Origin of the sequence: Promicromonospora sp. NPDC090134 (assembly GCF_044746965.1) — a bacterium.
Taxonomy (GTDB): Bacteria; Actinomycetota; Actinomycetes; order Actinomycetales; family Cellulomonadaceae; genus Promicromonospora.
The window spans coordinates 56,167-113,140 of record NZ_JBIVCZ010000005.1 but is presented as its reverse complement, the minus strand read 5'-3'; the positions used below and the strand labels follow the sequence as shown (position 1 = coordinate 113,140).

Sequence of the window (56,974 nt, the reverse complement as noted above, 5' to 3'; positions counted from 1 at the left end):
CGGGGTCACCCTCGACGCCCAGCCCGACCTCGTCTCCCTGGTCGCGGGCGGCAACGACATCCTGCGCGCCACGGCCGACATCGACGCGATCTCGGCCGCGCTGGAGGACGCCGTCGCCACACTCCGCGCCACCGGCGCCGACGTGCTGATGGGCACCGGCTTCAAGGCGGGCGCCGCGCTGAGCTGGACCAACGGCCGGGTCGGCATCTTCAACGCGAACGTCTGGTCCATCGCCCGCCGCCACGGCGCGCACGTCGTGGACCTGTGGGGCATGCGCTCCCTGGCCGACCTGCGGGTCTGGTCCTCTGACCGCATCCACCTCACCCCCGAGGGGCACCAGCGGGTGGCGAACGCGGCCCTGGTCGCGCTGGGCCTGGAGCCGGACGACGCCGCCTACGACGTGCCGCTCGACGCCGCCCCGCCCGCGGCCTTCCGCGAGACGGCGCGCGCCAACGCCGCCTGGATGCGCCAGCACGTGGGCCCCTGGGTCAAGCGGCGCCTGACAGGCACCTCCAGCGGCGACGGGCGCACCGCCAAGTGGCCGACGCCGGGGGCCTGGCCGCGCGCGTAGGACCCCCACCCGGCCCTACACTTCGAGGGTGAATCTCAGAGGCTCCCCGGTGCTCGCGCCGGGGAGCCTCTGACGTCTCCGCAACCCTGCCCTGGCCGCGTAACTTAACCTTCTAGATGGTACATTTACAACCATGACGATGAGCCCTCCGCGCACTGCGGGCACGTCCCAGCTGAGCACCGGACGACGCTGGACGCTCCTGGTCACCGTGGGCACCGGCCTGCTGCTGATCACGCTGGACAACTCGATCCTGTACACGGCGCTGCCGACCCTCACGCGCGAGCTCGACGCGAGCTGGAGCGAGAGCCTGTGGATCATCAACGCCTACCCGCTTGTGATGACCGGGCTCCTGCTCGGTTCGGGCACGCTGGGCGACCGGTTCGGGCACCGGCGGATGTTCGTGTCCGGCCTCGTGGTGTTCGGGCTCGCCTCCTTCCTGGCCGCGACCGCGCCCACGCCCGAGGTGCTGATCGCCGCGCGCGGGCTGCTCGCCGTCGGCGCCGCCGCGATGATGCCGGCCACGCTGGCCCTGATCCGGGTGGCCTTCGTCAACGAGCGCGAGCGCAACATCGCCATCAGCGTGTGGGGCAGCCTGTCCGTCGTAGGCGGCGCCCTGGGACCGATCGTCGGCGGTGTGCTGCTGGAGCACTTCGCCTGGGGCTCGATCTTCCTGATCAACGTGCCGGTGGTCCTGCTGGCCGTGATCGTCGGGCTCGCCGTCGCGCCGGAGGACGACCCGCACCCCGCGACCCGGTGGGACTTCGTCTCGTCGGTCCAGGCCCTGGTCACGCTGGTCGGGCTCGTGGTCCTGATCAAGGAGGTCGCCCGCGCCGACCGGTCCGGGACCGTCGTCCTCGGGGCAGCCGCCGTGACCGTCGTGGGCTGGTGGGTCTTCGTCCGCCGGCAGCGACGGCTGCCGTTCCCGCTGCTCGACCTGTCGATCTTCCGCAACGCCGCGTTCTCGTCCGGGGTGCTGGCGGCGGCGATCGCGATGTTCGCCATGGGCGGCCTGCAGCTCGCCACGACGCAGCGGTTCCAGCTCGTGGCCGGGTTCACCCCGCTGGAGTCCGGGCTCCTGGTTGCCGCGATCGCCCTCGGCTCGCTGCCGTCCTCGCTCCTGGCCGGGGCGTTCCTCCACGTGGTGGGCCTGCGGGTGCTGATCGGCGGCGGCCTGGCCGTGGGCGCCGTCGGCGTGGGCGGCACGCTGTACGGCGTGCAGCACGGGACCGAGTGGCTGCTGCTCGCGGGCCTGCTGGTGACGGGCCTCGGGCTGGGGGCGGCGATGTCGGTGGCCTCCACGGCGATCATCGGGAACGTGCCGGCCCGCCGGGCCGGCATGGGCTCCTCCGTGGAGGAGGTCTCCTACGAGTTCGGCAGCCTGGCCGCCGTGGCCCTGCTCGGCTCGCTGCTGACCACCATCTACACCGCGACGGTCCGCCTGCCCGAGGGCGCCCCCGTCGAGGCGGGCCGGTCGATGTCCGACGCCGTGACCGCCCCGGGCACCGGCCCCGAGGTGCTCGCCGCCGCGTCCCAGGCGTTCGGGAACAGCTACTTCGTGGTCATGGTGGTCTGCGCCGCGGTCCTGGCGCTCGGCGCTATCGTCACCACAGTGCTGCTCCGCGCCTACGGGCCGGGATCGGCATCCTCCGCCTACGGTTCGGGACACTGAACCGCACCCACCGCGACGCAGCCCCGCAGGAGACCCCGTGCGACCGAGCAACCGCGACCGCATCCTCGAATCCGCCGTGCGCCTGGTCCAGCGCGAGGGCGTCACGGCCGTGACGTTCGACTCCGTGGCGGCCGAGGCGGAGCTGACACGCGGCGGGATCATGTACCACTTCCCGTCCCGGGAGGGCCTGCTCGTCGCCATCCACGAGCACCTGGCCGCGCGGTGGGAGGCCACGCTGGAGGCCGACGCCGGCCGTCCGGCGGACCAGCTCACCCCCGACGAGCGGCTGGCCGCCTACATCCGCGTGAGCGCCCAGGCCGCGACCCGGGCGGAGCTGCAGCTCATGCTGGAGGCCGCGACGCGTCCGGAGTGGGCGGGCCCGTGGAGCGTGGTGCTGGAGCGGTGGGCGCCCGTGCCCGACGACGCCGAGGCCGACCCTGCCTCGATGTCGCTGCTGGTGGCGCGCCTCGCCGCCGACGGGCTGTGGATGTTCGAGTCGCTCACCTACCGGTCGATGCCCGATGCCCAGCGCCGCGCGGTCGCGGAGCACCTGGTGCGCGCCGTGGCGGGGGCTCCCGGGGCCTGAGCGGGGTCTGGAGCTCACCCCGAGAAGGCGGGGAACACAGGCGCCCGCGACGCCGCGGCGGCCGGCCAGCGCAGCGTCAGCGCCTCGCCGAGCGACCGGAGCCACCCGGTGAGCGCCGTCAGGCCTCCGGCACGCTCCGTCAGGCGCGCGCAGGTCTCGACCTGGTGCACGATCTGCCCCCGACGCCGCCGGGCGTCCGCCCGCGCCTGATCCGGCCGGGCGATCAGCGGCAGCCGGACGAGCCTGCCGAGCAGCGCGACGACGGCGCCGTCGGCGAGCACCTGGTCGTGGTCGGCGGCCAGCAGGTCCGCGCCGTTCGCGATCAGCGCCGCGCGGTACGCCGCGTCGGCGGCCTCGACGGTTTCCGGCGGCAACACGCCCCACGGACTGCTGTGGTGCGGGAACGGGTAGTGCAGGAAGCACGCGTCGATCCCGGTGTGTCCGATGCGGGATCCCTCGAAGTCGATCAGCCGGGCGCCGTCGCCGGTGACCAGCACGTTCGTCGGGTTCAGGTCCAGGTGCACGAGCGCCGTGCCTGGCCCGCGCGCGGCCACGCGGCCGAGCAGGCGCAGCACCGCCGTCCGCGCCGGTCGCCCCGCGGGCAGCCGGAGATCCGCGCACTGCCGCTCGACGCGCTCCCAGTGGTCCGCGCCGAAGTCGTAGAGCGCCCCGCTCGTCACGTCGGACGAGAACCCGTCGAGGGCCTCCCGGTGCGCGGCATCGCTACCGGTCGTGGTCGCATGCAGGCGCCCGACGGCGGTCGCCGTGTCGACGAGGGCGGCCGTCGCGGCGCGCGGGTCGTCGCCCAGGAGCTGGTCCTGGAGGGTCGGCCAGGTGCCGAGGTCCTCCTGGAGCAGGAACCCCGCGCCGTCGTCGGCGTGCAGCAGCCTCGGGGCGACACCGCTCCGCGCCGCCGTCCGCAACCCGGCCGCCTCGCGGCGGAGGTAGGGCGGACCGCCGTGCCCCTCCCCCGGCACCCGGAGGTGCTTGACGATCACGGATGCCCCGCCCCCCGGCAGGTCGCGGTCGAGCCGGAGGCGCGTGACCGGGGCCCAGTCGTGACCGACGTGCTGCTCGTCGACAACCGCGACGGCGCCGCCCGCGACCCGGGACAGGGCTGCGGTCACCGCCGCACGGCGGTCCTCGGTCAGGGGGTGTGCGAGCACCCGCTCAGGAGCTCTCGACGCGGGACAGGAGCTCGTCCAGGAAGCCGCAGGCCTCGGCGACGGCCCGGTCCGGATCCTGCTGCGCGACGGCGTCGACCAGCCCCTCGTGGCCGATCTCGGGCACGTGCTCCGCGCCGGGCGTGATGGTGGACGTCGCGGCGACGCTCGCCGTGACGACCTCCGTCAGCCCGAGGTAGAGCTCCGTCAGCAGCCCGTTGTGCCCGGCCCGGACGACCGCCCGATGGAACTCGGCGTCCGTCCGCGCGAAGTCCTCCCAACGCGCCTCGGCCAGCTCGGTCGCGCGGCGGGCGAGCAGGGCGCGCAGCTCGGCGACGTCGTCCTCCGTCCGCTCCGTGGCGGCGAGCCGGGCGCCCTCGACCTCGAGGGTGCGCCGCACCTGCAGCACCTCCCGGAGCTCCGAACCGGCAAGTCGGCGGATCGCACCGGAGACCTCGCTCGTGGCGCGCACGTACGTGCCGTCACCCTGACGGACCTCCAGCAGGCCCGTGTGCGCGAGCGCGCGCACGGCCTCACGGACGGTGTTGCGGCCGACGCCGAGCTGCTCGCTGAGCTCGGGTTCGGTGGGGATGCGCTCGCCGACGGGCCATTCGCCCTCTCGGACCGCGGTCCGCAGCTGCTCGATGACCTGGTCGACGAGGCCGGCCCGGTGAGTGGTGGCCAAAGGCACAGCGAATTCCTTTCATCCAATCATCCTACGTATGCCAGGGTAGCGGTCATGCACGTCGACCACCATGAATCCGGCCTGGAACCCGAGCTGAACGGCGCCGTGGAGACGCGGACGCCGGGTGTGGTGGCCGCCGGAGTGCTGCTCGCGGTCGCCGTGGTGCTCGTCGCCCTCAACCTGCGCCCGGCCATCACCGGCGTCGGCCCGATGCTCGAGGAGATGCGCGTCGACCTGGGCGTCTCCGCGGTCTGGGCAGGCGTGCTCACGACGTTGCCGACGCTGTGCTTCGCCGGCGCGGGCCTCGTCGCGCCCCTGCTCGCCCTCCGGGCCGGGATCGGCGCCGCCATCTCGATCGCGCTGACCACGCTCGCCGCCGGGCTCGTGCTGCGTGTGCTCGACGGCCCGGCCGTGGTGCTCGGAGGCACGCTGGTCGCCACCGCCGGGATCGCCCTGGTCAACGTGCTGATCCCCGTCGTCATCAAGGACTCCTTCCCGGCGCGTATCGGCGTCATGACCGGCGTCTACACCGCTGCCCTGCAGGGCGGCGGCGCCCTCGGGTCGGCGGTGACGCCGCAGCTCGGCGACGTGTTCGGCGGCTGGCGCCCGGCGCTGGGCGCGTGGACGGTCCTGGCCGTCGTCGCGCTGCTGGCGTGGCTCCTCGCCGCCCGTGGCACCGGCCGGACGCCGCGGCACGTCGAGGCAGTCGATGGCGGCCGCTCGCTGCTGCGCAACCGGCTGGCCTGGATCGTCACCGGCTTCTTCGGCCTCCAGGCCTTCTACGCCTACGCCGCCATGGGCTGGTTCCCGCAGGTGCTGATGGACGCCGGCGTGCCGCGCGACGAGGCCGGGCTGCTGATGGGCCTGGTCTCGCTGATGGCCGTGCCGATCAGCCTGTTCGTCGCCCCGCTGGCCGCGCGCGGGCGCGGGCAGGGCGGGTGGATCATCACGCTCAGCGTCCTGGGTATCGCCGGGACGGCCGGGCTGATGCTGGCCCCGGCCTGGTCGCCACTGCTGTGGAGCCTGCTGGCCGGCCTCGGGATGAGCGTGTTCTCCCTCGCCCTGACCGTGATCGCGCTGCGCGCGCGGACCGGTGCCGACACCGCGCGGCTGTCCGGGATGGCACAGGGCTTCGGGTACCTCTTCGCCGCGCTCGGGCCGTTCCTGTTCGGTCTGCTGCACGACGTCACGGGCGGCTGGCCCATTCCGCTGGCCATGCTCCTTGCGGTGCTGCTGGCCCAGATGGTCTTCGGCGCGCTCGCCGGCCGCCGCCGGTTCGTCTGACCCTGGACAAAGCAGGCCCGGGATCGTTGGGATCCCGGGCCGCTGGAGCCGCCTGTCGGGTTCGAACCGACGACCTTCCGCTTACAAGGCGGGAGCTCTACCAGCTGAGCTAAGGCGGCGGGCGGGGACCAGCCTAACGGTTCCTCCCGCCGGAGTCCGAGTCGAGTCCGCGCGCGTCGCCGAGACACCGCGCGAGACAGAGCGGCGGGGTCCCGGACCGCGGTCCGGGACCCCGCCGTCGACTCGCCGGGTACTACTCGGACGGCTCCGCGGAGGGCTCCTCGGAGCTGGCCGCCTCGCCCGTGATCGCCTGGGTCAACGCGCCCGGGGTCTGCCAGTCCTCGAACCGCTCGCCGTCGATCACGACGGTGGGCGTACCGAAGCCACCCTGGGCGTTGGCCAGGGCCTCGTCGTTGGTCGCGAGCTCCGTCGAGGCCTCGACCCACTCCCGGTAGGTGTCGGTCGCGTCGCCGTCGGTGATGCCCGCGGCGACGTCGGCCGGCACGCCCGCCTGCTCGGCGACCTGGGCGATCTGCTCGTCGGACAGACCCGCGGTGTTCTCCTCCGGCTGGCTCGCGAACATCGCGTCGTGGAACGCGGCGAACTGCTCCGGGGCGCGGTCGGCGACCCAGGCCGCCGCCGATGCCGCACGTGTCGAGTACTCGGTGCCCTGGGAGGTGCGGTCCAGGATCGAGACCGGGTGCACCACGAACGTGACGTCACCGGCCTCGCGCATCTCGGTGATGCTCGCGCTGTTGGTCTGCTCGAACTGGCCGCAGATGGGGCACATGTAGTCGACGTACACGTCGAGCGTCTTGGCGCCCTCGTTCGAGGTGCCCGCGGCGCCGTCGGCACCCACGGGAATCCCGGTCTCCTGCACCACGCCGGCCGGGATGTTCTCGACCTTCTCCATGGCCGTCTTCTGCGACTCCATGAAGATCAGGACGACCGCCACGACCAGGATGATAATTCCGAGCCCGAGGAGTCCGAGCACGATCAGGCGGCTGCGCTTCTCGCGTGCCTGCTGCTTCTTCTGGAGAGCAAGGGCCTCGGCACGGGCCGCGTCGCGGCGCTGTGCCTTGGTCTGATTCGTCGACATCGGGGTCCTTCGAGATGCGGGCCAATGGGGCGAGGCGCGACACGCGCCTTCACCCAGCCTACTAGCGTTCGCTGGGAGACCGCTGAACGTTTCTGTACGATCCGGACACCAGGACCGGGGTCACCAGGTCACGGCGGGCCGGTCGCCCAGCGGCCACCAGACGACGTCCACCGGGCTGCCGAACAGGGGCATCGCGGCGAGCAGCGCGAGCGCCAGCACGACCAGGGTGACCAGCGTCTTCGAGCCCTTGGTCGGGGCGATCCGGCGCAGCAGCGGCCCGGCCCCGACCCGGGTCCCGTACGACGCCGGACCCCACCACGTCACGACCACGGTGACCAGCATCCCGACGGCGAGCACCAGGCTGTCGACGATCGGCTGGTTCATGCCGCCCACGGACCGCGCCTCGACGGCCGGGACGGGGGCGATGATCACGTTGCCGGGCGCGAAGACCAGCAGTCCCAGCAGCACCACGATCACCCCGGCGCAGATGCCGACGGCCACGGCCGGCAGCACGCCGAACACGGCGCGTACGAGGTGCCAGGGGGACACGAGGGTCGCCACCAGCGCGTCGCTGCGGCTCGGTCCGCGCCGCGCGCGGCGGCTGCGGAACTCGTCGACGGCGATGCCGGCCAGCCGGGTCACGACGAGCAGGACCACCAGTGCGGCGACTGCGGCGCCCGGCCGGGTCGCGGCGAGCGTCATGAGAGCGAGGGTGAGCGTCAGGAACAGCGTGCGGTAGCCGGTGACACGTGCGGGGTTCGCCGGCTCCGGCAGGAGGGCGGTCCCGCCCGACGACGCGCCCGGACCCGGCGAGCCCACCGCCCGGCCCGTGACCGACCGGCCCTTGGCCCTGCCCACACCCTGCGCCAGGTCGCCCACGCCGCCCACGGGGTCGGGGTTGCGCGCGGCAGCGGCGGCTCCCGCCGCCGCCCCGACCCCGGCACCGCCCGCCGCCGCGGAGACGGGTCGCCTGCGGGGCAGCAGGCCCTTCGGCATGACGCGCGTCGAGCTGGCGTCGCCCGCCACCACGACGGTCCCGTCGCCGGTGGGGTCGAGGACCGCCGTCTCCGAACCGCCCTCCCCCGTGGTCGCGGCGACGAAGGCGTCCGACTCGGCCTTGAGCGCCCGCGCCACCTCGTTCGGCCCCCAGCGTTCGGCGGGTACGGCCCGGAGCGCCGCCGTGAGCGCCCGGCCGGCCCGCGGCTGCAGCCCGTCGAGGTCGGCCTGGCCCTGCCGCGAGCGGCGCAGCACGAGCTCGGTGGGCCGCACGCCGAACGGCGCGCGGCCGGTGCCGGCGAACGCGAGGACGGCGGCCCAGGACCACCAGTCGGTGTCGGGGCCGGGCTCCGCGCCGTCGAGCAGCTCGGGCGCGAGGTAGCCGGGGGTGCCCATGACGAACCCGGTCCGGGTCGCCCGCACGTCGCCCGGGCCCTGCGCGAGCCCGAAGTCGATCAGGACCGGCCCGGTGCGCGCGATGAGCACGTTGGACGGCGTCAGGTCCCGGTGCACCACGCCGGTGCCGTGGACGGCCTCGAGGGCGTCCGCGAGCTGGTCGGCGAGCTCGAAGAGGTCGCGGGAGTCCAGGGGCCCGCGCGCGTCGATCTCCTCCTCGAGCGTGGGGCCCTCGACGAGCTCGGTGACGATGAAGGCGTCAGGACCCTCGAGCTCGGCGTCCAGCACCCGGGCCACGGCGGGGTGCCTCAGGCCCCGCAGCGCGGTGGCCTCGCGGCGCAGCCGCTCGCGGGCCGCGGGGTCGTCGAGGTGGCGGTGGAGCATCTTCAGCGCGACGGCGTTCCCGCCGTCGTCCTGGGCGCGGTAGACGGCGCCCATCGCGCCCGACCCGATCTCGCGCACGACCGTGTACCCGCCGAGCTTCGCACCGGCAGCGGGGCCGGCACCGTGCGGGGGCGCGATCGAGGCCTCCACCTCCTCCATGAGGCACACCGTAGCCGTCACCGACAGCGGACGCCCGCCAGCATCCAGCCCCTGACCAGCACCGCGACGGGCCGACGTTCGAGTGGAGCCGGACTTCGTTACTCTGAGCAGGGAAGAGACCTCGTTACTCTTGACGCAGCAGAGCGAGAATCATCCACACATAAGGAGCAGTACATTGCCGGGTAAAGACGGGTACGATCTGGTCGTCGTCGCGAACCGGCTCCCGGTCGACTTCTCGGTCGGCCCCACCGGTGACCTCACCTGGCAGAGGTCACCAGGCGGCCTGGTCACGGCACTCGAACCGGTCATGCAGGGCGCGGACGGCGCCTGGGTCGGCTGGTCCGGCGCCCCCGACCTCGCGCACGAGCCCTTCGAGGCGGACGGCATGCTGCTGGTGCCGGTCACGCTCAGCGCCACCGAGATCGAGCGCTACTACGAGGGCTTCTCCAACGGGACCCTCTGGCCGCTCTACCACGACGTCATCGAGCGGCCGGACTACCACCGCCAGTGGTGGGACGCCTACCGCCGGGTCAACCAGCGCTTCGCCGACGCCGCCGCCGAGCAGGCCGCGGAGGGCGCCGTCGTCTGGGTGCACGACTACCAGCTCCAGCTCGTCCCCCGCATGCTGCGCGACCTGCGGCCGGACCTGCGCATCGGGTTCTTCGACCACATCCCGTTCCCGCCGGTCGAGCTGTTCGCGCAGCTCCCGTGGCGACGGCAGATCATCGACGGCCTGCTCGGCGCGGACCTCGTGGGCTTCCAGCGCAACGGCGACGCCGCGAACTTCGTGCGCTCGGCGCGGCGGCTGACCGGGTTCACCACGCGCGGCCCCGTCATCACCATCCCGGACGCCGACGGGCGCCCCGGCCGGCACGTGCGCGCGTCGTCGTTCCCGATCTCGATCGACTCCCACCGGTTCGACACGCTCGCGCGCACCCCCGAGGTCCAGGCCCGCGCCAAGGAGATCAAGGCCGACCTCGGCAACCCGGACACGCTCATGCTCGGCGTCGACCGGCTCGACTACACCAAGGGCATCCGGCACCGCATCAAGGCGTACGGCGAGCTGCTCGACGACGGCCGCCTCGACGTCGAGCACGCGACCCTCGTGCAGGTCGCGAGCCCCAGCCGCGAGAACGTCGGCGCCTACCAGGATCTCCGTGAGCACGTCGAGGTCCTGGTCGGCCGGATCAACGGCGAGTACGGCGAGCTCGGCCACTCCGCCATCCACTACCTGCACCACTCCTACCCGCCGGAGGAGATGGCGGCGCTCTACCTCGCCGCCGACGTGCTGCTGGTGACCTCGCTGCGCGACGGCATGAACCTGGTGGCCAAGGAGTACATCGCCGCCCGCTCCGACGACCGCGGCGCCCTGGTCCTGAGCGAGTTCACCGGAGCGGCCGACGAGCTCTCCCCCGGCCCGCTGCTCGTCAACCCGCACGACATCGACGGCATGAAGGACATCATCGTGGCCGCCGCGACCATGGACCCCCGGGAGCAGCGGCGCCGCATGCGGCGCCTGCGTCGCAAGGTCCTGTCCGACGACGTCGCGAAGTGGTCGGAGACCTTCCTCGGCGTGCTCACCGCCGTGCCGGCCCGGCCGCTCAGCGTGGACCCGCGCTCGGCGGAGCCCCGGCACCACAACCTCCGGGACGCCCTGACGGCGTTCACCACCGTGCCCGACGGCATCCCTGCCAAGGGCCGGCTCGCGCGCATGGGCAACGGGAACGGACGCCGCAAGAAGCCGACGACGGGCTGGCTGCTCGCCTCCGACTTCGACGGGACGCTGGCGCCGCTCGTGGACGACCCCAAGTCGTCGACCATGACGCGCGCGGCCCGGACCGCGGTCGAGCAGCTGCACGCGCTGGCGCAGGAGGCACCGGTGCGCCTCGCGTTCGTCTCCGGCCGCGACCTGTCCGACCTCGCCGAGCGCACCGTCGCCCCCGAGGGCACGTTCCTCGTGGGCAGCCACGGCGCCGAGGCCGGGCGGGCCACCCCGACCGGCGTCGACCAGGTGCCCTTCCAGCTGACCACCGTCCAGTCCGGCCAGCTCGACGCGCTCGTCGCGGGCTTCGAGTCCGCGGTGTCCGGCCGCGAGGGGGCATGGGTGCAGGTCAAGCCCGCGGCCGCCGTCGTGCACACGCGGCTGGCGAGCGTGGACGACGCCGCTGCCATCACCGTGGCCGCCGACGAGGTCGCGGCCAACCTGGGCCTGCCCGTGATGCACGGCAAGGACGTGGTCGAGGTGTCGGTGGTGACCACCAGCAAGGGCGAGGCGCTGCGCCGGCTGCGCGGCACCGTGGCGGCCGAGCTGGGCGTCGAGAAGGTGCGCGTCCTGTACGCGGGCGACGACACCACCGACGAGCAGGCCTTCGGCGCGCTCGAGGCCGGCGACCTGTCGATCAAGGTGGGCACGGGCGACACCCTCGCCTCCCACCGCGTGCCCGACCAGGACGCGCTCGCCGCCGTCCTGGCCGGCCTCGCCCGCACGCTGCGCGGGGAGGACTGACCCGTACGTGACCCGGTCGATACCGCGGCCTTGACCAACCGGGGTACGATCGCGCTGCAACAGTGTCACCGCCGACACGCGAGTGGAAGCAACGGCACCCGACCACAACGGATCGTCCGGCACGTACCTGCCGGTGGAGGGATGTTTTCTCATGGCTACGGTCACTTTCGACCACGCGACGCGCGTCTACCCGGGCACGGAGCGCCCGGCCGTCGACCAGCTGAACCTGGAGATCGAGGACGGCGAGTTCCTCGTCCTCGTCGGCCCGTCCGGCTGCGGCAAGTCCACCTCGCTGCGCATGCTCGCGGGGCTCGAGGACGTCAACGGCGGGCACATCTTCATCGGTGACCGCGACGTCACCGACGTGCAGCCCAAGGACCGCGACATCGCGATGGTCTTCCAGAACTACGCGCTCTACCCGCACATGTCGGTGGCGGACAACATGGGCTTCGCCCTGAAGATCGCGGGCACCCCGAAGGCGGAGATCCGCCAGCGGGTCGAGGAGGCCGCGAAGATCCTCGACCTCACCGAGTACCTCGACCGCAAGCCGAAGGCCCTCTCGGGTGGTCAGCGTCAGCGTGTCGCCATGGGCCGCGCCATCGTGCGCCAGCCGCAGGTGTTCCTCATGGACGAGCCGCTGTCGAACCTCGACGCCAAGCTCCGCGTCCAGACCCGTACGCAGATCGCGTCGCTGCAGCGCCGCCTGGGCGTCACCACGGTCTACGTGACCCACGACCAGACCGAGGCCCTCACGATGGGTGACCGCATCGCGGTCCTCAACGCCGGCATCCTGCAGCAGGTCGGCACCCCGCGCGAGATGTACGACCGCCCGAACAACGTCTTCGTCGCCGGCTTCATCGGCTCCCCCGCCATGAACATCGGCACGTTCGACGTCAAGGAGGGCCAGGTCAAGGTCGGTTCGGCCAGCGTGCCGCTGGACCGCTCCATCGCGAGCAACCTGGCCGAGGCCGACGGCGGCAAGGTCACCCTGGGCTTCCGGCCCGAGGCGCTCGACGTCGTCTCCACCGGCACCGCCGGCTCGTTCGAGGTCGAGGTCAACCTGGTCGAGGAGCTCGGCTCCGACGCCTTCGTCTACGGCTCGCTCAAGGGCGACGCCGCCGACGTCGACCTCAGCGCCGGCGACACCAACCAGGTCATCGTGCGCATCGACCCGCGCGGTGTGCCGGACAAGGGCGACGTCATCTCCGTCGCCATCCAGGCCGGCCACTCGCACGTGTTCTCCGCGACCACGGGTGAGCGCCTCGGCTGAGCCGAAGCTCCCTCGCCGAGGTAGAACCGTGGCGAAGTAGAACTGTGGCGAGACAGAACGTCGGCACCAGCCGGCGTCCTGTCTCGCCACAGTTCTATCTCGCCGTAGTTCTGCCTCGGCGCTTCCGTCATCCAGAATGGTGCCCATGCCCCAGCAGAACCTCCAGATCACCGCGGTCGCACCCGACCCCACTCTGCTGGACCTCCCCTGGCACATCCCCCTGGCCGAGTGGCCGGACGAGGTGCTCGCCGCCCTGCCCCAGGGCATCTCGCGGCACGTGGTCCGCTTCGTCAACCACGGCGGTCGCGTGCTGGCGATCAAGGAGATCGGCGAGACCGTCGCCTACCGCGAGTACGCGCTGCTGCGCCAGCTGCACCGCATCGAGGTGCCCTCGGTCGTACCCGTCGGCGTCATCACAGGCCGCAGCGCGCCCGACGGCGAGCGGCTCGAGGCCGTGCTGATCACCGAGCACCTGCCGTTCTCGCTGCCCTACCGCGCCCTGTTCAGCCAGGACCTGCGGCCCGACACCGCCACGCGGCTCATCGACGCCCTCGCGGTGCTCCTGGTGCGCCTGCACCTCGTCGGCTTCTACTGGGGCGACGTCTCGCTGTCCAACACGCTCTTCCGGCGTGACGCGGAGACCTTCGCCGCCTACCTGGTCGACGCCGAGACCGGCGACATGCACCGCCAGCTCACGGACGGCCAGCGCAACTACGACGTCGACCTGGCGCGCACCAACATCATCGGCGAGCTGATGGACCTCGCCGCGGGCGAGCTGCTCGACGAGGACGTCGACGAGGTGTCCATCGGCGACGCCCTGGTGGAGCGCTACCAGGAGCTGTGGGCCGCGCTGACCATCTCGGAGGCGTTCGACTCCGAGGAGCGCTGGCGCGTCGCCGCGCGCATCGAGCGGCTCAACGACCTCGGCTTCGACGTGGGCGAGCTGGAGATCACCACGGACATCGACGGCACCAAGGTGCGCATCCAGCCCAAGGTGGTCGACGCCGGGCACCACTCCCGCCGGCTGCTGCGCCTCACGGGGTTGGACGTCCAGGAGAACCAGGCGCGCCGCATGCTCAACGACCTGGACAGCTTCCGCGCCGCGACCGACCGGCAGAACGACCAGGAGCAGATCGTGGCGCACGCCTGGGTGCGCCAGGTCTTCCGCCCGACGATCGACGCCGTGCCCCGCGAGATGCGGCGCAAGCTGGAGCCCGCGCAGCTCTTCCACGAGATCCTCGACCACCGCTGGTTCATCTCCCAGCAGGCGCAGCGGGACATCCCGCTGCCCGAGGCAGCGACGTCGTACGTGGAGAACGTGCTGCGGCACCGCCCCGACGAGGACGCCCTGCTCGGCCTCGCACCGGGCGAGGCCGAGCAGCAGGCCTGACCAGGGCCTAGCTCGCCTCCGCGCGCTGCCTGGCCACCTCGTAGAGCGTGATGCCCGCCGCCACCGCGGCGTTCAGCGACTCCGTCGTGGCCGCGATCGGGATCGAGACCACCGCGTCGCACGCATCGCGCACCAGGCGGGACAGCCCCTTGCCCTCCGACCCGACCACCAGCACCAGCGGGTCGTTCGCGTACGCGAGCTCGCCCACGGGCATGTCGCCGCCCGCGTCGAGGCCCACCACGAAGCAGCCGGTCTTCTTCAGCTCGGCGAGCTCGCGCGCCAGGTTGGTCGCACGCGCCACGGGCACACGCGCGGCGGCGCCCGCGGACACCTTCCACGCCGACGCCGTCACGCCCGCCGCGCGCCGCTCCGGCACCAGCACGCCGTGCGCGCCGAACGCCCCGGCGGACCGCAGCACGGCCCCGAGGTTGCGGGGGTCGGTGACGCCGTCCAGCGCCACGATCAGCGGGGGCTCCCCCGCCTCGGCCGCGACGTCGAGCAGGTCGTCGGCGTCCTTGTAGTCGTAGGCCGGCACCTTCATCGCGACGCCCTGGTGCACGGCGCCGTCGGTGATCTTGTCCAGGTCGAGGCGCGACGCCTCGAACATCGGCAGGCTGCGCGCGTGCGCGATCTCCAGGATCTCCTGGGTGCGGTCGTCCGACTCCAGGCGCGAGGCCAGGTAGATCCCCTCGGTGGGCATCTCCGCGCGCAGTGCCTCCAGCACGGCGTTGCGGCCGGCGACGACCTCGGCCGCCCCGGCGCCCTTGCGGCCGGCGCCGCGCCCGCCCGGGCTGCCCGGACGGCGTCCGGCCGCGGTGGCCCGCTTCTCGGCCGCGACCTTGCGCTGGTGCGCGGGGTGGTACGTACGGTCCTCCGCCTTGGGGGTCGGGCCCTTGCCGCGCAGCGCCTTGCGGCTGTGACCGCCGGTGCCGACCTGCGCGCCCTTCTTGGAGCCGACCTTGCGCACCGCTCCGGCGCGCTTGGAATTGCCTGCCATCTTTGTTTCTCGTCTCTAGCCGGGGTGTCAGATCAGGAGAGGGACCAGCGGGCCCCGTCGGCGTTGTCCTGGACCTCGATGCCCGCGGCCGCGAGGCGGTCCCGGATCGCGTCGGAGGTGGCCCAGTCCTTCGCGGCGCGTGCCTCCGCGCGCGCCTTGAGCTCCGCGGCCACGAGGCCGTCCAGGGCCGTCGCATACCGGTCGTCGCCCGACGTCGACCACTGCGGGTCGGCCGGGTCCAGGCCCAGCACGTCCAGCATCGCACGGAGCGTCACCAGCGCGTCGCGGACGGCGGCGTCGCTCCCGGAGGCAAGGGCCGTGTTGCCGGCCCGCAGGTGCTCGTGCACGACGGCGAGCGCCTGCGGCACGTTCAGGTCGTCGTCCATCGCGGCCGCGAACGCCCCGGGGACGTCCGCCTTGGCGACCTCCTCGGCCGGGACGTCGCCCACCCGCTCCGAGGCGCGCGTGACGAAGCCGGACAGGCGCTCCCACGTGGTGCGCGCCTCGTCCAGGGTGTCGGGCGCCCACTCGAGCATGGACCGGTACTGCACGGCGACCAACGCGTAGCGCACCACGGGCGCGGGCGCCTGGGCCAGCAGCTCGCTGACGAGCAGCCCGTTGCCCAGCGACTTCGACATCTTGACGCCGGCCTGGGTGACCCACGCGACGTGCATCCAGCGCTGCGCGAACCCGTAGCCCGCGGCCCGCGACTGCGCCTGCTCGTTCTCGTGGTGCGGGAACCGCAGGTCGAGGCCGCCGCCGTGGATGTCGAACGTCTCGCCCAGGTAGCGGCGGGCCATGGCGGAGCACTCCAGGTGCCAGCCGGGGCGGCCGCGCCCGTACGGGGTGTCCCAGGACGCCGACTCCGGCTCGCCCGGCTTGGGCGCCTTCCACAGTGCGAAGTCGTGCGGGTTCTTCTTGTCCGCCGCGGCGGAGCCCGCGGCGACCTCCGCGCCCTCCTCGGGGCTGAGGTCCTCGACCCGCTGCCGGGTCAGCTCGCCGTAGGCGGGCCAGGAGTGGACGTCGAACCAGACGTTGCCCTCGCCGGTGCTGTAGGCGTGGCCCTTCTCGACGAGGCGCTCCATGAGCGCGACCATCTCGGGCACGCTGCCCGTGGCCCGCGGCTCGTAGGTGGGCGGGACGACGCCGAGCGCGTCGTACGCCTGGGTGAACACGCGCTCGTACAGCGCGGCGTGCGCCCACCACTCGCGGCCGGCGGCGGCCGACTTGGCCAGCACCTTGTCGTCGATGTCGGTGACGTTGCGGATCAGGGTGACCTTCAGGCCCCGCCGGGTGAGCCACCGGCGCAGCACGTCGAACGCGATGACCGGGCGCAGATGGCCGACGTGCGGGGGTGCCTGCACCGTGGCGCCACACAGGTAGATGCCGACCTCGCCCGGGGTGATGGGGGTGAAGTCGCGCACCTCGCGCGCAGCGGTGTCAAACAGGCGAATAGTCACCTGTCAAGGGTACCGGCGCTTCAGGCTCCCGCCTCGACAACTGCCCGGGCTCGTTCCAGGGTCTGCCGCATGCCCCGCGGTCTAGGCGTCGTCCCCGAGCAGCCGGGCCACGTGCCGGTGCCCGCGCGCCTCGTACCCGACGACCGAGATCGCCGGCGCGAGCATCACCAGGAGCAGGGCCCACGACATGGGGACGCCCGCCGACGCGGCGGCGACGGCCACGGCGAGCATCGCGACCGTGCCGAGCACCAGGTACAGGTGCAGCGGGCTGACCGACCGGCTGAGGACCCAGAACTGGACGTAGTCGGCCACCACGAACACGAGCACGGGGACGGCGACCGCGAGCACCGTCCCGACGGCGCCGAGGTGCGAGTGCCCCTCCAGGTAGTAGCCGGCCACGTGCAGCCCGGCCCCGACGCCGGCGAGCGCCGCGAAGACCACGATGTTGCCGTAGCCCCAGGCGAACGACCGCTCGCGGTACCGGTGCAGCAGCTCGGCGTCGGGCGTGAGGTAGTACGTCCACCAGAGGCCGAACGTGAGGCCGGTGCCCGCGAGCGCCACAAGGGCGGCGTCGAGCGTCCATCCGGAGCCCTCCACGGTGGCGGACAGCGACGCGACGGTGCCGATCACGCCCTCGCCGAGCGTGATGATGGCGAGCAGCCCGTAGCGCTCCGCCATGTGGTGGGCGTGCCACGGCGTGCTCTGCCGGCCGGTGCCGGGCGTGCCGAACCGCTCCGCGAGCCACGGACCCGCCATCTCCCCGATCCCCAGCAGCACGCCGCACACGAGGAAGACGGGCACGGTCACGGGCGCGACGGCCAGGATCACCCAGCCGATCTGCGTGATGACCAGCGTGCGCACGTACCCCATGCAGATGGCCCGGTACTCGGGTGCCTGGCGGGCCGCGCGCAGCCACTGCACGAGCATGGCCAGCCGCATCACGACGTACCCGGCGACCATGACCTCGTTGTGCACGCGGTCGCCCTCGTCGAGGGAGCTGAACATCTCGGGCAGGCCGAGCGCGAGGATCACGACGCCGATCATCTGCACCATCGTGGTGACGCGGTAGAACCAGTCGTCGGTGTCGAACGCGGAGGCGAACCAGCTGAAGTTGATCCACGCCCAGCAGATGGCGAACATCGAGAACGCGAACCCGATGATGCCCGACGCGGCGTGCCCCTCCGCGAGGAGGTGGGCGCCCTGCTCGCCGGCCACCCCGAACGCGACCACGAACGTGAGGTCGAACAGCAGCTCCAGCGGGGTCGCCGTGCGCGCCGGCTCGTGCGGGTCGCGACCCGTCATCGGCCGGTTGCGGTGGTGCAGTGTGGACATGGGCTTGTTCTACCCGATCCCGCGCCGGCGGGCCTAGCCGAAGTTGCGGCCCTCGCCCCGGTAGGTCGGCACCGTCTCGGTGATCTCGGCCCCTCGTACGAGGTGCACCTGGTCGAACCGCTCCATCATCTCGCCGGCCTTCGCGTGCCGGAGCCAGACCCGGTCGCCGGTGCGGAGCACGCCGCCGTCCGCCCGCGTGGCCTTGAGCGGCGTCTGCACCTCGCCCGCGCCTTCGGTCCCGCTCAGCGTGTAACCGGGCGTGAACAGGCGCGGCAGTCGCAGCTTGCCCGCCTGGCCGGACGCCGCGTACCCGCCCGCGAACGCGGTCACCCAGCCGGGTGCGGGCTCGCGGACCACGTCCAGGCCGAAGAACGCCGCCGGCCGCGCCTCGAAGGAGCGGTAGCCGTCGAACAGCCCCGGCGCGAACAGCCCGGAACCGGAGGTCACCTCGGTGACGCCGGGCGCGCTCCCGCTCACCTCGATCGACCCGGTCCCGCCCGCGTTGACCAGCTCCACCTCGTGCCCGACGGCGTCGCGCACCGCCGTGAGGATCCGCACCCGGCGCTCGTTCACCTCGCGCATCGTGAGCCGCTTGACGACCCGGACGGCGGGGCTGGTGTCCGGCAGGCCGGCCACCTGGGCCTCGTAGAACATCAGGCCGCGCACCGCGAGGCCCTTGGCCTGGGCCACGGTCGCCAGGGCGGCGACGTCGCCGGGCTCGCGCAGGGGCGAGCGGCGCACGCCCAGGTGCGCGGTCAGCGGCCCGACGCCGACCCGCAGCGAGCAGTCGACGTCCAGGCAGACCTGGATCGGCCGCCCGGCCTCCGTGCGCGCCGTGGCGGCGGCCGGGCCGCCCGCGCTCACGCGCTCCTCCGCCTCGGCGATCAGGCCGAGGTGGGCCACGTCGTCGACCATCAGGGTGATCTCGGCGCGCGCGGTCGCGTCGGCGGCCAGCGTGGCCAGCGCCTCCCGGTCCACCGTCGGGTACCCGACCAGCACGTCGCGCGTGCCCTCGCCGACCAGCCACAGCGCCTCGCGCAGCGAGTAGGCCATGACACCGGCGAACCCGTGCCCGAGCGCCCGCTCGACCAGCGAGCGCACGCGCACGGACTTCGACGCGACGCGGACGGGTACGCCGTCGGCCCGCTTGAGGATGTCGAGCGCGTTGGTGTCGAACACGTCCAGGTCGACCACGGCGACGGGGGCCGGCAGGCCGGACGTGGCGGCGGAAAGCCGCGCGGCGATGTCTGCTGCGGAGCTCATGCCCGAACGCTACTCCGGTTCTGTCCAGCAGCGCGGGGCCCGTGGGATAGTGCTCCGGTGATCTGGACGAACTGGGCACGCAACGTGACCGCCACGCCCGCGCGACTCGAGCAGCCGGCCTCGGAGGACGAGCTGTCCGACGCCGTGCGCCGCGCCGTGAAGGACGGGCACACCGTGCGCGCCGTCGGCGCCGGGCACTCGTTCATGCCGGCCGCGGCCACGGACGGCGTGCTGCTCAACCTCGACCAGCTCGACGCCCTGCACCGCGTGGAGCGCGACCCCGACACCGGGCACGCCCTGGTCACGGTGGGCGCGGGCATGCGGCTGCACCAGCTCAACCGGATCCTGGCCGAGCGCGGGCTGGCCATGCAGAACCTCGGCGACATCGACCGGCAGTCGGTGGCCGGCGCCATCTCCACCGGCACGCACGGCACGGGCGCACGGTTCGGCGGCCTCGCCACCCGCGTGCGCGCGCTGACGGTGGTGGGGCCCGACGGCGACGTCGTGCGCGCCGCGCCCACCGAGCGCCACGACCTGTTCGAGGCCTCCCGCCTCGGCCTCGGCGCCACCGGCGTGCTGAGCACGGTGACCATCGAGGCGGTCCCCGCCTTCGACCTGCACGCCGTCGAGGAGCCCTGGCCCCTGGACCGCGTCCTCGAGGAGCTCGACGACCTCGTGGCGGGCAGCGACCACTTCGAGTTCTACTGGTTCCCGGCGACGCGGCGCGCCCTGACGCTGCGCAACACCCGGGTCGACGCCGGGGTGAACGCGGGCTCGGGCCTGGCGCACTCCCTGCGGAAGGCGGCCGGGGCGGCCCGCTCCTTCCTCGACGAGGAGGTGCTGTCGAACGCGCTCTTCGGGACCGTCAACCAGATCGCGACCCTGCTCCCGGCGGCGACCCCCACGCTGAACGCGATCTCGGCCCGCGCCCTGAGCGCCCGCCGCTACACGGCGCCGTCGCACCAGGTGTTCTGCACCCACCGTCGCGTGCGGTTCCGCGAGATGGAGTACGCGGTGCCGCGGGCCGCGGTGGTCGACGTGCTGAACCAGCTCGACGCCTGGCAGCGGTCCACCGGCGAGAACGTCCCGTTCCCGGTCGAGGTGCGCTTCGCCCCCGCCGACGACGTGTGGCTCTCGACCGCGTACGGCCGCGACACCGCGTACGTCGCCGTGCACCAGTACTGGCGCCTGCCCTACGCGCGGTACTTCGACGCCGCCGAGCAGATCTTCACCGCCGCGGGCGGGCGCCCGCACTGGGGCAAGATGCACACGCGCGACGCCGACTACCTCGCGGGCCAGTACCGGCGGTTCGGCGACTTCCGCCGGGCGCGCGAGGCAGCCGACCCCGAGGGCGTGTTCGCCAACCCGTACACCCAGCGGGTCTTCGCCATCTAGACCCGGCCGGGGACAGCGAGCCCTCAGGGCTGCATGTCGTCGAACACGTCGTGGGTCAGGTCGGCGAAGGCGGACCGCGCCGCGGCGTCGTCCTGGTCGACCATCCAGGCCAGCTCGATGCCGTCGATGCGGATGGCCACCGTGCGTGACAGCGCGTCGATGTCGGTCCGGTACTTGGCCTCGGCGACCTCGGCCAGCCGCAGCAGGTACTCCCGCGTCATCACGATGCTCTGCTTGAGGTGCGCCTGCGCCACCTCGCGCAGCACCGGCGTGCGCGCGCCCGAGACGGCGAACTCGAAGGTGAGCAGCCGCATGTGCTGGTGCTGCTTGAGACCCGTCAGGAGGGCGTCCACGGCCGTGGCGGCCAGGGTCGTGCGGTCCGGCCCGACCTCCAGCGCCGAGATCATGGGCTCGGACGCCCGCATCGCGATGGCACGGCCCATGGCCCGCAGCATCGCGTCCTTGTCGTCGAAGCAGTAGTGCACCGTACCCAGCGAGATGCCGGCCTCCTGCGCCACGCGGCGAACGGTCACCGACTCGACGCCCTCGCGCATCGCCACGCTCAGCCCGGCCTCGACGATCTCGGCGCGCCGCTCGTCCAGCGGCTTGCGCTTGTTGTTCATGCCACGACCCTGCCGTCGGGCACCACGAGCGCCGTCGCGATCGCCGCGACACCCTCGCCGCGCCCGGTCAGCCCGAGCGCATCCGTCGTGGTCGCGGTAAGGGACACGGGCGCGCCCGCGGCGGCGGACAGCGCCGCCTGAGCCTCGTCGCGCCGCGTGCCCACCCGCGGATGGTTTCCGATCACCTGAACAGCCACATTACCGATCATGTACCCCGCAGCCCGAACGCGCCTCGCGGCCTCGGCCAGGAGCGTGGTCCCGGAGGCCCCCGCCCACTCGGGACGGCCGGTCCCGAAGTGCGACCCGAGATCGCCCAGGCCCGCCGCGGAGAACAGCGCGTCCGCCGCCGCGTGCGCGGCGACGTCGGCGTCGGAGTGCCCGGCCAGGCCGCGTTCGCCCGGCCAGTGCAGGCCCCCGAGCCACATCTCGCGGTCCGACCCGTCCGGCGCGAAGGCGTGCACGTCGACGCCGATGCCCGTGCGCGGCAAGGGGTACGCGGCGGCCGGGACCACGGGGGCCGGCGTGCTCGACGGGTCGGTCATGCGTTGCTCTCCTGCAGCACGAGGGACGCGAGCCACAGGTCGCGTTCGGTGGTGATCTTGAAGGCGGCGGCGTCCCCCGGCACGATGTGGACCGGCTCGCCGAGCACCTCGACGAGGCCGGCGTCGTCCGTCGCCGCGAGGTGCTCCGCCCGGGCCCGGGCGGCGCCCGTCCGGTGCGCGCGCACCAGCAGGTCGCGCGCGAACCCCTGGGGCGTCTGCACGGCCCGCAGCATCGAGCGGTCCGGGGTGCCGGTGACCAGCTCGGCGTCGCCGTCCGGCCGCACCTGCTTCACCGTGTCCGTGACCGGCAGGCCGGGCACCACGGCCCCGTGGCCGCTGCGGACGGCGGCAACGACCCGCCGGACGAGGTCCGGGGGGACGAGCGGACGAGCCGCGTCGTGCACCAGCACCACGTCGTCACCCGGCCGGGCGAGCGCGAGGCCCGCGTGCACGGAGGCCTGCCGGGTAGGACCGCCGTCCGTCACCTCGACGGGGACGTGGACGTGCGGGTCGTCCGCCATGAGGTCGGCCATCACGCCCACGAGCCCGTCGGGCGCGGTCACCACGAGCGAGTCCACGACTCCCGACGCCGCCAGGCGCCGTGCCGCGTGCAGCACGAGCGGGAAACCGTCGAGCTCCACCAGCGCCTTGGGCAGGTCTCGCCCTAGTCGGGAGCCCGAGCCGGCGGCCGTCAGGATTGCAAGGGTCGTCATCTCGTCGGGGTCCCCACAGGATCATGATTGAAACGAAGGATCCCGTGGGGCACGATGCACCGGTCGCCAGACCGGTGCATCAGTGGAGCTGGGGATCCTGTGGGTGGGTCAGGAGGCGAGGACCTCGTCGAGAATGGCTTCCGCCTTCTCCTCCTCGGTGTGCTCGGCCAGCGCGAGCTCGGACACGAGGATCTGCCGTGCCTTCGCGAGCATGCGCTTCTCACCTGCGGAAAGACCGCGGTCGGCGTCACGGCGGGACAGGTCGCGAACGACCTCGGCCACCTTGATCACGTCGCCCGACGCGAGCTTCTCGAGGTTCGCCTTGTACCGGCGCGACCAGTTGGTGGGCTCTTCCGTGTACGGCGCGCGAAGCACCTCGAACACGCGGTCGAGACCCTCCTGGCCGACGACGTCGCGCACTCCCACCAGGTCGACGTTCTCCGCCGGGACCTCGATGGTCAGGTCGCCCTGGGCAACCTTGAGCTTGAGGTACATCTTCTCTTCGCCGCGAATCTTGCGGGTCTTGATCTCTTCGATCAGCGCCGCGCCATGGTGCGGGTAGACAACCGTCTCGCCTACTGTGAACGTCATCTGCAGATGTCCCCTTTCCCTGAAACCAGGTTACCACGGCGTGATCTGAAGAACTTGCACCCTTGGCGTTTGTCCGACCCCCTTGCGAACAGCGTTTCCGCAGGTCAGAGCGTTGTCCACCCGGGCAGGTGGGGTGATCCTCACCCCCACGACCCCGGTCGGATCGTTCCGTAGCCGTGACCGTTGCCACTCCCTGACCGGGTGGTTCGTCACCTTCGGCGATGCGCGGGCACGCCCTCGGGCCCACTAGGATATTGCGGGGATCCGACCCCGCCCGAACCAGACGAACATCAGGGAGTTCACCGTGTCCCGTCGCGCCACCGCCGCCCGAGGCGCCCGCACCATCGCCGTCGCGGCGGTCTCCGCTGTGGGAGCCCTCCTGCTGGCGGCCTGCGCCCCGACCACCACGACGAAGCCCTACGACCCGTCCGACGGCGTCGGGGTCTCCGTCCTGGGCGAGGAGGACACGGACCTGCGCGGCATCAACCTCATGGTCGTGTCCGCCGCCGAGGGCGAGGCCGGCAACGTGCTGGGCGCCCTGGCCAACGAGACCGCCGACGACGCGTCGTTCACGCTCCAGGCCCCCGGCGCCGCCCCCGTGATCGTCGAGGTCCCGGCAGGCGGCACCGTCTACCTGGGCACCGAGACCGGCGAGGCCGCCCTGCTCGACACCGTCGGCGCCGCACCCGGCAACTACCTCGACGCGACGCTGACCGTGGGCGGCGACACCAAGGAGTTCCAGCTCCCGGTCTTCGACGGCACCCTGTCGGAGTACGCCGACTACGTCCCGGTCGAGGTCGTCGTCGAGCCGTCGGCGTCCGCCTCCCCCTCCCCCTCGGAGTGACCTCGCCGAGTTAGAACTCTGGCGAGATAGAACTCTGGCGAGGCAGCACCCCGGGTGCTACCTCGCCAGAGTTCTATCTCGGCGGGACGATCACCCGAAGCGGCCCGAGACGTAGTCCTCGGTGGCCTTCTCCGCCGGCGACGAGAAGATCGTCGAGGTGTCGTTCATCTCGATGAGGCGGCCGGGCTTGCCGGTGCCCGCGATGTTGAAGAACGCCGTCCGGTCGCTCACGCGCGCCGCCTGCTGCATGTTGTGCGTGACGATGACGATCGTGTAGTCCTTCTTGAGCTCCTGGATCAGGTCCTCGATCGCCAGCGTGGAGATCGGGTCCAGGGCCGAGCACGGCTCGTCCATGAGGACCACCTGCGGCTTCACCGCGATGGCGCGGGCGATGCAGAGGCGCTGCTGCTGGCCGCCCGACAGGCCGGAACCCGGCTTCTCCAGGCGATCCTTGACCTCGTTCCAGAGGTTGGCGCCGCGCAGGGACGACTCGACCAGGTTGTCCGCGTCCGACTTGCTGATCCGCTTGTTGTTCAGCTTCACGCCCGCCAGCACGTTGTCGCGGATGGACATCGTGGGGAACGGGTTGGGGCGCTGGAACACCATGCCGACGGTGCGGCGCACGGCCACGGGGTCGACGTCGTCGCCGTACAGGTCGACGCCCTCGAGCTCCACGGAGCCGTCGACACGGGCCCCGGGGATCACCTCGTGCATGCGGTTCAGGGTGCGCAGGAACGTCGACTTGCCGCAGCCCGACGGGCCGATGAAGGCCGTGACGGACTTGGGGTCGATCGTCATGGAGACACCCTCCACGGCGAGGAAGTCGCTGTAGTAGATGTTCAGGTCTTTCACGTCGATGCGCTGTGCCATCGGATCATTCCTTCGTGTGAGCTGCGGCTGAGGCGGGTCTGCGCGTCAGCGCAGCTTCGGGGAGAACCACCGGGTCACGAGGCGCCCGATGAGGTTGAGGAGCATGACGATGATGATCAGCAGGAGCGCGGCGGCCCAGGCCCGGTCGAAGTTGATGTTCACCAGGCAGTCGATCGCATCCTCGCGGCAGGGCACCGGGCCCTGCCGGTACTGGCTGAAGATGTAGACCGGCAGGGTCATCATGCGCCCGTCGAACGGGTTGAAGTTGATCGAGTCCGACACACCGGCGGTGATGAGGATCGGGGCTGTCTCGCCGATCACCCGGGCGATGGAGAGCAGCACGCCCGTCGTGATGCCGGCGACGGAGGTGCGCAGCACGACCCGGACGACGGTGAGCCACTTGGGTACACCCAGCGCGTAGGACGCCTCCCGCAGCTCGTTCGGCACGAGCTTGAGCATCTCCTCGCAGGAGCGCACGACCACGGGGATCATCAGCACGCTCAGCGCGACCGCGGCGATGATGCCGAGCTTGGCGCCGGGGCCCAGGAAGATCGTGAACAGCGCGAACGCGAACAGGCCCGCGACGATCGACGGGATGCCCGTCATGACGTCCACGAAGAAGGTCGTGGCCCGGGCGAGCGCGCCCCGCCCGTACTCGACGAGGTAGATCGCGACCAGCAGGCCGATCGGCACCGAGATGACCGTGGCGGTCAGCGTGATCATCAGCGTGCCCACGGCGGCGTGGTAGGCGCCGCCCATGTCCATGCCGCCGAAGACGCCGCGCATCGACGTGAAGAGGAAATCACTGTTGAACCGCTCGATGCCGTTCACGAGCACGGTCCACAGGAGGGACACCAGCGGGATGACGGCGAGCGTGAAGGCGCCGTAGATGAGCACCGTCATGATGCGGTCGGTGCGCTTGCGGCCGGTGTCGGCAGCGGTCAGGAGGGCACGCGTGCGCTCGACGGCGCCGGTGTCGTCCGTGATCGAGGTCGTGGCGCTCATCAGTTGGCTCCCGAGAATTCCTTGCGCCGCGCGACGATCGCGCGGGCGCCCATGTTGACCACCATGGTGATGACGAACAGCGCCAGGCCGGTGGCGATGAGCACGTTCACCGCGAGCCCGCTGGCCTCGGCGAACCGCGACGCGATGAATGCCGCGATGGTCTGCTGCTGGCCGGAGTCGAAGATCTGGAACGAGTAGAGGATGCCGGGCGACAGGATCATCAGGACCGCCATCGTCTCGCCGAGCGCGCGGCCGAGGCCGAGCATCGCGGCGGAGATGACGCCGGAGCGGCCGAACGGCAGCACGGCCGTGCGGATCATCTCCCAGCGCGTGGCGCCCAGCGCGAGCGCGGCCTCCTCGTGCAGCGTCGGGGTCTGCAGGAAGACCTCGCGGGAGACGGCGGTGATGATCGGCAGGACCATCACCGCGAGCACGACGGACGCCGTCGCGAGCGACCGGCCCGTGTTCGTCACGTTCACGGTCCAGAACGGCAGGAAGTCGAGGACGCCCCCGATCCACACCCACACGTCGCTGATGATCGGGGCCAGCGTGCGCGCGCCCCAGAGGCCGAACACCACGGACGGGATCGCCGCGAGGAGGTCGATCACGTAGCCGATCACCGAGGCCGCACGGCGGGGCGCGTAGTGCGAGATGAACAGCGCGATCCCGATGGCGACCGGCGTCGCGAGCAGCAGCGCCATGGCCGCGGCCAGCAGCGTGCCGAACACGAGGGGGCCGACCAGGTCCCAGAGCGAGTTCATCCCCGCGGGCAGCCCGCCCTTGGCGCTCAGCTCCTCGGGCGAGGCCATCAGCGCGGGCAGGCCGCGCGCGATGAGGAACACCGCGACGGCTGCCAGGACCAGCAGCAGGAACGCGCCGGACCCGGTGGTGATCCAGCGGAACACCCGGCTGAAGCCGCGTTCGGTGTCGCCGTGGTTGCGCCGCCGGGCGGGCGGCTTCAGCCGGCCGGGCTGGGCCTCCGGCGGACTGTCGGTGGTGGTCACAAGAGCTCCTCGATGCTCATCGCTCGGAGTGGGGGGATCGGGATCAGTGACTGACATGGCTGTGCCGGCGACCGGACCTGCGACGCCGTCGGCGCCGTTCGGTCCGGCCGCCGGCCGGTGTTCACGTGCTTCGTCAGCCGACCGTGATCGACTCGATCGCGGCGGCGACCTGCTCGGCGGTGGCCGCCGAGATGGGCGAGCTGCCCGCGGCGTCGGCCGCGGCCTGCTGGCCCTCCTCGGAGGCCTGGTAGGCCAGGAAGGCCTTGACGAAGTTGCCCTGCGCCTCGTCGGCGTAGTTGGTGCAGGCGATGGCGTAGGAGACCAGCACCAGCGGGTACGTCTTCGGGTCGGTCAGCGTGCGGTCGACCTCGATGGCGAAGTCGTGCTCGGCACGGCCCTCGACGCGCGGGGAGGCGTCCACCGTGGCGGCGGCGCCCTCGGCCGAGAACGGCACGAACGTCTCGCCGACCTTGATCGCGGCGGTGCCCAGGCTGCCGACCTTGGAGGCGTCGGCGTAGGTGACGGCGCCCTCGGTGTCGGTCACGACACCGACCACACCGGACGTGCCCTCGGCGGAGTCGCCGCCCTCGAGCGGCCAGACACCGTCGGGCTCGTCGGTCCAGGCCTCGGGGGCCGTCGCGGACAGGTACTCGGTGAAGTTCTCGGTGGTGCCCGAGTCGTCGAGGCGGTGCACCGGCGTGATGTCGGTGTCCGGGAGGTCGGCGTCAGGGTTGTCGGCCTTGATCGCGTCGTCGTTCCACTTCTTGATCTCGCCGTTGAAGATGTTGGCGATGACCTCGGAGGAGAGGTTCAGCGAGTCGACGCCGGGCAGGTTGAAGGCCACGGCGATCGGGCTCACGTAGATCGGCAGGTCGATCGCGCCGTCGGGGCCGCAGACCTCGGCCGAGGCGGCGAGCTCCTCGTCGTCGAGCGCGGAGTCCGAGCCGGCCCACTGCACGCCACCGGCGAGGAACTGCTCACGGCCCGCGCCGGAACCGGCCGGGTCGTAGTTGATCGTGACGTCCGGGTTCGCGCTCTGGAAACCGGCGACCCAGGCCTCCATGGCGGACTCCTGGGAGGACGCACCGGCGCCGGCGAAGTCGCCGGAGATGGCAGCGCCACCCTCCGTCTCGGTGGGCTCGGCGCCGGTCGACGGGTCGGACCCGCAGGCTGCGAGGCTCAGCGCGAGCGCGCCCACCATGACAGCGGAGCCAACGCGGGGGAATCGGCTGATCTTCACGTGTCGTTCCATCCTGTTCAAGTCGTACGCGCGGCGAGCGCCGCGGCGTCAGTCGGGACGCTAGGCAGGTGGAGTGACCTGCTCACCAGGTCCAGGTAAACGGAGGGTGAACAAGCCCGCGGGGAGCGGGTGATACGCAACACGCTCACCATGACACGGCCTGGCGCGTGCCACCCGCCGTGTGCTCCGGGGGTCATCCGCCCGCCTGCTCCTCCGGGCGGTCCCGGGTCAGGTAGATGGCTTTCGCGGCCTCGGCGATCCAGGCCTGGACGTCGGGCGAGATCGCGGCGTTGCCCGCCGCCGCGGCCGCGCGCTGCTGCCCCTCGGCCGACGCGACGTACGCGACGAACTCCTTGACGAACCTGCCCTCCGCCTTGTCCTCGTACCGCGAGCACACGACGAGGTAGGACACGAGCACCATCGGGTAGGCGAAGGGCTTGTCGATCGTCCGGTCGAGGGCGAAGGCGAGGTCGTGCTCGTAGCGGTTCTCGATCCGCGGCGAGATGTCGACGACGGCGGCCGCGGCGGCCGCGCTGTAGGGCACGTACTCGTCGCCCACCTGGATGGCGGCGCGCCCGAGGTCGGACGTGCGCGAGGCGTCGGCGTAGGTAATGCCGCCCGGCGTGGAGCGGACCGTGTCCGTGACGCCGCCCGTCCCCTCGGCCGCGAAGCCCTCCGGCAGCGGCCAGACGCCGTCGGGCGGGTACGGCCAGGCGCCGGGCGCCGTCGCGTGCAGGTAGTCGGTGAAGTTCTCGGTGGTGCCGGAGTCGTCGGACCGGTGCACCGGGGTGATCTCCAGCGCGGGCAGCTTCGCCTCGGGGTTGGCCGCGACGATCGCGGGGTCGTCCCACCGGGTGACCTGACCCGTGAAGATCCGCGCGATGAGGTCCGAGGACAGGTTGAGCTGGTCGACCCCCTCGACGTTGAAGGCCACCGCGATCGGGCTGATGTAGACCGGCAGGTCGATCGCGTTGCCGCCGTCGCAGGCCGGGCCGGAGGCCGCCATCTCCTCGTCGCTCAGCGCGACGTCGGAGGCGCCGAAGGCGGTGTCGCCCGCGAGGAAGGACTCGCGGCCGTCGCCCGACCCGACGGGGTCGTAGCTGACCGCCGCGTCGGGGTGCTGCTCCTGGAACCCGCTGATCCAGGCCTCCATCGCCGACTCCTGGGACGACGCGCCGGCGCCGACGAACGTGCCGGCCACGACGACCTTCGCCTCGGCGGTGGCCGTCGGCTCCGCCTCGCCGCCGAACCCGGGCAGCCCGGCCGCGGCGCAGCCCGCGAGCGGCAGCACGAGGGCGCCGGCGGTGGCGGCGGAGACGAGGCGGGTGTAATGGGAGGTGCTCACGGTTCGCGAAACTACTCAGGAGCGCGGTCCCGCGAGCAAACGCCGGGTGAACGGAAGGTGACCAGCGTTCATGTTTCACCCGTGAGGTGCGCCACGTCGCGGGCGCACCTCACCGGGGGTCACCCCTCGTCGTCGGCCAGCTTGTAGCCCAGGCCGCGCACCGTGAGCAGGTACTTCGGCGTGCCCGGGTCGGGCTCGATCTTCGAGCGGATGCGCTTCACGTGGACGTCGAGCGTCTTGGTGTCGCCCACGTAGTCGGCGCCCCAGACGCGGTCGATGAGCTGGCCGCGGGTCAGCACCCGGCCGGCGTTGCGCATCAGCAGCTCGAGCAGGTCGAACTCCTTGAGCGGCAGGGCCACGCTCTCCCCGGAGACGGCCACGGTGTGCCGCTCCACGTCCATCCGCACCGGCCCCACCTCCAGCGCGCCGTCCTCGTCCTGCTCCGTGGAGTCGGTGGGCTGCCGGCGCCGCAGCACGGCACGCACCCGGGCCAGCAGCTCCCGGTAGGAGTACGGCTTGGTCACGTAGTCGTCGGCGCCGAGCTCCAGGCCCACCACCTTGTCGATCTCGGAGTCCTTCGCGGTCAGCATGATGACCGGCACGTCACCGCGGGCCCGCAGCTCCCGGCACACCTCGGTGCCCGACAGCCCGGGCAGCATCAGGTCGAGCAGCACCAGGTCCGCCCCCTCCGCGTCGTACGCGGCGAGCGCCGAGACGCCGTCGGCGGCCTCGATCACCTCGAACCCCTCGCGGGTCAGCTGGTACGTCAGCGGGTCCCGGTACGACTCCTCGTCCTCGACCACCAGGATGCGCGTCACGCACCTACCTCCTCGTTCTTCGTGGCCGCGGTGTCCGCGGCCTTGTGCCGGTCCTGCTCGTCGTGCTGGTCCTGCTGCTCGCTCGGGTCCTGCTCCTCGCCCTCCCGGACGACGTCCGCCAGGGAGGGCGGGGTGACCCGGCCTGCGCCGGGCCGGTCCGCGGACGGGATCCGCAGCGTGAAGGTCGAGCCCCGTCCGGGCTCGGACCACATCTGGACGTCGCCGCCGTGGTCGGCCGCGACATGCTTGACGATACTGAGCCCCAGGCCGGTCCCGCCGGTGTCGCGCGAGCGCGCCGGGTCCACGCGGTAGAAGCGCTCGAAGACGCGGTCCTGCGCGTCCTCGGCGATGCCGACGCCCTGGTCCACCACGGCGATCTCCACCAGGCCGCCCCGCTCGTTGACCCCGACGCCCACGCGGCTGGCAGGCCCGGAGTAGGCGACGGCGTTGTCGACCAGGTTGCGGACCGCGGTGACCAGGAGGTTGTGGTCGCCGTAGACCTCGGTGTCCAGGTCGCCGCCCATGGTGATCGCGATGTTCTTGGCCTGGGCCGTGGTGCGCGCCCGGTCGACCGCCTCCTCCACGACCTCGCGGATCGGGACGGGCGTCAGCTTGGGCACCGCGCCGGCGCCCTGCAGCCGGGACAGCTCGATGATCTCCTGCACCAGCGCGGACAGCCGCACGGCCTCGCGCTGCATGCGCTCGGTGAACCGGCGCACGGCGACGGGGTCGTCGGCGGCGTCGGCCACCGTCTCCGCGAGCAGCGCCAGCGCGCCGACCGGCGTCTTCAGCTCGTGGGACACGTTGACCACGAAGTCGCGGCGGATCGCCTCGACGCGGCGGGCCTCCGTGCGGTCCTCGGCGAGCACCAGCACCCGGTCCAGACCGAGTGGCGCCACGCGTACCTGCAGCAGCACCGTGCCCTGGCCCACCGGGCCGCGGGGCAGCTCCAGCTCCTGCTCGCGGATCACGCCGTCGCGCCGCACCAGGGCGACCAGGTCCGTGATGGCGGCGTGCACCAGGGCGTCGTTGCGCACCACGCCGAGGGCGTAGGCCGGCGGCGACGCGCGGATCACCTCGTCCTCGCCGTCGAGCACGACGGCGGCGGAGCGCAGCACGGAGAGCACACGAACGAGGCCCGCGTCGAGCTCGTCGGGTTCGGTCGGGGGCAGGGCGTGCTGATGCCGTTCGGAGACGCGGAACGCCACGGTGGCGACCACGCCGACGATCACGCCGAGAATTCCGGCGACCAGCACCGGTACCCCGGAGATGATTCCGTCCACGCCTCCAGGGTAGGTCGACGTTTCAACCGCTGACGGACGTGGGCGGGCGGTCGGAGGATCGCGTCGCCTACTGTTCATGTCGGGGAGGAAGAGCGTTAACCTCCCAGTACATCGCGCCGTCGAACCTGGGTGGGTGCGGGCGGTAGCTGTGCCGTGCACCGTTCCGGGACGTGTCCGGGCGGTCGGCCTGGCCGCGCGTCGGCCCTGCCCGCCCTCGTGGCGGCGCGACAGCGGACGCGATCCGTCCGCGCGCCCCGAGTGCGAGAGGAAACCGATGCGACAGATCTTCGATGCCGAGCTCCAGCAGGTCGGCGAGGACCTGACCGAGATGAGCAGGCTCGTCGAGTCCGCCATCACCCGAGCCGGAACGGCGCTGCTGGAGGCCGACCTGCAGCTCGCGCAGGAGGTGATCGCCTCCGACAAGACCATCGACGCCATCGAGGACTCCCTCGACGAGCGGTGCGTGCACCTGCTCGCGCAGCAGGCCCCGGTCGCGACCGACCTGCGCGTGGTCGTCAGCGCGCTGCGCATGAGCGCCTCGCTGGAGCGCATGGGCGACCTCGCCCGCCACGTCGCCCAGGTGGCGCGTGGGCGCTACCCGGCCCAGGCGATCGTCCCCGAGGCCCGGGACACCTTCGCGAAGATGCACGACGCCGCCGTCCGGGTGGCGCAGCGCACCACGAAGCTGCTCGCCACGCGCGACCTGTCGGTGGCCGAGGCCCTGGAGCGCGACGACGACATCATCGACGAGCTGCACCAGGAGACGTTCAACACGCTCCTCGCGCCGGGCTGGCAGGGCACCGTGCAGGAGGCCGTCGACGTGACGCTGGTGGGCCGCTACTACGAGCGGTTCGGCGACCACGGCGTGTCGGTCGCCCGCCGCGTGACCTTCCTGGTCACGGGCGACTTCCCGGACGAGTGACACCCTGCCGACGTAGAACCGTGGCGAGATAGAACTGGGGCGGGGGTGCTGATCAGCACCCCCGCCCCAGTTCTGTCTCGCCACGGTTCTACCTCGGCGAGTCCTGGTCAGCGGCCCTGGTTGGCGACCGCGGCGATCGCGTCCTTCGCCGCCTCCGGGTCCAGGTACGTGCCGCCCGGCTTCACCGGCGCGAGGGTCTCCTCGTCCAGCTCGTAGACCAGCGGGATGCCCGTCGGGATGTTCAGCCCGGCGATGGCCTCGTCCGAGACGCCGTCGAGGTGCTTGACGAGCGCCCGCAGCGAGTTGCCGTGCGCGGCGACCAGCACGGTCTTGCCCGCCTTGAGGTCGGGGACGATCTCGCTCTCCCAGTACGGCAGGGCGCGGTCGAGCACGAGCTTGAGGGCCTCCGTGCGGACGACGGGGGCGTCCGCGTAGCGCGGGTCCGCGTCCTGGCTGAACTCCGAGCCCAGCTCGATCTCCGGCGGCGGGACGTCGTACGAACGGCGCCAGAGCATGAACTGCTCCTCGCCGAACTCCTCGAGCGTCTGCTTCTTGTCCTTGCCCTGCAGCGCGCCGTAGTGGCGCTCGTTGAGGCGCCAGCTGCGCTTGACCGGGATCCAGTGCCGGTCGGCGACGTCGAGCGCCAGGTTCGCCGTCATGATGGCGCGGCGCAGCAGCGACGTGTGCAGGACGTCGGGGTTCACCCCGGCGTCCTTGAGGAGCGCGCCACCGCGCTTGGCCTCCTCGACGCCCTTCTCGGAGAGGGCCACGTCCACCCAGCCGGTGAACAGGTTCTTGGCGTTCCACTCGCTCTCGCCGTGGCGGAGCAGCACGAGGGTGTAGGTCATGGGCTCCATCCTGCCGCACTTTTCCGGGGCCGCTGATGCCGCCGGTCCGGTGGTCTCAGAGCGTGGACGGACCCCGGCCGCAGGCGCGGCGGGCCTCGGCGTGGTGCTTGCGGGCCCGCTCGTAGACGTCCAGCATCTCGTCGGCGGCGCGGTCCCAGCCGAACCGGGTCGCCGAGCCCCGGGCGCCGACGGCCAGGCGCGCGCGCAGCTCGTCGTCGTCCAGGAGGCTCTTGAGCACCAGGGCCCAGCTCTCGGGCTCGTGGTCGGGCACGAGGACGCCGGAGACGCCGTCCTGGACCACCGTGCGCAGACCGCCCACGGCCGCCGCGACGACCGGCGTGCCCGAGGCCTGGGCCTCGGCCGCGACCAGCCCGAACGACTCGCTGTGCGACGGCACGGCCACCAGGTCGGCGGCGCGGAAGTAGTCGGCGAGCGTCTCCTGCGGCACCGGGGGCCGCACCCGCACGTGGGCGGCCACGCCCTCCTGGTAGGCGAGCGCCTCGAGCTCGCGGACCGCCGTGGGCCGCCCGGACGCGCCGCCCAGCACCACGAGCAACGGCGGCTGCCCGTCGCCCTCCGACCAGACCCGCTCCCCCAGCGCGCGGACCAGCACGTCCGGCCCCTTGAGGAGCTGCACCCGGCCCGCGAACAGCACGATCTTGCGGTCCGTCGGCAGCGCGAGCCGCTCGCGCAGCTCGGCCCGCCGCCGGGCGCACACGGCCGGGTCGTCGGCGTCGTGCGGCGGCGCGAACACCCCGAGGTCCACGCCCGGCTGCACCACGCGCACCAGGGCGGGGTCGGCCTGGTAGTCGCGCACCAGGTCGGCGGCCTCCTGGTCCGTGTTCGCGACCAGGGCGTCGGACTCGGCGACCACCTGCTCCTCGCCGATGATCCGGCCCTGCGGCTCGGGGGCGTCCCCCGGCGCGAGAGAGGCGTTCTTCACGCGCGCCATGGTGTGCATGGTGTGCACCAGCGGCACGTCCCAGCGCTCCGCCGCGATCCAGCCCACCTGGCCCGACAACCAGTAGTGCGTGTGCAGCACGTCGTACCAGCCCTCGGGGCGGTGCGCCTCGGCGCGCAGCACGCCCGCGGCGAAGGCGCACAGCTGCCCCGGCAGGTCGTTCTTGTCGAGCCCCTCGTACGGCCCGGCGGCCACGTGCACCACGCGGACGCCGGGTTCGGCGTCGGTCACCTTGGGCTGGGCCGACGACGTCGCCCGGGTGTAGATCTCCACCTGCGCGCCCCGCCGGGCCAGCGCCTTCGACAGCTCCAGCACGTACACGTTCATGCCGCCGGCGTCACCCGTGCCGGGCTGCTCCAGCGGTGACGTGTGCACGGAGACCATCGCGATCCGGAGCGGACGCGGAGCGTCCGGCTCCACGAGACCGGGCGGCAGGCTGTCGCGCATCACGCCTCCAGGACGCACGCGGGCACGGGCAGCTCCAGCCGGTCGGTGATCTCGCCCTGGCCCGACGCGCGGTCGAGCCGGACCGCGACGAGCGCGTCCGTGTTCTGCGCGGCCACGACCACGACGTCGCCGTCGGCCAGGACCGCGTGGTGGCGCGGCCAGGCGCCGGTGCCGAGGTCGACGTCGGCGACGTTCTCGATGGTCAGGTGGCCGACTGCCCGGCTGCCCTCGGCGGCGTCCGCCGCGCGCACCCGGAGCACCGCCAGGACGTCCGGGCCCCGGACGCCCACGTGCACGAGGTCCCCGGCGACGGTGATGTGCGAGGGGTACCCGGGGGCGCCGTCGGGCAGGGTGCGGGCGGTGATCGCCACCGAGCCGACGTGCTCCAGGCGGCCCGGGCCCGCGGGGACCAGCACGTGCAGGCGGCAGTCCAGCTCGCCGGCGAGCAGGATCGTGCCGTCAGGCAGCTCGACCAGGTGGCGGGGTCCCGCACCCGGCGGCAGGACGGCGGCGATCTCGCCGTCGGCCGGGCCGGAACCGTCCAGCGGGTAGGTGCGCAGCTCGTCGGTGCCGAGGTCTGCCACGAGCACGCGGTCGCCCCACACGTGCACGAAGTGGGCGTGCGAACCCTCCTGCCGGTCCGTCACCGGACCCGTCCCCTCGTGCGGGAAGGTGCGGGCCTCCCCCGGCACACCGGAGTCGGTCAGGGACACCACGGCGGCGACACCGTCGCCGTAGTTGGCGACCCAGGCCGCGGAGCCGGTGGAGACGACGTGGCAGGGGCTCGCACCGCCCGACGCGGCCGTGCCCGCGAGAGCGAGCGAGCCGCCGTCGGACACGTGGAACGACGTGAGCACGCCCGGCTCGGTCTCGCCGACCGCCAGGAGCGTGCGCCCCGACGGGTCGAGCGCGAGGAACGAGGGCGAGGCGACCGGGACGGCGAGCCCGGCGCCCGCGAACCGTCCGGCCGCGTCGATCTCGGCGCGCCAGATGCCCTCACCGGTGCCCGGCTCGGCCCCGGCCTTCGGATAGGTGCCGATCCACAGGGCGGTGGTGGGGTTGCTCATGCGAGCAGCCTAATGACGTCCGACGAGTGCTCCGGCCGGGAAAGCACGGCGCCCCGGCCGCCCCTCGTCGAGGGGCGCCGGGGCGCGATGTGCCGTCGTGAGTACGTCGGCGTCAGCCGTTCGCCTTCGCGTAGGCGTCCTGCACCTCGGCCGAGATACGCCCACGGTCGCTGACCGTGTAGCCGTTGGCCTTGGCCCATTCACGCACCGCTGCGGTGTCGCTTCCGGAACGGGACCGGCGCGTGGTGGTGGTCCGCGCGACCGCGGACTTCACCTTGCGAGCGTGGCCGACCCACGAAGCGAGCGAATCACGCAGCTGGGCCGCGTGCTCGGCATTGAGGTCGATCTCGTAGGAGACGCCGTCGAGGCCGAAGTTCACGGTCTCGTCGGCGGCACCGCCATCGATGTCGTCTTCGAGAACAAGCTGAACCTTCTGAACCATACGGGTACTTCCCTTCCGCGCCACAAATTCCGGGGTTAGTTCGCGAGCATGCCGCACTCAATATTGACATGTCAATAATGAGCATGTGACACCGATCACGAAAACTTCACCCGGGTTCGTGAAGTGCGTGGATTTGATCCGCGAAGGCGGGTGCGGATAACCTCACCCGCGCGGATCAGTGCGAAGCGGAATTCCTGGTGTTTTCCGCCGTCGCCGTCATGCCCTCGCGGTCCATTCGCTCGAGAGCCTCACGCTCGTGGCGGTCCGCCCGGAGGATCTTTCGCATCGCAAACCAGAACAACAGGCCGACCCCGACCGAGGGCGTCAGCCCCGCGAGCACCGCAAGCGTCGTATCCATCACAAGATCCTCACATACTCGTCTGCGCGACCGAAATCCTCAGGCCTGCGGCTTCACCAGCGGGAAAAGGATGGTCTCCCGGATACCGTGGCCCGTCAGAGCCATGAGCAGGCGGTCGATGCCCATGCCCATTCCGCCCGAAGGGGGCATCGCGAATTCCATCGCGGTCAGGAAATCCTCGTCGAGCAGCATGGCCTCGTCGTCGCCGGCCGCGGCCATCCTGGCCTGCGCCTCGAAGCGCTGGCGCTGGATCACCGGGTCGACCAGCTCGGAATAGCCCGTGGCCAGCTCGAAGCCGCGCACGTACAGGTCCCACTTCTCGACCTGGCCCTTTTCCGAGCGGTGGTCGCGCGTGAGCGGCGACGTCTCGACGGGGAAATCCCGGACGAACGTCGGTGCCGTCAGGTGGTCGCCCACCCGGTGCTCCCAGAGCGTCTCGACGAGCTTTCCGTGATTCAGGATCTTCTTGTTGCCGACCTCGACATCGAGCCGCTCGGCGATCTTCTCGAGCTCCTCGACGGAGGTGGCGGCGGTGATCTCCTCGCCCAGGCTTTCGGAGAGTGTGTCGTACATCCGCAGATTTGCCCATTCCCCGCCCAGCTCGTACTCGGAGCCGTCCGGAAGGGTCACGAGCGTGGTGCCGAGAACGTCCTGCGCCGCGGTCTGCACCAGGTCCTGGGTGAGCGCGCCGATGGTGTTGTAATCGCCGTAGGCCTCGTACGCCTCGAGCATCGCGAACTCCGGCGAGTGCGACGAGTCGGCGCCCTCGTTGCGGAAGTTGCGGTTGATCTCGAAAACCTTCTCGACCCCGCCGACGACCGCCTTCTTCAGGAAGATCTCCGGCGCGATCCGCAGGAAGAGCTCCAGGTCGTACGCATTCATGTGCGTCGAGAAAGGGCGCGCCGTGGCGCCGGAGGCAATGGTCTGCAGCATCGGCGTCTCGACCTCGAGAAAGCTGCGCCGATAGAAGTTCTCCCGCAGGGAACGCACCACGCCGGAGCGCAGGCGCACCATGTCGCGGGCCGCGGGACGCGCGATGAGGTCCACGTACCGCTGCCGGACCCGCGCCTCCTCGGACAGGTCCTTGTGCAGCACCGGGAGGGGCCGCAGGGACTTGGCCGCCATGCGCCACTCGTCGGCGAAGATGCTCAGCTCGCCCCGCCGCGACGCGCCGACGCGGCCGTGCAGGAAGAGGTGGTCGCCCAGGTCGACGTCGGACTTGAAGGCGGCCAGCGCCTCCTCGCCGAGCACGGCCAGGCTCAGCATGCCCTGGAGGCGGTTGCCCTCGCCGTCCTGCAGCGTGACGAAGCACAGCTTGCCGCCGATGCGGACGAACACGACGCGGCCGGCCACGCCGACGACGTCGTCCGTCTCCTGGCCCGCCTCGAGGTGCCCGTACTTCTCCCGGACCTCCGCGATCGTGTCGGTGACCGGAAGGCTGACCGGGTAGGCCTCGGTGCCCTGCGCCAGGAGGCGCTCACGCTTCTCGCGCCGGATCCGCAGCTGCTCGGGCAGGTCGTCGGTCGGCGGGGTCGCGGCGTTCTCGGCAGCGGGGTTCTCGGTCGTCACGGAGGCGATTCTATCGGTGCGCATCACCCGCCGAGTTCTCTTTATCCGCCCGGTTGGACACACCGGACCGGGCGGATATCCCGGATTCCCGGAGAAAAAGGATCAGGCGCGCAGGTCCAGGGCCAGGTCCAGGATGGGCGCGCTGTGCGTCAGCGCGCCCACCGACAGGAAGTCCACACCCGTGGCCGCGACCTCCCGCGCCTTGCCGAGCGTCAGGTTGCCCGTCGCCTCGAGCTCGACGTGCGCCGGGACGCCGTCCTTCCCCTCCCGCTCGCGGACGGCGGCGACCGTCTCCGCGAGGCGGGCCGGCTCCATGTTGTCGAGCAGCAGGAAGTCCGCGCCCGAGGCCAGGGCCTCCAGCGCCTGGGCCGTCGTGTCGGCCTCGACCTGGATCTGGACCTCGGGAAACATCTCGCGCACGGCCCGGGTCGCCGCGGCGACCGAGCCGGCCGCGACCACGTGGTTGTCCTTGACCATGGCCACGTCGTACAGGCCCATGCGCTTGTTGGTGCCGCCGCCCGCGCGCACGGCGTACTTCTGCAGGGCGCGCAGGCCGGGGGTGGTCTTGCGGGTGTCGAGCACCTGGGCACCCGTGCCCTCCAGCTCGCGGGCGAACGCGCGCGTGGCGGTCGCGACGCCGGACGCGCGGCTGGCCAGGTTGAGCAGGGTGCGCTCGGCCACGAGCAGCACCTGCGTGCGGCCCTCCAGGCTCGCCAGCACCTGACCCGCGGTCACGGCGTCGCCGTCCTGCGCGTGGAACACGACGCCCGGGGCGGGCAGGGCCAGCCGGGCGGCGACCTGGTCCAGCACCTCCTGCACCACCACGAGGCCCGCGACCACACCCTCCTCGCGCGCCACGAGGTCGGCCAACCCCGTGGCCGACGGCGGGATGGTCGCCTGCGAGGTCACGTCCCGGCCCGGGGCGAGGCCCAGGTCCTCGTCGAGGGCGACCTCGACCGTGCGGGCGACCCAGGCGGGGTCGAGGCCGGGAGTGACCGTGGAGGCGGTGGCGAAGACGGGGAGGGTGCTCACCGGGTCACCGTATCCGGAGGGCGGCCGACGGCTAGCCTGGGCGGCGTGCGCATCGCCCTGCTCGTCGACGGCCTGGAGTCCACCCGCCAGTACCACGCGGACGACGGCCGGTCGGTCGTCGACGCGAGCGCCAGGCTCACCACCGCGGGCAAGCCGGTCGCCGTCGACGTCGTGCGCGACGCGGAGTGCGGCCCGCTCCTGGCCACGCTGACCGGGTCGCAGTACGACGCGGTGGTCTTCGCCTCCAACGCGCTACGACACCCTGACGGGCGCGTCGGGGCCGCCGTGCGGGAGCACGCCGAGGAGATCACGGCGTTCCTCGCCCAGGGTCGGGGTCTCGTCCTGCTGCACCAGTTCACCGCAGCCGACCTGCACCTCGAGACACCGGACGGATCGTCGCTGACCTTCGACCGCCGCGGCGCCGCCCCGGCCCGTCCCCGGATCGCCGAGCCGGCCAGCCCGGTCGTCCGCTACCCGTTCCACATCGAACTGGACGCCGAGCTGAGCAGGTCCGGCCAGCTCGGCGACCTCACCTCGTGGCTCTCGATCCCGTCGTCGGCCCTGTCCGGGCTGGTGACCGTCGTCGAGAGCGAGGACGGCGAGCCGCTGCTCGCCGTCTCCGCCGAGCACGTCCCCTGGCGTGTGGTCGTCTCCGCGATGCCCCTGGACTGGCACGGTGCCGTCGGGCTCCTCGCCAACTGCATCGAGTACGCGTGCACCGGCACGCCCGAGGTCGTCGTGTGGCCGTCCAGCACGGACACACCGTTGGCCGCGACGCTGGGTCACCTGCGGAACGCGCACCGGGTACGCCAGGACGACCCGGCGGAGTCCTGGTTGCGGGCCCGGCCCAACCTGCACGTCGTGTCGACGGCCGACACGGCGGATCCCCACCGGTTCATCGAGGCGACGCGCAACGGCGGGCTGGTGCTCGCGACAGAGGCCGCCGACGACGCCGGCACCGTGCTCTTCACGGGCCGGGCGAGTGCGCGGCAGCATGTCCTGGCCCGCGACTTCTTCGCGACCGACCCGGCGTCGCTGCTCCGTGGACCGGCGCTCGACCCCTTCCCGACCCGCAACGTCGTGGTCGCGGCCAGCTACTACTGCCGCACGGTCCCGTCCACCGGGACCGAGCAGTGGGACCCCCGGCAGGACCGGGAGCTGCACGCCCTGCTCCCGTCCCTGTTCTACGACGGCATGACCATCTCGTCGGCGCTGGCCGCCGTGCAGATCCTCTGCGCCGTCGACGCCCAGGACGGCCTGACGGCGGATGCCGTCGCACGGGTCCGGGCCCTCTCCCCGGGCGATAAGCTCTCCGAGGTCCTGCTTCTCGGCTGCGAGACGGCCGCGAGCAGTGCGGACGTGCGCGCGTTCGCCGAGGGCCTGGACAGGCTGGACCGGTCGGGGCTGAGCGCACCCGACATCCTGCGCCTGCTCGACTGGGTGGGCTTCCTCGTCCTGGTGCAGGACGTCGACTCCGCGGCACCCGTTCTCCGGGGCGCCGTGTCACGGCTCGTGAGCGCCCTGCGGCAGGTCACGGCCGATGACGACGTCTGGCTCAGCCACGAGGGCACGGCAACCGTGGTGCTGGCCACCGCGGCCGTCGGCCGGGACGCCGGCGACCTGCAGACGATCGCCCGGTCCGTGGCGAGCCTGCGAGCCGAGTACCACGAGGTCGTGGCCTCGGAGGCCAGCAACCTGGGCGCGGCCGCCCGCTACGGCCAGGCGCTCGCCGCGATGGAGTCGGTGGCGCCCCTTGTGCTGGACACGCTCGTCGCGGCCGCGACACTCGACCACGCTCCGGACGGGGACACGGGTGCGGTCGACGACCACCGCCATGCGGCCTCCCTCGCCGCCCGGAACCGCGCGCTCATGGGCGTCGTCGAGTCCGAGCGGGCGCGGCGGGCGCGGCTCGGCCCGGTGATCGTGATCGGGACGGTCGTCTCGTGGCTGCTCGCCCTGGGGGTCGTCCTGGCAGGAGCGGGGCTCATCCTCTTCGTCTGGCGATGGCCCGACGTCGCGCAGCTCGTGACCGCACCGGCCGTGCTCGCGTGGCTGTTCCTGGTCGCCGCCGTCGCGCGCCTGCTGGAGCGCATGGCGGTGCTGCCGCGGCCGCTGGGCAAGCTGGCGACCCGGCTGAGCTCGGAGGTCCGGCGACGCGTCCGCGGCTGAGACCCACTACGGCTCGCCGTAGCCGCCCCCGCCCGGGGTCTCGATGACCAGCACGTCCCCGGCGCCGAGCTCCACGCGGTCGCAGCCGGCAAGGCTCTCCACGGTGCCGTCGGCGCGCCGCACGCCGTTGCTGCCCAGCGCGCCCGGCGCGCCCCCGGCCATCCCGTAGGGCGCCACGCGCCGGTGCCCGGTCAGGAGGCTGGCACTCATCGGCTCGCGGAACTCCAGTGCCCGCGAGACACCGTCCCCGCCACGCCAGCGCCCTTCCCCACCGGACCCCGTGCGCACCGAGAAGTCCCGCACCAGTACGGGGAACCGCATCTCCAGCACCTCGGGGTCGGTGAGCCGCGAGTTGGTCATGTGCGTCTGCACGGCCGGTGCGCCGTCGAACCCGTCCCCGGCCCCGGAGCCGGACGCGATGGTCTCGTAGTACTGCCGCGTCGCGTCGCCGAAGGTCAGGTTGTTCATCGTCCCCGAACCCTCGGCCTGGACGCCGAGCGCGCCGTACAGCGCACCCGTGATCGCCTGGCTGGTCTCGACGTTCCCGGCCACCACGGCGGCCGGGTACCGCGGCGACAGCATGGTGCCGGGCGGGATCACGATCGACAGGGGCCGCAGGCAGCCGTCGTTGAGCGGGATGTCGTCCGCGACCAGGGTCCGGAACACGTACAGCACGGCGGCGGTCGCCACGGACGACGGCGCGTTGAAGTTCGTGGCGAGCTGGGCGGACGTGCCGGTGAAGTCGATGGTGGCGCGCCGGGCGGCCCGGTCGACCCGGACGTGCACGGCGATGGTCGCGCCGCTGTCGGTGGTGTACTCCAGCTCGCCGTCGGACAGCGTGTCGATCACGCGGCGTACCGCCTCGGCCGCGTTGTCCTGGACGTGGCGCATGTAGGCCTGGACGACGTCGAGCCCGTACCGGGCCACCATCGCGTGGATCTCCTCGACGCCCTTGGCATTCGCGGCCACCTGGGCGCGCAGGTCGGCGAGGTTGGTGTCGATCCCCCGGGAGGGCCAGCGCGCCGAGGCCAGCAGGTCCCGGGTCTCGGCCTCACGGAACCGCCCGCCCTGGACGAGCAGCCAGTTGTCGAGGAGCACGCCCTCCTGATGGATGTCCGTGCTGTTGGCGGGCATGGATCCCGGCGCGATCCCGCCGATCTCGGCGTGGTGGCCGCGGGACGCCACGTAGTACAGGATCTCGTCGTCACCGGTTCGGGGCTCGTCACCGGCACCGGGCTCGGCGAAGACCGGGGTGATCACGGTGATGTCCGGCAGGTGGGTCCCGCCGTGGAACGGGTCGTTGACCGCGAACGTGTCGCCCGGCCGCATCGTCCCGCGGCGCCGGACGATCACCTCTTTCACGGAGGTGCCCATGGAGCCGAGGTGCACCGGGATGTGCGGCGCGTTCGCCACCAGGTTGCCGTCGGGGTCGAACAGCGCGCACGAGAAGTCGAGGCGCTCCTTGATGTTCACCGACTGGGCCGTCGCCTCCAGGCGCGAACCCATCTGCTCGGCGATCGACATGAAGAGGCTGTTGAAGATCTCCAGCAGCACCGGGTCGGCGACGGCGGACACCTCGTCGCGTGCGCGCGGCTCGGACCTGCGGACGACGAGGTGTCCCGTGGTGCTCGCCTCGGCGCGCCAGCCCGGCTCGACCACCGTGGTCGCGTTCTCCTCGACCAGGACCGCCGGCCCGACCACGACCTGACCAGGAGCGAGGCTCTCCCGCCGGTACAGGGGGCAGTCGTGCCAGGCCCCGCCGGCGAACACCCGCACGGTCTCGACGGGCGGTTCGGAGTCCGTGGTGCCCGCTCCGACATCCGGCCTGGTGCCCGGCGCGGAGAGGCCCGACGCCGAGAGGTCCGGCTGCGCCGTGAGGGCCACGGACTCCACCGAGATCGCCTCGACAACGAGCGCGCGGTCCAGCAGGAACGAGTACATGGTCCGATGCGCCGCCTCGAACTGGTCCACCATCGCGTCGAGGCCGCCGAGCCGCACCACCACCGTCGTGTCGGTGCCGTCGTAACGCAGGTGGACGCGCCGGTTGACCACGACCCCGGCCTCGGCCGGCACGCCCTGCCCGGCCAGGTCGGCTCGGGCGGTGTGCTCCAGGGCGTCGGCGACCTCGGCGAGCCGGGCCAGCGCCCCGGGCACCAGCGGGGTCTCGACCGCCTGCTCGCGCATGACCGTGGTGTCGGCGAGGCCGATCCCCAGCGCGGAGAGCACGCCGGCCATCGGCGGCACCAGCACCGTCTCGATCCCCAGGGCGTCGGCCACCGCGCAGGCGTGCTGCCCGCCCGCGCCGCCGAAGGAGGTCAGGGCGTACCGGGTGACGTCGTGTCCCTTGCGCACCGTGATCTTCTTGACCGCACCGGCCATGTTCGCCACGGCCACCGCGAGGAATCCCTCGGCCACCTCCTCCGGCGTCCTGCCGTCACCGATGACGTCCGTGAGCTCGGCGAACTTCCGGCGCACGACGTCGGCGTCGAGCGGCTGGTCGCCCTGCGGGCCGAACACCGACGGGAAGTGCGTCGGCTGGATCCTGCCGAGCAGCACGTTCGCGTCCGTCACGGTCAGCGGGCCACCGCCGCGGTAGCAGGCGGGCCCCGGGACGGCGCCCGCGGAGTCGGGGCCGACGCGGTACCGGCTGCCGTCGAAGTGCAGGATCGATCCGCCGCCCGCCGCGACGGTGTGGATGTCGAGCATGGGGGCCCGCACCCGCACCCCGGCGACGTCGGTGTCGAAGACGCGCTCGAGCTCGCCCGCGTAGTGCGACACGTCGGTCGAGGTGCCGCCCATGTCGAACCCGATCACGTGGTCGAAGCCGGCGAGCGCCGACATCCGCACCATGCCGACGATCCCGCCCGCCGGTCCGGACAGGATCGCGTCCTTGCCACGGAAGCGGTGGGCCTCGGTCAGGCCGCCGTTCGACTGCATGAACTGCAGCGGGACACCCGTCAGGTCGCCGGCCACCCGGTCGACGTACCTGCGCAGCACCGGGGAGAGGTAGGCGTCCACCACCGTCGTGTCGCCGCGGGGCACCAGCTTGACCAGCGGGCTCACCTCGGCTGACCGGCTCACCTGGGTGAAGCCCGCGCGCGTGGCCACGTCGGCGACCGCCCGCTCGTGGTCCGGGTAGAGGTAGGAGTGGACGCAGACGACGGCTGCCGCGCGGTACCCGTCACGGTAGGCCTGGTCCAGCTCGACCCGCAGAGCGTCGAGGTCGGGCGCCCGCAGGACGGTGCCCTGCGCATCGATCCGCTCGTCGACCTCGACGACGCGCGTGTACAGGGGTTCCGGCAGCACGATGTGCCGGTCGAAGATGCGCGGCCGGTTCTGGTACGCGATGCGCAGGGCGTCACCGAAGCCACGCGTGACGACCAGGACCGTGGGCTCGCCGGCCCGCTCCAGCAGCGCGTTCGTCGCGACGGTGGTGCCCATGCGGACGGCGTCGACGGGCTCCGTACCGGTCTGCCCCGCCGCGGCGAGCACCCGCTGGATGCCGGCCACGGCGGCGTCCGCGTACCGGTCGGGGTCCTCGGAGAGCAGCTTGTACGTCGACAGCGCGCCATCCGGGTGGCGTGCGACGACGTCGGTGAACGTGCCACCCCGGTCGATCCAGAATTCCCAGCCCATGGGCCCTGATGCTAGGTCAGGTGACCGTCAGCATCCCGTCGTCGTCCAGCCGCACCCGCACCCGGCGCCGCCAGGCGTCGTCCGGACGCGGGAAGTCCGTGCGGTAGTGGCCGCCGCGGGTCTCCTCGCGCAGCCACGCCGCCCGGGTCAGGGCGCGGGCGACCATGTGCACGTTGGTGGTCTCCCACTCGGCGGCCTGGGGCTCGGCCACGACGTCGGCCGCCCGGTGCGCGTCGGCGCGCACGGCGCCGAGCCGCTCGTCGACCTCGGCCAGGGACCGGGCCGACCGGATCACGCCCGCCCCGGCCGACGTCACCTTCTGGATCCGCGACCGGGCCGCGGCCGCGACCAGCGCCGACCCGCCCGGCCGTTCGGCCGGTTCGTCCTGCTTCAGCTCGCCCGCGTCGAACCGCTCCGCGACGTCCCGAGCCGCCCGCGAGGCGAACACGATGCCCTCCAGCAGCGAGTTCGACGCGAGCCGGTTGGCCCCGTGCACGCCGGTGCACGCGACCTCGCCGACCGCGTACAGCCCGTCCACCGAGGACCGCCCGTCGAGGTCGGTCACCACGCCGCCCGAGTGGTAGTGCTGGGCGGGCGCCACGGGCACCGGCTCCTCGGACCAGTCGATGCCGGACTGCAGCAGCCGCGCGTTGATCGTCGGGAACCGCGTGCGCAGGAACTCCCGGCCGAGGTGGCGGGCGTCGAGCAGCACGTTGTCCGCGCCGGTGGCGGCCATCTGCCGCACGATCGCGTGCGCGACGACGTCCCGCGGCGCCAGCTCGGCCATCTCGTGCACACCCGGCATGAAGCGGTGCCCGTTGACGTCGAGCAGCAGCGCGCCCTCGCCGCGGACGGCCTCCGAGATGAGCGGGAGCTGCCCCTTGGCGCCCGAGCCGAGCCACAGGACGGTCGGGTGGAACTGCACGAACTCCAGGTCGCCCAGCACCGCGCCCGCCCGGAGCGCCGCGGCGATCCCGTCGCCCGTCGCCCCCGCCGGGTTGGTGGAGGACCGGAACACCTGCCCGATCCCGCCGGTCGCCAGCACGACGGCGGGGGCCAGGACGGCGCCGACGCCGTCGCGCGAGCCCGTGCCCCGCACGTGCAGGGTCACGCCGCAGGCGCGCCCGCCCGCCGTGGTCAGCACGTCCAGCACGAGCGCGTTCTCGACCACCTCGATGCCCGGGTCGTGCCGCACGGCCTCGATCTGCGCGACGAGCGCGCGGGAGATCTCCGCGCCCGTGGCGTCGCCGCCGGCGTGCGCGATGCGGTCGGCGTGGTGGCCGCCCTCGCGGGTGAGCGCGATGTCGCCGTCGGCAGCCTTGTCGAAGACGGCGCCGCGCGCGACGAGCTCCCGCACGCGGGCCGGGCCCTCGGTGACCAGCACCTGCACGGCCGCCGGGTCGGACAGGCCGCCGCCGGCGGCGAGCGTGTCCGCCAGGTGCGCCTCGGGCGAGTCGGACGGGTCGAGCGCGGCGGCGATGCCGCCCTGCGCCCACACGGTCGAGCCGGAGGACAGCTCACCCTTGGTCACGAGCACCACGCGCGGCACACGCGTGCGGAGCTCCAGCGCCGCAGTGAGGCCCGCGATCCCGGAGCCGACGACGATGGCGTCGGCCTCGACCGTCCAACCGGGCGCGGGGGCCGCGAGGGACCGGGCCAGGCGCGGTCCCGGTCCGGGCGTGTTGCTCACGCCCGGCCCGACGCCGTGCGCACCAGGCCGGCGTGCTGGAACGGCTCGATCGGCAGGCCGCTCTCCTCCAGCCCGTAGCCGTCGGGCACGTGCCCGGGCTCGTCGTTGATCTCGACGATGCGGTTGTCCCCGTCGACGAACACGACGTGCGGCAGGAACGTGCGCGCGTCGTGGTCGGAGAGCATGCCGTAGCCGATGAGGATGACGACGTCGCCCGGGCTGACCAGGTGGGCGGCCGCGCCGTTGATGCAGATCTGGCCGGAGCCGGGCTCGCCGGGGATCACGTAGGTGGTCAGCCGGGCGCCGTTGGTCACGTCGACCACGTCGACCTGCTGGCCGGGCACGAGGTCGGCGGCGTCGAGCAGGTCGGCGTCCACGGTGATGGAACCGACGTAGTGCAGGTCCGCCTGCGTCACGGTGGCGCGGTGGATCTTGGAGATCATCATCGGCCGCTGCAGCGAGGCGGGGCGGCCGACGGGCGGACGGTGCTCGGTGGTGCTCATGGTGTTACCTCTGGACCTCGGGCGAGACCTCGACGGCCTGGTTGTCGATCAGTCGGGTGGAACCCACCCGTGCGGCCACGAGCAGCAGCGCGGGGCCGGAGAAGTCGTCGGTGACCGCGTCCACGGTCACCGGATCGACGAGCGCCAGGTAGTCGACCACGACGCCGTCGGCCCCGTCCAGCACTTCGCGCGCGTCGTTGATCACACCCGGGGCGCCGCGGTCCGCGGCCGCGGCCCCCGCCCGCAACGCGCGCGACAGCGCCAGGGCCCGCTGGCGCTCCTCCGGCGCGAGGTATGCGTTGCGCGAGGACAGGGCCAGGCCGTCGCCCTCGCGCACCGTCGGCACGCCCACCACCGCGACCGGCACCTCCAGGTCACGCACCATGCGGCGCACGGCCAGGAGCTGCTGGGCGTCCTTCTCGCCGAACAGCGCAACGTCGGGCCGCACCAGGTGCATCAGCTTGAGCACCACGGTGAGCACGCCGTCCAGGTGCCCGGGGCGGGACGCACCCTCCAGCACCTCCCCGATCCGCCCGGCGGACACCCGCACCACGGGGTCGCCGTCCGGGTAGACGACGTCGGGCGTGGGCGCGAAGACGACGTCGGCCCCGACGCCGGCCAGCTTGGCGACGTCGCCGTCCAGGTCGCGGGGGTACGTGTCGAGGTCCTCGCCCGCCCCGAACTGGAGCGGGTTGACGAAGATGGTCACGACCACCTGACCGTTCGGCCCGGCCTCCGTGCGCGCCCGGCGCACGAGCTCCAGGTGGCCCTCGTGCAGCGCGCCCATGGTCATGACGACGGCGCGCTGCCCCGGCCCGGCGTCGGCGCCCTCCACGGGTCCGGTGAGGGCCCAGCGCATCTGGGCGTCCTGCAGCTCGGGGCGGGTGCGGACCACGAGCGGGGTACGGGTGTCCGTGGCCTCGGTGCTCACTGTCGTTTCCTTCCTGCGTGCGACTCCCCGCTGGCGCCGTCCAGCGCGTCCAGCAGGGCCTGTGCGGCGGTGTCGCCGATGCGGTGGCTCGCCAGCGCGCGGCGCGTGGCCCCGCGGGCGAGCTCGATGTAGCTGTCGGGGATGTCGGTGGCGCCGCTGGCGGCGGCCAGCGCGCTCAGCTCGGTCAGGTGGCTGCGCACGGTGCCGACATCGCCCCGGGACACCGGTCCGGTGAGTGCGGAGATGGCGCCCGGCCCGACGCCGTCGCGCGCGTCCGCGGACCGCGTGGCCTGCTCCAGGGCCGCCGACAGGAGCGGGGCGAGCACCCGGCCGGGCAGCTCGACGCCGGCCGCCTCCAGCGCCTGCGCGGCCTGCGCCACGAGCACCACGAGGTGGTTCGCGCCGTGCGCGAGGGCCGCGTGGTACAGCCCGCGCGCCTGCTCGTCCACGACCACGGGCTCGCCGCCGATCTCGACCACGAGCGCCTGCCCGATGGGCAGCACGGGCGCGGGCGCGGTCACGGCGAACGTGCAGCCCTCCAGCCGGGCCAGGTCGAGCGACGTCCCGGTGAACGTCATGGCGGGGTGGATCGCGAGCGGGATCGCGCCGCCCAGCCGGGCGGGCTCCAGGACGGCGGTCCCGAAGCGGCCGGACGTGTGGATCGCGAGCTGCCCCGGCTGCCAGGCCCCCGTGTCGGCGAGGCCGGAGACCAGGGGGCCCAGGGCGTCGTCGGGCACCGCGAGCAGGACCAGCTCGGCCCGCTCCACGACGTCGGGCACCTCGAGGTTGGGGACGCCGGGCAGGAGCGTCTCGATACGCTCCCGGGAGTCCTCCGAGATGCCGCTCGCGCCGACCACCGCGTGTCCCGCGGCCCGCAGCGCGTTGCCGAGCACCGCGCCCACGCGTCCCGCGCCCACCACACCGACGCCCAGCCGACCGGGCCGGCGGACCGCCTCGTCGGGGTCACTCAACGGTCACTCCCCCTGTCTTTCCATCCATCGTTCGGGGCCCGCCGCCGCGCGCGCCGTGCGCGCACGCCGGGCCTGCTCGGTCATGAGCAGCGCCGCGTCGGCGGCCTCGAGGTGCGGCACCTCGGGATGCACCGGGCCCTCCGTGGAGTGCACCTGGAACGACGCCACGCCCAGCCGGCGCTGCCACGGCCCCTGGCTCACGGCCAGCGACTGCGTCCGCTCGTGCGGCACCACGTCCAGCACCTTCACCACACGGCCCCGGCGCAGCAGCAGCGCCCGGCCCGTCACGGTGAACCCGTTGCGGCGCCACGCCACCGGGTCCAGTATGCGGGTCCGCCGGGGCGCCGTGACGTAGGCGCTCTCCGTGCGGGAGTCGCCGTCCAGACCCGCGTCCAGGACGCGGCGCGGCTCGTCGACGCCGAGGTCGGGCAGCACGAGGGAGAGCACGGTCAGCGCCTCCTCGCGGGTACCGACCGGGAGCAGCACGCTGTTCTTCTCCTCGCTCTCCCCGCCGTAGCCCGCCACGTTCACCTGGACGCGCCACCAGTCGCGGTCCCGCCACAGCAGGCCCTGCACCAGGCGGACGGCCTGCACGCGGCCGGGCGGGATGGTCTGGGAGCGGGTCTCGAGCATGCCGTGCCGCAGGCGGACGCCGTCGGGCGAGATGGCCACCCGGAAGTCGAACTCGCCGGTCAGCCGGTTGAACAGGTACCCGCCCGCGCCCAGCACGGCGGGCAGCGAGGCGGAGATGACGGCGAACTCGCCCGTGACGATCATGACCACCACCACGCCGAGCGCCCACAGGATCAGCGTGATCATCGCCCCCGAGCGCACCACCGAGGCGATGAGCCGGCCCAGGGGCACGGTCAGGACGGGCACCTGGGGCGCCTCGAGGCTGCCGGCGGGCAGGGGCTGCGGCAGGTCCTGGGCCGGGCCGCCGGCGTCGTGGGGCAGCGTCCCGTCCGGGGCGGGAGCGGTCACCGCGTCGGACGGCGCCGGGGCGGCGCCGGCCACGTGCCGCGTGCCGCCCACCTTGAGACCCGCGGCGCGGGCGAGGAGCTCGGCGCGCAGCTCGTCGGCGTCGGCGCCCTTGAGGAACCCGATGGCCACGCCGGAGTCCGTGCCACCCGCGGTCTCGAGCGTGAGCTCGCACAGCCCGAAGAACCGGGCCACGAGCGGCTGCCGGATGTCCACCGACTGCAGGCGGTCCAGCCGTGCGTGCCGCTGCTGCCGGAACAGGATGCCGCGCCGCAGGTGCACGGTCTCCTCACCGACGGCGAACGTCGTCATGCGCCAGGCCAGCGCCGAGTAGCCCCAGCCCACGAGGGCCACGGCCGCCAGCGCCGCCAGCAGCGTCCACCAGTACTCGCTGGACACGAGGGCGACGAGGCCGCCGCGCGGCCCGCCCTCGAGGCTCTGCTGCCCCAGGATCACGACGGCCGCGCCGACCACCGCCCAGCCCCGCACCAGCGGGGTGATCGGGTGCACGCGGCGCCACTCCAGCGTCTCCGGCGAGTCCGGTCCGAGGCCGTCGAAGGCGGAGCGCCCCGGGTCGACGTCGTGCTCCGGCATGGTCACAGCCCCGCCAGACGGGCCTCGCCACGGGACGCCAGGCGGTCGCGCAGGCGTGCCGCCTCGTCCGGGGGCAGGCCCGGGATCTGGGCGTCCGTGCCGACCGACGCCGTGTGGAGCTGCACCTTGGCCAGACCCAGCCTGCGGTCGAGCGGGCCCGCCTCGACGTCCACGTACTGCATGCGGCCGTAGGGCACCACGACCATCGAGCGGAACATGACGCCCTTGCGGATGAGCAGGTCGTCGTCGCGCTCGGCGTACCCGATCGCCCGGACCTGGCGCGGGACCAGGAGGAACGACCAGAGCAGGAAGACGGCCGGGACCCCGGCGAGGATCCAGAACCAGGGACTCACGGTGACCGCGAGCACCACGCCCACGACCAGCGGGATCCCGAGGCTGATGGTGCCCGGGACGAGGCGGGCCGTCACGAGCCGCGGGGACACGCGGCTCCAGGTCACGTCGTGCGGTTCGAATGGGCTGGTCATGTTGGCCATTGTTCCGCAGACCCGGGCCTGTGGACAGCGAGGCGTCAGGCAGGCGCCGGGGACTCGCCCTCCTCGGAGCCGCTCCGGTCCTTGTCGGACGGCGGCAGCTCGCAGAACTTCTCCACGACCAGGCCGACCACGGCGAGCGCCACCGAGCACAGCACGGCGACCCCGGCTGCCACCGCGCGGTCCCGGCGCGGCTCGATCGCGAGGTCGCCCAGCACCACCAGCACCTGCGCCAGGTACCAGCCGCCCAGCAGGGCCCCGGTCAGGGCGGCGGCCTTCGCCAGGACGAGCGTCCGGGCGGCCCGGAGACCGTCGAGGTTGGGCCGCTTGCCCTTCTGGTAGGCCCGCACGCCCCAGCCCAGCCAGAAGATCGCCCCGGCCAGCGCCAGGATCGCGACGTCGACGAGCCACGGCACCACCGGGAGGTACACGGCGCGCGACTCGAGGGCACGCAGCACGAGCCAACCGACGACCGCGACTGCGACCAGGACTGCGATCAGGGATCTGACCGGGGTTCTGCGCATGTCAGGCGTCGCGCCCCCGCTCGTCCCGGACCGGCACCCACGAGGGCACCGAGTCGATCGGGCCGTCCGACGCCGGGAGCGACTGCTCGGTCGCGTAGCCCGGCACCCGGATCACGGTGTGGTCGTTGTCGTAGGCGTCCCGGATCCCGTTCGAGTGGTCGTTGGAGAGGCCGTTCGAGTGGCCGTTCTGGGCCGGGTCGGGCGCCCCGTTCTGCGGTGTGCCGACCGGGGCGAACACGGGCGCGGCCGGCTCCTGCGGCGCGCCGCCCATCGGCGGGAACACCCCGCTCTGCTGCCGCGACGGGTTGACCGGGGCGAAGACCGGCTTGGCCGGCGCCGAGGACGCCGGGGGCAGCGGCTCGCGCTCCGGGTCCTCGTGGGCCGTGTCCCGGACCGCGCGGGGTGCGATCGGCACCGGCGGGGCCGGGACGAGTGCCTCCTCGGGCGGCGGCACGACGGACCCGTTGCCCGGCACGCCGATCGGCGTGGCCGGACGCGGGGCCGCGGGAGCCGCCTGCGCCTGGTGCGGGATGGGTACGGAACCGCCGGGGCCCGGCACCTGCCCGCTGGGGTAGCCCTGCGGGTGGGCGGGGTCCAGGTCCACCGGGCCGCTGTGGTGCGCCTGCGGCTGACCGCCGCCCGGCACCTCGACCACAGGGCCGCCGGGCGAGGCCTGCGGGCGCCCGCTCGGCGGGAGCGACGGCGGCAGGGCCGGCGGCATCTCGACGGGGTGGACGTCCTGCCCGGCGTCGTCGGGCACAGCGGGGTGGTTCGAGGCCGTGGTGCCGCCGCCCTGCTCGGGCTCGGGATCGGTCAGCCAGTCGAGCGCGAGCCAGCGGATGCCGGTCCGGTCGGGTGCCGTCGCCGCGAGCTGGGCCACGGGTCCGCCGCCCAGGCCGGGCAGCACCGCGTCCGGCGCGATCTGCGACCACGGCTCCAGCACGAAGGCGCGCTCGTGCGCGCGGGGGTGCGGGATCTCGATGTCCTCGGCGGAGTCGGTCAGGGTGCCGTAGGTGATCAGGTCGACGTCGAGCGTGCGGGCGCCCCAGCGCTCCTCGCGGGTGCGGCCGTGCAGGTTCTCGACCTCCTGGCAGGCCTGCAGCAGCCCGCGCGCCGGGAGGGTGGTGCGGGCCAGCAGCACCGCGTTGAGGTAGTCGGGCTGGTCCTCCGGACCGCCGACCGCGGCCGTGCGGGCCAGCGGCGACACGTCGGTGATCTGCACGCCGGGCACGCGGTCCAGCTCGGCGACCGCCGACCGCATGGTCGCCTGCGGATCGCCGAGGTTCGCGCCGATCGCGATGACCACGTCCACGTACCCGGCGGGCACCTCGTCGAACCGGTCGCGCGGCTCGGCCTGGTACGGCTGCTCCTGGGCGTACTGCTCCTGCGCGAACGCCGGTTCGGGCTGCCCGACGGCGGAGTCGGGGACGGCGGCCGAGACCCGGGTCGCCTCCATGTCGCCCTGGTCGTACTGCGGCTCGAACATCTGGTCGTACTGGTTCGGCTGGGCGTCGCGCCGCGGCTGCTCGTACGGCTGCGGCTCGAAGCCCTGCTGGGCCTGGTCGTACGAGGGCTGCTCGAACTGCTGCAGCTGCTGGTCGAAGCTGTTGTGCTGGTCGATCCCGGGCCGCTGGTCGAGCCCCTGGACGGACTCGTACTGCTGGACCGGCTCGAACGCGGGCTCGGGCTGGAACGCCTCCGGCTGGAAGTGCTCCTCCGGCTGGAACTGCTCGGGCTGCTGGAACACCGGCTCCTTGCCGGGGACGTCCCGCTGCTCGGCCGGCGCCGGGGCCTCGGCCTGCAGCTCCCACGGAGCGGGGATCACCTGGAGCGGCTCGGGTGCGATGAGCTCGGGCTGCGGGAGCGGCTCCGGCTCCTCCGCGAGCGGCGCGGCGGGTGCCACCGCAGGCACCCGGTCCACGAGCGGCTCCGCCTCGAACGGTTCGGCCGCGAACTGCGCCGGCTCGGCCGGCTGGTAGGACTCGGCGGCCTGGTAGGGCTCAGGGGCCTGGTACTGCTCAGGGGCCTGGTACTGCTCGGGGGCCTGGTAGGGCTCCGCCGGCTGGTACGCATCGGCCGGCTGGTAGGGCTCGTACGGCTCGGGCCGGAACTGCTCCGGCTCCTCGGCGACGGGCCGGGCCACGGGCTCGAAGTCCTGCGGCTCGGGCGTCTCGGCCGGGACCGGCTCGGCCGCGGGCTCGGGCAGCACGCCGGCGGCGAGCAGCGCCGCCGGCACCGCCACGACGGGCATGCGCGTGCGGTCGCGGCGGATCGCCACCTCGACGTCGGCGAACGGCACCGGGATCGGCGCGTGCGGCTTGTGCACCCGCACGTCCACCGCCTCGATCTGCGGGCGGGCCAGCACGGCCGCGGCGATACGCTCCGCGACCGTCTCGATCAGGTCGGCGGGATCGCCCTTCAGGATGTCGTGGACGTCCGCCGCGACGTCCGCGTAGCTCACGGTCTGTGCCAGGTCGTCACCGGCGGCCGCCGGGCGCGTGTCCATGTACAGCACGACGTCGGCCCGGAACTCCTGGCCCGTCTGCCGTTCCGACGGCAGCACCCCGTGGTACCCCCGCGCGCTCACGCCGCTCAGCTGGATCTGGTCCAGCGCGCGGCCGTCCGGGCCTGTGACGCCCGTTCCGAACGCTGTGGTCACCGTGGTCCTCCCCCATCGTCGTTGCGTGCACCGGAATCCTGCCAGGTTGGCATGTCTTGTCCCCCGGCCGTCCACGATTCTGTGGTCAAGGCCACGGTGGAAGTCAATGCCTCCGGTGCGGAAGGGGAAGAGGTACCCGGTGACCCTACCCGGGCCGCGCCGTCCGCGGCGGTCCACGCGGCGGCGACCTTGACGGCGTCGGCGCTCGCCCGGACGGTGTGCACGCGCACGCACCAGGCGCCCGCGGCGGCCGACAGCGCCGAGATCGCGGCCGTCGCGTCGTCGCGCGCCCGCGGCGGCGCCGGACGCCCCGCCGGGTCGGCGAGCAGGTGGCCGAGGAACCGCTTGCGGGACGCGCCCACGAGCACCGGACGGCCGAGCTGGTGCAGCGCGTCGAGATGAGCCAGCAGCGGCCAGTTGAGCACGCCGGCCTTGGCGAAGCCGAGCCCGGGGTCGAGGATCAGCTGCTCGGGCCGGACCCCGTCGTCGTGCAGCGCGGCCATGCGCGCCGCGAGCTCGTCGCGGACGTCGGCGACGACGTCGTCGTACACCTCGAGGTCGTCCATGACGTCGGCGTGCCCGCGCCAGTGCATCGCCACGTACGCGGCGCCGGTCTCGGCGACCGCGCGCCCCATCGCCGGGTCGGCGAGGCCGCCCGAGACGTCGTTCACGATGCGGGCGCCGGCGGCCACCGCCCGCTCGGCGACGGCCGCGCGCGTGGTGTCCACGCTCACGACGGCGCCGCGCGCGGCGAGCTGCTCGATCACGGGCAGCACCCGCGCCAGCTCCTGGTCCTGCGGCACCCGGACGGACCCCGGCCGGGTGGACTCGCCGCCCACGTCGAGGATGTCCGCCCCCTCGCCGAGCAGCTCCAGCCCGTGCGCGACCGCGGCAGAGGGCTCGAACCACTCGCCGCCGTCCGAGAACGAGTCCGGGGTGACGTTGACCACACCCATCACCAGGGTGCGGCCCGTCCCGGACAGCTCCGGCAGGCCCTGCACCCGGGCGTCCCGGGCGGGGTGCCGGACGGCGGCGGACACCGTCACCTCCCGAGGATGAGGCTCATCGCCTCGGCTCGCGTCGCACCGTCCCGCATGACGCCGCGCACCGCGGAGGTGATCGTGCGCGAGCCGGGCTTGCGCACACCGCGCATCGACATGCACAGGTGCTCGCACTGGACCACCACGAGCACGCCGCGCGGTTCGAGGATCTCCACCAGGGAGTCCGCGATCTGCGTGGTCATCCGCTCCTGCACCTGCGGGCGGCGCGCGTAGACCTCGACGAGGCGGGCCAGCTTGCTCAGCCCGGTGATGCGCCCGTCCACGTTCGGGATGTACCCCACGTGCGCGACGCCGTGGAACGGCACCAGGTGGTGCTCGCAGGTGGAGTACACCTCGATGTCCTTGACCAGCACCATCTCCTCGTGCCCGAGGTCGAAGGTGGTGGTCAGCACCTCCTCGGGCTCCTGGCGCAGGCCCGCGAAGATCTCCCGGTACGCCCGGGCGACCCGGGCCGGCGTCTCGCGCAGGCCCTCCCGCTCGGGGTCCTCGCCGACGGCGAGGAGGAACTCGCGTACCGCCGCCTCGGCCCGTGCGGCGTCGTACGGCGGGATGTCCGCCGCACGCCGCACGGGCGTGGACAGGGGTGTGATGGACCCGTCGGTCATCGTGGTGCTCCGGTCAGTTCGTCGGGTCCGTCGGCACGTTGTCCGACGGCGTCGCCGTGTCCACCACTGCCTCGTCCTGCGGCACCATCGCGGCGTGCCCGTTCTGGGCCGCCAGCTCCTTGGGCGTCAGCACGGGGCCGCGCGTGTGCACGGTGCGCTGCTCGCTGGAGAGCCAGACGTCGCGCGCGGCGCGCTTCTCGACGGGCGCGAAGACGTCCGCGAGCTCCTTCTGGTTCAGCGTCTCCTTCTCGAGCAGACGCAGCACCAGCTCGTCGAGCACGTCGCGGTACTGGGTCAGCACCTCCCACGCCTCGTCGTGCGCGGCCTCGACGAGCTTGCGCACCTCGTTGTCGATGGTGCCCGCGACCGCCTCGGAGTAGTCCCGCTCGTGCCCGTAGTCACGGCCGAGGAACGGCTCGCCCGAGCTCGTGCCGAGCTTGATCGCGCCGACCCGCTCGCTCATGCCGTACTCGGTGACCATCTTGCGGGCGATGGCCGAGGCCTTCTCGATGTCGTTCGAGGCGCCCGTGGTGGGGTCGTGGAACACGATCTCCTCGGCCACGCGCCCGCCCATCGCGTAGGCGAGCTGGTCGAGCAGCTCGTTGCGCGTGGTCGAGTACTTGTCCTCCAGCGGCATCACCATGGTGTAGCCCAGGGCGCGGCCACGCGGCAGGATCGTCACCTTGGTGACGGGGTCCGTGTAGCGCATCGCCGCGGCCACCAGGGCGTGCCCGCCCTCGTGGTAGGCGGTGATCTTCTGCTCCTTGGACTGCATGACGCGCGTGCGCTTCTGCGGGCCGGCCACGACGCGGTCGATCGCCTCGTCGAGCGCGCGGTCGTCGATGAGCTGGGCACCGCTGCGCGCGGTGAGCAGGGCGGCCTCGTTCAGCACGTTCGCCAGGTCGGCACCCGTGAAGCCGGGGGTCCGGCGGGCGACCGCCGCGAGGTCCACCTCGGGGACCATCGGCTTGCCCTGCGCGTGCACGTCGAGGATCGCCTCGCGGCCCTTGAGGTCCGGGGCCTCCACGGCGAC

49 protein-coding genes and 1 tRNA gene (2 of these 50 running past the window's edge) are annotated in these 56,974 nt (G+C 73.0%); 11 read left to right on the top strand and 39 right to left on the bottom strand.

Annotation, left to right across the window (positions count from 1 at the left end; all coding sequences use genetic code 11):
- From ACIPN7_RS15210 to ACIPN7_RS15200, 3 genes are all read left to right on the top strand, one after another.
- Positions 1-571 carry the 3' portion of an SGNH/GDSL hydrolase family protein gene (locus ACIPN7_RS15210; protein WP_400543544.1) on the top strand. Its footprint begins 284 nt before the window's first position, so only the last 571 of its 855 coding nucleotides appear in the window; its start codon lies beyond the left edge, outside the window; its stop codon occupies positions 569-571.
- 133 nt (positions 572-704) lie between these two features.
- On the top strand, positions 705-2,240 hold the full coding sequence (locus ACIPN7_RS15205; protein ID WP_400543541.1) for an MFS transporter: 1,536 nt from the start codon (positions 705-707) through the stop codon (positions 2,238-2,240).
- Between the two features lie 37 nt (positions 2,241-2,277).
- Positions 2,278-2,826, top strand: a complete 549-nt coding sequence (locus ACIPN7_RS15200; RefSeq protein WP_400543538.1) for a TetR/AcrR family transcriptional regulator — start codon at positions 2,278-2,280, stop codon at positions 2,824-2,826.
- Between the two features lie 14 nt (positions 2,827-2,840).
- On the opposite strand, the gene ACIPN7_RS15195 is transcribed toward ACIPN7_RS15200, so the two are convergent.
- On the bottom strand, positions 2,841-3,992 hold the full coding sequence (locus ACIPN7_RS15195) for a phosphotransferase family protein (protein WP_400543535.1): 1,152 nt from the start codon (positions 3,990-3,992) through the stop codon (positions 2,841-2,843).
- Positions 3,993-3,996: 4 nt separating this feature from the next.
- Positions 3,997-4,680 (bottom strand): FadR/GntR family transcriptional regulator, encoded by a 684-nt coding sequence (locus ACIPN7_RS15190; RefSeq protein ID WP_400543532.1) that lies wholly within the window; start codon positions 4,678-4,680, stop codon positions 3,997-3,999.
- Between the two features lie 48 nt (positions 4,681-4,728).
- On the opposite strand from ACIPN7_RS15190, the gene ACIPN7_RS15185 reads away from it, so the two are divergent.
- A complete protein-coding gene (locus ACIPN7_RS15185) occupies positions 4,729-5,958 on the top strand; it encodes a CynX/NimT family MFS transporter (protein ID WP_400543529.1) in 1,230 nt (409 codons plus the stop codon).
- 43 nt (positions 5,959-6,001) lie between these two features.
- Here the strand turns inward: ACIPN7_RS15185 and ACIPN7_RS15180 are convergent.
- From ACIPN7_RS15180 to ACIPN7_RS15170, 3 genes are all read right to left on the bottom strand, one after another.
- A tRNA-Thr gene (locus ACIPN7_RS15180) sits at positions 6,002-6,077 on the bottom strand.
- Positions 6,078-6,211: 134 nt separating this feature from the next.
- Positions 6,212-7,057, bottom strand: a complete 846-nt coding sequence (locus tag ACIPN7_RS15175; RefSeq protein WP_400543526.1) for a DsbA family protein — start codon at positions 7,055-7,057, stop codon at positions 6,212-6,214.
- Between the two features lie 120 nt (positions 7,058-7,177).
- A complete protein-coding gene (locus ACIPN7_RS15170) occupies positions 7,178-8,992 on the bottom strand; it encodes a serine/threonine-protein kinase (RefSeq protein ID WP_400543523.1) in 1,815 nt (604 codons plus the stop codon).
- A 175-nt stretch (positions 8,993-9,167) separates the two neighbouring features.
- Here ACIPN7_RS15170 and otsB point away from each other — a divergent pair, with 175 nt between their 5' ends.
- The 3 genes from otsB to ACIPN7_RS15155 all read left to right on the top strand — a co-directional run bounded on the left by otsB (position 9,168) and on the right by ACIPN7_RS15155 (position 14,158).
- Complete coding sequence (otsB, locus tag ACIPN7_RS15165) at positions 9,168-11,498, top strand: trehalose-phosphatase (protein ID WP_400543520.1); 2,331 nt, start codon at positions 9,168-9,170, stop codon at positions 11,496-11,498.
- Between the two features lie 151 nt (positions 11,499-11,649).
- On the top strand, positions 11,650-12,768 hold the full coding sequence (locus ACIPN7_RS15160; protein ID WP_400543517.1) for an ABC transporter ATP-binding protein: 1,119 nt from the start codon (positions 11,650-11,652) through the stop codon (positions 12,766-12,768).
- A 145-nt stretch (positions 12,769-12,913) separates the two neighbouring features.
- Entirely contained in the window at positions 12,914-14,158 is a 1,245-nt protein-coding gene (locus ACIPN7_RS15155) for a DUF4032 domain-containing protein (protein ID WP_377229163.1), read from the top strand.
- 7 nt (positions 14,159-14,165) lie between these two features.
- Here ACIPN7_RS15155 and rlmB read toward each other — a convergent pair whose 3' ends face one another.
- The 4 genes from rlmB to ACIPN7_RS15135 all read right to left on the bottom strand — a co-directional run bounded on the left by rlmB (position 14,166) and on the right by ACIPN7_RS15135 (position 19,210).
- Positions 14,166-15,155 (bottom strand): 23S rRNA (guanosine(2251)-2'-O)-methyltransferase RlmB, encoded by a 990-nt coding sequence (gene rlmB, locus ACIPN7_RS15150; protein WP_400543514.1) that lies wholly within the window; start codon positions 15,153-15,155, stop codon positions 14,166-14,168.
- Between the two features lie 32 nt (positions 15,156-15,187).
- Positions 15,188-16,615 carry a cysteine--tRNA ligase gene (cysS, locus tag ACIPN7_RS15145; RefSeq protein WP_400543511.1) on the bottom strand — a complete coding sequence of 476 codons (1,428 nt, stop codon included), beginning with the start codon at positions 16,613-16,615 and terminating at the stop codon, positions 15,188-15,190.
- Positions 16,616-16,696: 81 nt separating this feature from the next.
- Positions 16,697-17,947: a low temperature requirement protein A gene (locus tag ACIPN7_RS15140; protein ID WP_400543508.1), complete on the bottom strand. Its 1,251-nt coding sequence runs from the start codon at positions 17,945-17,947 to the stop codon at positions 16,697-16,699.
- A 33-nt stretch (positions 17,948-17,980) separates the two neighbouring features.
- The gene (locus ACIPN7_RS15135; protein ID WP_400543505.1) at positions 17,981-19,210 is read right to left on the bottom strand and encodes an amino acid deaminase/aldolase; all 1,230 of its coding nucleotides are present in this window, start codon (positions 19,208-19,210) and stop codon (positions 17,981-17,983) included.
- A 57-nt stretch (positions 19,211-19,267) separates the two neighbouring features.
- Here ACIPN7_RS15135 and ACIPN7_RS15130 point away from each other — a divergent pair, with 57 nt between their 5' ends.
- Positions 19,268-20,605, top strand: coding sequence for a D-arabinono-1,4-lactone oxidase (locus ACIPN7_RS15130; protein WP_400543502.1), 1,338 nt, complete (start codon positions 19,268-19,270; stop codon positions 20,603-20,605).
- A gap of 23 nt (positions 20,606-20,628) precedes the next feature.
- On the opposite strand, the gene ACIPN7_RS15125 is transcribed toward ACIPN7_RS15130, so the two are convergent.
- From ACIPN7_RS15125 to ACIPN7_RS15110, 4 genes are all read right to left on the bottom strand, one after another.
- The gene (locus ACIPN7_RS15125) at positions 20,629-21,228 is read right to left on the bottom strand and encodes a TetR/AcrR family transcriptional regulator (protein ID WP_400543499.1); all 600 of its coding nucleotides are present in this window, start codon (positions 21,226-21,228) and stop codon (positions 20,629-20,631) included.
- Positions 21,225-21,770 (bottom strand): 2-C-methyl-D-erythritol 2,4-cyclodiphosphate synthase, encoded by a 546-nt coding sequence (gene ispF / locus ACIPN7_RS15120; protein ID WP_400543496.1) that lies wholly within the window; start codon positions 21,768-21,770, stop codon positions 21,225-21,227. Before ispF ends, ACIPN7_RS15125 begins: the two co-directional genes overlap by 4 nt.
- Positions 21,767-22,483: a 2-C-methyl-D-erythritol 4-phosphate cytidylyltransferase gene (ispD, locus tag ACIPN7_RS15115; RefSeq protein ID WP_400543493.1), complete on the bottom strand. Its 717-nt coding sequence runs from the start codon at positions 22,481-22,483 to the stop codon at positions 21,767-21,769. The genes ispF and ispD overlap by 4 nt, the downstream gene beginning before the upstream one ends.
- A 108-nt stretch (positions 22,484-22,591) precedes the next feature.
- Complete coding sequence (locus ACIPN7_RS15110) at positions 22,592-23,074, bottom strand: CarD family transcriptional regulator (protein ID WP_020017968.1); 483 nt, start codon at positions 23,072-23,074, stop codon at positions 22,592-22,594.
- 304 nt (positions 23,075-23,378) lie between these two features.
- Between ACIPN7_RS15110 and ACIPN7_RS15105 the strand changes: the two genes are divergently transcribed.
- The gene (locus ACIPN7_RS15105) at positions 23,379-23,918 is read left to right on the top strand and encodes a hypothetical protein (protein ID WP_400543490.1); all 540 of its coding nucleotides are present in this window, start codon (positions 23,379-23,381) and stop codon (positions 23,916-23,918) included.
- 90 nt (positions 23,919-24,008) lie between these two features.
- On the opposite strand, the gene pstB is transcribed toward ACIPN7_RS15105, so the two are convergent.
- The 7 genes from pstB to ACIPN7_RS15070 form a co-directional block, all read right to left on the bottom strand.
- Positions 24,009-24,788 (bottom strand): phosphate ABC transporter ATP-binding protein PstB, encoded by a 780-nt coding sequence (gene pstB, locus ACIPN7_RS15100; protein WP_400543487.1) that lies wholly within the window; start codon positions 24,786-24,788, stop codon positions 24,009-24,011.
- A 45-nt stretch (positions 24,789-24,833) separates the two neighbouring features.
- Positions 24,834-25,793: a phosphate ABC transporter permease PstA gene (gene pstA / locus ACIPN7_RS15095; protein ID WP_400543484.1), complete on the bottom strand. Its 960-nt coding sequence runs from the start codon at positions 25,791-25,793 to the stop codon at positions 24,834-24,836.
- Positions 25,793-26,797, bottom strand: a complete 1,005-nt coding sequence (gene pstC / locus ACIPN7_RS15090; RefSeq protein ID WP_400543481.1) for a phosphate ABC transporter permease subunit PstC — start codon at positions 26,795-26,797, stop codon at positions 25,793-25,795. The genes pstA and pstC overlap by 1 nt, the downstream gene beginning before the upstream one ends.
- Positions 26,798-26,930: 133 nt before the next feature.
- The gene (gene pstS, locus ACIPN7_RS15085) at positions 26,931-28,049 is read right to left on the bottom strand and encodes a phosphate ABC transporter substrate-binding protein PstS (RefSeq protein ID WP_400543478.1); all 1,119 of its coding nucleotides are present in this window, start codon (positions 28,047-28,049) and stop codon (positions 26,931-26,933) included.
- Between the two features lie 181 nt (positions 28,050-28,230).
- Positions 28,231-29,382 (bottom strand): phosphate ABC transporter substrate-binding protein PstS, encoded by a 1,152-nt coding sequence (gene pstS, locus ACIPN7_RS15080; protein ID WP_400543475.1) that lies wholly within the window; start codon positions 29,380-29,382, stop codon positions 28,231-28,233.
- Between the two features lie 119 nt (positions 29,383-29,501).
- Positions 29,502-30,200, bottom strand: a complete 699-nt coding sequence (locus ACIPN7_RS15075; RefSeq protein WP_400543472.1) for a winged helix-turn-helix domain-containing protein — start codon at positions 30,198-30,200, stop codon at positions 29,502-29,504.
- Positions 30,197-31,483 carry a sensor histidine kinase gene (locus tag ACIPN7_RS15070; RefSeq protein WP_400543469.1) on the bottom strand — a complete coding sequence of 429 codons (1,287 nt, stop codon included), beginning with the start codon at positions 31,481-31,483 and terminating at the stop codon, positions 30,197-30,199. The genes ACIPN7_RS15075 and ACIPN7_RS15070 overlap by 4 nt, the downstream gene beginning before the upstream one ends.
- A 274-nt stretch (positions 31,484-31,757) precedes the next feature.
- On the opposite strand from ACIPN7_RS15070, the gene phoU reads away from it, so the two are divergent.
- Entirely contained in the window at positions 31,758-32,405 is a 648-nt protein-coding gene (phoU, locus tag ACIPN7_RS15065; protein WP_400543466.1) for a phosphate signaling complex protein PhoU, read from the top strand.
- A gap of 107 nt (positions 32,406-32,512) precedes the next feature.
- Here phoU and ACIPN7_RS15060 read toward each other — a convergent pair whose 3' ends face one another.
- The 7 genes from ACIPN7_RS15060 to nadC all read right to left on the bottom strand — a co-directional run bounded on the left by ACIPN7_RS15060 (position 32,513) and on the right by nadC (position 39,129).
- Complete coding sequence (locus ACIPN7_RS15060; RefSeq protein WP_400543463.1) at positions 32,513-33,253, bottom strand: phosphoglyceromutase; 741 nt, start codon at positions 33,251-33,253, stop codon at positions 32,513-32,515.
- Positions 33,254-33,308: 55 nt separating this feature from the next.
- The gene (gene mshA, locus ACIPN7_RS15055) at positions 33,309-34,661 is read right to left on the bottom strand and encodes a D-inositol-3-phosphate glycosyltransferase (RefSeq protein ID WP_400543460.1); all 1,353 of its coding nucleotides are present in this window, start codon (positions 34,659-34,661) and stop codon (positions 33,309-33,311) included.
- Positions 34,661-35,728, bottom strand: coding sequence for a lactonase family protein (locus ACIPN7_RS15050; protein ID WP_400543457.1), 1,068 nt, complete (start codon positions 35,726-35,728; stop codon positions 34,661-34,663). The genes mshA and ACIPN7_RS15050 overlap by 1 nt, the downstream gene beginning before the upstream one ends.
- 112 nt (positions 35,729-35,840) lie before the next feature.
- Positions 35,841-36,170, bottom strand: coding sequence for an Lsr2 family protein (locus ACIPN7_RS15045; RefSeq protein WP_400543454.1), 330 nt, complete (start codon positions 36,168-36,170; stop codon positions 35,841-35,843).
- 175 nt (positions 36,171-36,345) lie between these two features.
- Positions 36,346-36,528: a hypothetical protein gene (locus ACIPN7_RS15040; protein WP_285105366.1), complete on the bottom strand. Its 183-nt coding sequence runs from the start codon at positions 36,526-36,528 to the stop codon at positions 36,346-36,348.
- Between the two features lie 39 nt (positions 36,529-36,567).
- A complete protein-coding gene (gene lysS, locus ACIPN7_RS15035; RefSeq protein WP_400543451.1) occupies positions 36,568-38,121 on the bottom strand; it encodes a lysine--tRNA ligase in 1,554 nt (517 codons plus the stop codon).
- Positions 38,122-38,199: 78 nt separating this feature from the next.
- Entirely contained in the window at positions 38,200-39,129 is a 930-nt protein-coding gene (nadC, locus tag ACIPN7_RS15030) for a carboxylating nicotinate-nucleotide diphosphorylase (RefSeq protein ID WP_400543448.1), read from the bottom strand.
- 45 nt (positions 39,130-39,174) lie between these two features.
- On the opposite strand from nadC, the gene ACIPN7_RS15025 reads away from it, so the two are divergent.
- Positions 39,175-41,298, top strand: a complete 2,124-nt coding sequence (locus ACIPN7_RS15025) for a hypothetical protein (protein WP_400543445.1) — start codon at positions 39,175-39,177, stop codon at positions 41,296-41,298.
- 6 nt (positions 41,299-41,304) lie between these two features.
- On the opposite strand, the gene ACIPN7_RS15020 is transcribed toward ACIPN7_RS15025, so the two are convergent.
- The 12 genes in view from ACIPN7_RS15020 to ftsH are tightly spaced (at most 35 nt apart) and all read right to left on the bottom strand, a layout consistent with a single transcriptional unit that may run on beyond the window.
- Positions 41,305-44,934 carry a hydantoinase B/oxoprolinase family protein gene (locus tag ACIPN7_RS15020; RefSeq protein WP_400543442.1) on the bottom strand — a complete coding sequence of 1,210 codons (3,630 nt, stop codon included), beginning with the start codon at positions 44,932-44,934 and terminating at the stop codon, positions 41,305-41,307.
- Between the two features lie 16 nt (positions 44,935-44,950).
- Positions 44,951-46,624: an L-aspartate oxidase gene (locus tag ACIPN7_RS15015; RefSeq protein ID WP_400543439.1), complete on the bottom strand. Its 1,674-nt coding sequence runs from the start codon at positions 46,622-46,624 to the stop codon at positions 44,951-44,953.
- Positions 46,621-47,127: an aspartate 1-decarboxylase gene (gene panD / locus ACIPN7_RS15010; RefSeq protein WP_020017944.1), complete on the bottom strand. Its 507-nt coding sequence runs from the start codon at positions 47,125-47,127 to the stop codon at positions 46,621-46,623. The genes ACIPN7_RS15015 and panD overlap by 4 nt, the downstream gene beginning before the upstream one ends.
- Before the next feature lie 4 nt (positions 47,128-47,131).
- Positions 47,132-48,058, bottom strand: coding sequence for a pantoate--beta-alanine ligase (panC, locus tag ACIPN7_RS15005; protein ID WP_400543435.1), 927 nt, complete (start codon positions 48,056-48,058; stop codon positions 47,132-47,134).
- Positions 48,055-49,029, bottom strand: coding sequence for a Rossmann-like and DUF2520 domain-containing protein (locus ACIPN7_RS15000; protein WP_400543432.1), 975 nt, complete (start codon positions 49,027-49,029; stop codon positions 48,055-48,057). The genes panC and ACIPN7_RS15000 overlap by 4 nt, the downstream gene beginning before the upstream one ends.
- A 3-nt stretch (positions 49,030-49,032) precedes the next feature.
- Positions 49,033-50,601 (bottom strand): PH domain-containing protein, encoded by a 1,569-nt coding sequence (locus ACIPN7_RS14995; protein WP_400543429.1) that lies wholly within the window; start codon positions 50,599-50,601, stop codon positions 49,033-49,035.
- A gap of 2 nt (positions 50,602-50,603) precedes the next feature.
- Positions 50,604-51,095 (bottom strand): PH domain-containing protein, encoded by a 492-nt coding sequence (locus ACIPN7_RS14990; protein ID WP_400543427.1) that lies wholly within the window; start codon positions 51,093-51,095, stop codon positions 50,604-50,606.
- Positions 51,096-51,130: 35 nt separating this feature from the next.
- Complete coding sequence (locus tag ACIPN7_RS14985; protein ID WP_400543424.1) at positions 51,131-51,616, bottom strand: DUF3180 domain-containing protein; 486 nt, start codon at positions 51,614-51,616, stop codon at positions 51,131-51,133.
- A 1-nt stretch (position 51,617) separates the two neighbouring features.
- Positions 51,618-54,275: a 2-amino-4-hydroxy-6-hydroxymethyldihydropteridine diphosphokinase gene (folK, locus tag ACIPN7_RS14980; RefSeq protein ID WP_400543421.1), complete on the bottom strand. Its 2,658-nt coding sequence runs from the start codon at positions 54,273-54,275 to the stop codon at positions 51,618-51,620.
- Positions 54,272-55,321 (bottom strand): dihydropteroate synthase, encoded by a 1,050-nt coding sequence (folP, locus tag ACIPN7_RS14975; RefSeq protein WP_400543418.1) that lies wholly within the window; start codon positions 55,319-55,321, stop codon positions 54,272-54,274. Before folP ends, folK begins: the two co-directional genes overlap by 4 nt.
- Positions 55,318-55,941 carry a GTP cyclohydrolase I FolE gene (folE, locus tag ACIPN7_RS14970; protein WP_400543415.1) on the bottom strand — a complete coding sequence of 208 codons (624 nt, stop codon included), beginning with the start codon at positions 55,939-55,941 and terminating at the stop codon, positions 55,318-55,320. The genes folP and folE overlap by 4 nt, the downstream gene beginning before the upstream one ends.
- A 13-nt stretch (positions 55,942-55,954) precedes the next feature.
- Positions 55,955-56,974 carry the 3' portion of an ATP-dependent zinc metalloprotease FtsH gene (ftsH, locus tag ACIPN7_RS14965; protein ID WP_400543412.1) on the bottom strand. The gene runs 1,020 nt beyond the window's last position, so the window shows 1,020 of its 2,040 coding nt (coding positions 1,021-2,040); its start codon lies beyond the right edge, outside the window; the stop codon is at positions 55,955-55,957.

Coding starts and splice junctions, on each gene's coding strand:
- pstS (WP_400543478.1), bottom strand. CDS start 28,049: ATGGAACGACACGTGAAGATCAGCCGATTCCCCCGCGTTGGCTCCGCT.
- pstA (WP_400543484.1), bottom strand. CDS start 25,793: ATGAGCGCCACGACCTCGATCACGGACGACACCGGCGCCGTCGAGCGC.
- ACIPN7_RS15135 (WP_400543505.1), bottom strand. CDS start 19,210: ATGAGCTCCGCAGCAGACATCGCCGCGCGGCTTTCCGCCGCCACGTCC.
- ACIPN7_RS15060 (WP_400543463.1), bottom strand. CDS start 33,253: ATGACCTACACCCTCGTGCTGCTCCGCCACGGCGAGAGCGAGTGGAAC.
- ACIPN7_RS14990 (WP_400543427.1), bottom strand. CDS start 51,095: ATGGCCAACATGACCAGCCCATTCGAACCGCACGACGTGACCTGGAGC.
- ACIPN7_RS15050 (WP_400543457.1), bottom strand. CDS start 35,728: ATGAGCAACCCCACCACCGCCCTGTGGATCGGCACCTATCCGAAGGCC.
- ACIPN7_RS14985 (WP_400543424.1), bottom strand. CDS start 51,616: ATGCGCAGAACCCCGGTCAGATCCCTGATCGCAGTCCTGGTCGCAGTC.
- ACIPN7_RS15175 (WP_400543526.1), bottom strand. CDS start 7,057: ATGTCGACGAATCAGACCAAGGCACAGCGCCGCGACGCGGCCCGTGCC.
- lysS (WP_400543451.1), bottom strand. CDS start 38,121: ATGCGCACCGATAGAATCGCCTCCGTGACGACCGAGAACCCCGCTGCC.
- ACIPN7_RS15125 (WP_400543499.1), bottom strand. CDS start 21,228: ATGAACAACAAGCGCAAGCCGCTGGACGAGCGGCGCGCCGAGATCGTC.
- ACIPN7_RS15185 (WP_400543529.1), top strand. CDS start 4,729: ATGCACGTCGACCACCATGAATCCGGCCTGGAACCCGAGCTGAACGGC.
- ispF (WP_400543496.1), bottom strand. CDS start 21,770: ATGACCGACCCGTCGAGCACGCCGGCCCCCGTGGTCCCGGCCGCCGCG.
- ACIPN7_RS15110 (WP_020017968.1), bottom strand. CDS start 23,074: ATGACGTTCACAGTAGGCGAGACGGTTGTCTACCCGCACCATGGCGCG.
- ACIPN7_RS15040 (WP_285105366.1), bottom strand. CDS start 36,528: ATGGATACGACGCTTGCGGTGCTCGCGGGGCTGACGCCCTCGGTCGGG.
- ACIPN7_RS15155 (WP_377229163.1), top strand. CDS start 12,914: ATGCCCCAGCAGAACCTCCAGATCACCGCGGTCGCACCCGACCCCACT.
- ACIPN7_RS14995 (WP_400543429.1), bottom strand. CDS start 50,601: ATGCCGGAGCACGACGTCGACCCGGGGCGCTCCGCCTTCGACGGCCTC.
- rlmB (WP_400543514.1), bottom strand. CDS start 15,155: ATGGCAGGCAATTCCAAGCGCGCCGGAGCGGTGCGCAAGGTCGGCTCC.
- ACIPN7_RS15160 (WP_400543517.1), top strand. CDS start 11,650: ATGGCTACGGTCACTTTCGACCACGCGACGCGCGTCTACCCGGGCACG.
- ACIPN7_RS15045 (WP_400543454.1), bottom strand. CDS start 36,170: ATGGTTCAGAAGGTTCAGCTTGTTCTCGAAGACGACATCGATGGCGGT.
- phoU (WP_400543466.1), top strand. CDS start 31,758: ATGCGACAGATCTTCGATGCCGAGCTCCAGCAGGTCGGCGAGGACCTG.
- ACIPN7_RS15205 (WP_400543541.1), top strand. CDS start 705: ATGACGATGAGCCCTCCGCGCACTGCGGGCACGTCCCAGCTGAGCACC.
- mshA (WP_400543460.1), bottom strand. CDS start 34,661: ATGCGCGACAGCCTGCCGCCCGGTCTCGTGGAGCCGGACGCTCCGCGT.
- ACIPN7_RS15170 (WP_400543523.1), bottom strand. CDS start 8,992: ATGGAGGAGGTGGAGGCCTCGATCGCGCCCCCGCACGGTGCCGGCCCC.
- ispD (WP_400543493.1), bottom strand. CDS start 22,483: ATGACGACCCTTGCAATCCTGACGGCCGCCGGCTCGGGCTCCCGACTA.
- panD (WP_020017944.1), bottom strand. CDS start 47,127: ATGAGCACCACCGAGCACCGTCCGCCCGTCGGCCGCCCCGCCTCGCTG.
- folE (WP_400543415.1), bottom strand. CDS start 55,941: ATGACCGACGGGTCCATCACACCCCTGTCCACGCCCGTGCGGCGTGCG.
- ACIPN7_RS15020 (WP_400543442.1), bottom strand. CDS start 44,934: ATGGGCTGGGAATTCTGGATCGACCGGGGTGGCACGTTCACCGACGTC.
- pstB (WP_400543487.1), bottom strand. CDS start 24,788: ATGGCACAGCGCATCGACGTGAAAGACCTGAACATCTACTACAGCGAC.
- ACIPN7_RS15140 (WP_400543508.1), bottom strand. CDS start 17,947: ATGTCCACACTGCACCACCGCAACCGGCCGATGACGGGTCGCGACCCG.